Below are 57671 nucleotides of genomic sequence, written 5' to 3' on the forward strand. Positions count from 1 at the left end.
GAATTCTTTCAGCGGAACGCGGCCTTCAACCTTGAGGCCGACGTCGATGATGGCGACGTCCTTCTCGATGGCTGTCACGATACCCTTGGCAACATAGCCTTCGGCGAGATCGTTGGTGGCAAAAGATTCCTGCAGCAGGGCTGCGAAATCTTCGCGCGTGGGGTTAGCTTGAGACATGAAAACTCCTGGTGTGCCACTCGGGCACGAGCGCCGGGGGTTGGTGTTGATATGAAACGAGGCTGTGTCCGCTGCCTCCTGGGCAGCAAATCCGGCGCGGGGACAGGCTTCGTTCTATTGCTTCAGAGCGGCGTCGATGATCGATTTAGCCGCCGAAAACGCCGCCTCTATACTCATTTCCGAGGTATCAAGCAAGTGCGCATCGTCGGCGGGGCGAAGCGGGCTGTCCGCGCGGCCCATGTCGCGCGCGTCACGTCGGCGGATATCGTCGAGGATCGTCTCGAAATCGGCCACGCCGCCGCCGGCGACGATCTCGTCCAGCCGTCGCGCCGCCCGAACCTCCGGCGAGGCGGTGACGTAGAGTTTCACCGCCGCATCCGGGCAGACCACCGTGCCGATATCCCGCCCATCGAGCACCGTGCCGGGCTCGCGCGTCGCAAACCCGCGCTGCGCCTCGACCAGCGCCCGGCGCACGGACGGCATCACGGCAATCTTCGACGCCGCCTCGCCGATCGCATGCGCCGACAGCACCGTACGATCGAGCCCGCCGAGATCGAGATTGCGCGCCACATCGGCCGCCACCGCCTCGTCGTCGAGCGGCAGCCCACGATCGATCAGCGCCTTCGCCGTCGCGCGATAGGTCAGGCCGGTATCGAGGTGATGAAAGCCATATTCCTGCGCAATGCGGCGCGACAGCGTACCCTTGCCGGCAGCAGCGGGACCGTCGATGGCGATCGTCTTCATAGAACACCCATGTGTCACATGCTTTTCATGAAGGGTGTTAGCGGAAGACGAGGGGCGATGCCAAGAGGCAAGGTGCATGGCGTCAATTCATTGGCCGGCATTGCCTCCTGCACCCCGTCAATCGTTCGCGTCGATCTTCGCGCCCAATCCCGCCATCAGGTCCATGAACTCCGGAAAGCTCGTCGCGATCATCGCGGCGTCGTCCACGGTCACCGGGTTTTCCGAGACGAGGCCCATGACGAGGAAGCTCATGGCGATGCGGTGGTCGAGATGGGTGGCGACGGCGGCGCCGGAGGCATTGCCGAGACCCTTGCCATCCGGACGGCCGCGCACGACGAGCGAGGCTTCGCCCTCGTCGCAATCGACGCCGTTGAGCTTGAGGCCGATCGCGACGGCGGAAAGCCGGTCGCTTTCCTTGACGCGCAGTTCTTCGAGGCCATTCATGACCGTCGTGCCTTCTGCGAAGGCGGCGGCGACGGCGAGAACCGGATATTCGTCGATCATCGACGGCGCGCGGTCTTCCGGCACCGTCACGCCCTTCAATTCAGACGAGCGCACGCGCAGGTCCGCCACGTCCTCGCCGCCGGCGAGGCGCGCGTTGAGCACGTCGATGTTGGCGCCCATTTCCTGCAAGGTGAGGATCAGGCCGGTGCGGGTGGGGTTCATCAGCACGTTGAGGATCGTCACATCCGAGCCCGGTACGAGCAGGGCCGCGACCAGCGGGAAGGCCGTCGAGGACGGGTCGCCCGGCACGTCGATGACCTGGCCGGTGAGTTTTCCTTGGCCTTCGAGCCGGATGGTGCGCACGCCGTCCGCATCCGTCTCGACGGAAAGGTTGGCGCCAAAGCCCTGCAGCATCTTTTCCGTATGGTCGCGCGTCATGATCGGCTCGATGACCGTCGTGATGCCCGGCGTGTTGAGGCCGGCGAGCAGCACGGCGGACTTCACCTGGGCGGAGGCCATCGGCACGCGGTAGGTGATCGGCGTCGGCGTCCTGGGACCGTGCAGCGTCACGGGCAGGCGGTCGCCGTCGACAGACGTCACCTGCACGCCCATTTCGCGCAACGGATTGAGCACGCGGCCCATCGGGCGCTTGGTCAGCGAGGCGTCGCCGATGAAGGTGGACGAAAAATCGTAGACGCCGACGAGGCCCATGGTCAGGCGGCAGCCGGTGCCGGCATTGCCGAAATCGAGCGGTGCTTCCGGCGCCAGCAGCGCGCCGTTGCCGAGACCGTTGATGATCCAGGTGTCACCGTCCTTGCGGATCCTGGCGCCCATCGCCTGCATCGCCTTGCCGGTATTGATGACGTCCTCGCCTTCGAGCAGGCCCGTGATGCGCGTCTCGCCGCTGGCAAGGCCGCCGAACATGAAGGAGCGGTGGGAAATCGACTTGTCGCCGGGGATGCGGACGGTCCCGGAAAGACCGGAGGACTTGCGGGCGGTTGCGGGCCGTGCATTGGCGCCGTGCGACATGGGCGTCTTCCTTATATACATCCACCGCTCCCCGGAGAGGATCGCCCGGGGAGAACGCGGGCTTGCTATCACAAACGATTTAAAGCGTCATCATCCCGCCTGAAAACATTCGTCAGGGAGGGTCGGCGGTTTTCTCCCGAAGTTTGGCTTTGACAGGCTTGCCCAAGACGACTATGGGGACCGGCTAATCATTCTACCGTTCAACGCGCCGGCAACCCGGCCCCCGCCGGAAACATACGGCACAGAGAAGGCTTCGACTGTGGCAAAAGCGGAACTCGGAACCAAACGCATCGATCCGGAAACGGGCAGGAAGTTCTACGACCTGAACCGCGATCCGATCGTCTCCCCCTACACGGGCAAGTCCTACCCATTGTCCTATTTCGAAGAAACGGCTGCTGTGGCCGTTCTCGAAAAGGCTGAGGAAGAGGATGTCAACGAAGTCGATACGGAGAACACCGAAGTCGAACTCGTCTCGCTCGAGGATGCCGACGACGAAGCAGCGGCCGGCGACGATATCCCGGATCTCGGCGACGACGACGTCGAAATCGACGGCGACGAGGACGATACCTTCCTCGAACAGGAAGAAGACGACGATGACGACATGACCGGCCTGATCGGCGTCAGCGGCGACGACGACGAAGCATAAGGTTTTGATTTTCCGGCCGGTTTCAAAAAAACCGGCCGGATCTCATTTTTCGGCTTGCCATCTCCGATCACCGGAAGTAATAAGCCGCACACCGAACGGACACACCGCTTCGGTTCCCGGAAAACCGGCCACGCCGGACCCGTTATGGGGCTATAGCTCAGCTGGGAGAGCGCTTGCATGGCATGCAAGAGGTCAGCGGTTCGATCCCGCTTAGCTCCACCAAACTTTCCAAGACGAAGACAAAACGGATGATCGTCGAACGCTACGGCTGCTCGCGTGTGCCCGGCACTTCGCGCTGATCGGCGTCCTCGAGATCGGTCTTCACCACGAAGGCGTCCGTGTGCTGGCGGGCGGCTTCGCGTACGGCGGCGAGGTTCGGCACGTCGTCGCCTTCGATTTCGCCGTCGCCCTGGTCGATTTCACGCGCGGCCTGGAACCAGTGGTCGTCGGGCTTGCCGTGCGGCTCGCCTTCCTGCTGCCAGAGTTCGTGGGCGCGCTTGCGGATTTTCTCTTCTCGGTCGTCGGTCATGGATGTGCTCCCTTCCATTTCCTGCATCAACGAAAGGCGAGAGAAGATGTTCCTGCACCCTGCCCTTCGCCCCCGCGCCATTATGTCCCCGCTTGCACAGTTCAGGAAGCGCGAATAAGCATGGGCTGTCGGGCGTCTCAGGGATTGGACGCACGCCTTGTCGGGGGACAAACATGAGCTTTACGGAAACGACGACCACCTCCTGGTTCTCCAGGCTGAAGGGTGCGCTGATCAAGATCGTGGTCGGCTTCATCCTTCTCATCGCCTGCATCTGGCTGCTGTTCTGGAACGAGGGCCGGTCGGTGAAGACCTATCGCGCGCTCGTCGAGGGGGCGGGGCTCGTCGTTTCGGTCGACAATGGCAGCGTCGATCCGGCAAACGACGGCAAGCTGGTGCATATTTCCGGGCCGGTGAAGCCGGTCGGCGTGCCGGAGGACGATGTGCTGGGCATTTCGGCGGATGGCGCGGTCGGCGTCAATCGCATCGTCGAGATGTACCAGTGGATCGAGACCTCGAAGTCGGAGACGCGCAAGCAGCTCGGCGGCAGCGAGGAGACGGTCACCACCTATTCCTACCACAAGGAATGGAAGAGCAACGAAGTCAACTCCAACAACTTCCGCCAATCCGGCCATGACAATCCGCAAAAGCCGATCGACGATGCGAGCTTCCCGGTGAAATCCGCCACGATCGGCGCCTTCAGCCTCGAGGGCCGCGCTGTCGCCCGGCTTGGCGACGAACGCCCCATACCGCTCACCGCCATCGAGACGAACCGGATGGGCGAGGCCGTGACGCTCGGCAAGCCGGTCTCGACGATTGCCGGCCAGGCCGTCTTCTCCTTCAACCCGGAGGACCCGCAGGTCGGCGACATCCGCATCCGCTTCGAGCGCTCGGACATTTCCGAAGCGAGCTTCGTCGGGGCGCAGCGCGGCGGCGGGCTGACGCCCTACAAGACGACGAACGGCCGCGACCTCTTCCTGAGCGACGCCGGCCTTCACGATGCGCCGGCCATGTTCGATGCGGCGCAGAGCGAGAACACGATCATCACCTGGCTGGTGCGTGTCGGCGGCCTCGTCGGCATCTTCGTCGGCTTCGCCTTCATCCTGTCGATCCTCGGCGTGATCGCCGACGTGGTGCCCTTCATCGGCTCCATCGTGCGCTTCGGCACGACGGCGATCGCCCTCATCTTCACCCTGCTGGTCGGCCCGGCCGTCATCGCCATCGCCTGGATCGCCTATCGCCCGCTCGTTGCCATCGCGGTTCTCGCCGCCGGCATTGCGCTTGCGGCATGCATCCTCTATCTGCGGCGTGGCAAGGCGACAGCGGCGGCGACACCGGGTTTTGGCAGAGCCTGAGACCGCGCCCATACGATAACAGCAGGGCGGGTGACGCTTGACCTATTATGCCTCGAAGATTTTCTGGCTCGCGGCCCAGCCCTTGTCGCTTGCCCTTCTGCTTGCCGTGTTCGGCCTGCTGGCGGGAGTGTTGCGCTGGAAGCGGATGCAGACGGCGGCAAACATCTTTGCTGCCCTCCTTCTCTTCGTCACACTCTTCACCTCGACCGGCGCGGTGCTGCTGCAGGTGCTGGAAGACCGCATTCCGCGGGCGGACCTGCCGGCGGGCGGGCCGGGCTGCGTCATCATGCTTGGCGGTGGCATCGAGGCGGAGGTGATCGCGGCGCGCGGCGGTTTCGAGATGAACCAGGCCGGCGACCGCTTCGTCGAGACATTGCGGTTGGCGCGGGACTTTCCCGCGTCGCGCATCCTGATTTCCGGCGGCGACGGCTCGTTCAGCGGCAGCTATGAGGGCGATGCGGCGGTGGCGACGCGCTTCTTCGAGGCTTTCGGGGTTCCAGCCGACCGGCTGATCCGCGAGACGGAATCACGAACCACCTTCGAGAATGTCGAGAACACCAAGGCGCTGCTGGCGGCAAACGGCCTCGACCGCTGCCTGCTGGTGACCTCGGCCTTCCACATGCCGCGTTCGATCGGCCTGTTCCGCAAGCTCGACATCGACGTGCTCCCCTGGCCGACGGATTTCCGCACGACGGGCCAGGCCGGCCTCGCCTTCGATTTCAGCCAGCCCTCGACGAACAGCCAGCTGATGACGACGGCACTACGGGAATGGACGGGCCTGCTTGCCTACTATCTCGCCGGCCGCACGCACGCGCTGTTCCCGCAATAGAGTATGTCTGGTTCAGACTGAACCAGACATACTCTAGTTTCCTTTGTTTTCGTTTGTCTTTTCGGGAAAACCGGTTCCCACTTTTCCCTGACAAACTCTAGCCGCTATTTTTTCGAGATCGTGTCGAACTGGGCGCCGCGCACGCGGATCGTCATGATGCAATAGTCGGAATCGTCGCGCCCGCAGCTTGCGGCATTGGCCTTCAGTTCCAGCACCATGTTGCCGTAGCGCTGCTTCAACTCGTAGCCGTAGAGATCGGCAGTGGCGGCGAGGAAATAGCCGCCCTCGGCCACCTGGATGTAGAATTCGTAGGGGCAGCCGACATTGCCGCACAGGCCGCCCGGCGTGCCGTCGCAATTGACAGCGCCGAGATTGACGATGACATCGGGAAGGCTGTCATTGTTGAAATCGATGGTCTCGGAAAAGTCCTCGCCGTAGATCGGCGTCTTGCAGCGCTTTGCGACCTCGGCCTGCGCCGTCGCGATGGCATCCGGCACGATTTCCGCCGCGCGGACCGGCAGGACGGTCGAAACGAGCGCTGCGCAGACAAGCGACAGGATTCTGATGCGGATGGCCATCTCTCAAACCTTTCCATGGCAGGCGATTCGGTCATTATGCGGACGAGCCGGCGCGCTGCCTGATTCTGCCCGGGTACACGGGCGCGCACTCTAACGCGGCAAAGCTGTCGCGAGGCTTGGCCCCTCATGGAATGGGCCTGCGATGGAAGGGGAAAAGCGTGCCGATCCTGGAACTGCTCGACTATACCGGCGTCGCGGTCTTTGCCGCCACCGGCGCGCTCTCGGCCTCGCGCAAGCAGCTCGACATCATCGGCTTCCTGTTTCTTGCGGCGGCGACCGGCATCGGCGGCGGCACGTTTCGCGACGTGATCCTCGGCGCCACGCCGGTCTTCTGCGTGGTGAACCCGACCTATCTCATCGTCTGCGTCGCGGTGGCGCTGACCGTCTTCGTGCTCGCGCATCGTATCGAGTCGCGCTACCGGCTGCTGCTGTGGCTCGATGCGATGGGGGTCTCCGCCTATTGCGTGATGGGCGCGGCCAAGGGGCTCGCCGCCACCGGCTCGCCGACCGTGGCGATCACGACAGGCGTGCTGACCGCAAGCTTCGGCGGCATCCTGCGTGATCTGCTGGCGGGCGAGCCTTCCGTGCTGCTGCGGCCCGAAATCTACATCACAGCCGCCCTTATCGGCTCGGCCGCCTTCACGGCGGCGAGCGTCGCCGGCGCGCCGCTCTGGCTCGCCTCGGCAATCGGCATCGGTGCCGCCTTCATCGTACGCGGCGGGGCCTTGCGGTTCGGCTGGTGCTTTCCGGTCTACAAGCCGCGGCCAGGGCGGCATCCGGACGATGTGATGTAAGTTCAGCCTTTGCGCGGGCGCAGGCGGATGATCACGTCAACGTGAGCGATCTCCATGCCTTCCGGCGGCTCCGGCAGATTGCCGATGGCGATATTGCTCACCGGAATGTCGAGAACGTGGTTTTCACCCTCGATGAAGAAATGGTGGTGGTCCGAGACGTTCGTGTCGAAGTAGGTCTTCGAGCTTTCGACCGCCAGGACACGGATCAGGCCTGCCTCGGTGAACTGGTGCAGCGTGTTGTAGACGGTTGCGAGCGACACCGGAACACCGGCAGCAACGGCTTCTTCGTGCAGTTCTTCCACGGTCAGGTGGCGGTCGCCCTTGGCGAACAGCAGGTCGGCGAGAGCCACGCGCTGGCGCGTCGGGCGCAGGCCGGAATGGCGCAGGCGCTCTTCGATGGGCAACTCGTGTGCATGCGTCATGGGCGACGGATCCGCTTGTCTGGCCTTGAACAACAATCTTGACGTTTCGATATAACTTTAGCGCCGCCGGGATTCAATAGGATTACGGCGGTTGAAAGGCGCGCAACAGGCGGAAAAACCGGGGCCTTTGCTTGCGGCCCGCCAATTTACGCTGGCTGTCACCGCAAGCATCATGTATGCGGACTGCTGAATTAACGTATCGCCCCGCCAGGGCGCGACGATAAAAAGGGGTAGTCCGGGGTGCTTCAATTCGCGCCCTACCTGCTCTAAATCTAAACGCAATAAGCGTCTACGCGACCGGGGATGAGACATTCGATGACGACCAGGCAATCCAGCTACAACTATGAGGAAATTCTGAGCTGCGGCCGCGGCGAGCTTTTCGGCCCCGGCAATGCCCAGCTTCCTCTGCCTCCGATGCTGATGGTCCATCGCATTACCGATATTTCCGAGACGGGCGGCGCCTTCGACAAGGGCTATATTCGCGCGGAATACGACGTGCGCCCCGACGACTGGTATTTCCCCTGCCACTTCCAGGGCAATCCGATCATGCCGGGCTGCCTCGGCCTCGACGGCATGTGGCAGCTCACCGGCTTCTTCCTCGGCTGGCTCGGCGAGCCCGGCCGCGGCATGGCGCTCTCTACCGGCGAAGTGAAGTTCAAGGGCATGATCCGCCCGACCACGAAGCTGCTGGAATACGGCATCGATTTCAAGCGCGTCATGCGCGGCCGGCTCGTGCTCGGCACGGCCGACGGCTGGCTGAAGGCCGACGGCGAGACTATCTATCAGGCATCCGACCTGCGCGTCGGCCTGTCCAAGGACAAGGAAGCCTGAGGCGGCGGCCTTACGCCGCCTTCACCACGAGACGTTCTAGATAAAGGTCAGAAACATGAGACGGGTTGTTGTCACGGGTCTGGGGATCGTATCCTCCATCGGGAACAATGCTGACGAAGTGACGGCGTCGCTACGCGATGCGCGCTCCGGCATCAGCTTTTCCCAGGATTTCGCCGACCACGGCTTCAAGTGCCAGGTCTGGGGTGCGCCGAACATCGACACGTCCGACCTCGTGGATCGTCGCGCGGCCCGCTTCCTGTCGCAGGGCGGCACGTGGAACCATGTTGCGATGAAGCAGGCGATCGCCGATTCCGGCCTGGAAGAGGCCGATTACGCCGCCAACGAGCGTGCCGGCATCATCATGGGTTCGGGCGGTCCTTCCACCCGCACGCTGATCGAGGCGGCCGAGATCACGCTGAAGAACAATTCGCCCAAGCGCATCGGCCCCTTCGCCGTTCCGAAGGCGATGTCGTCGACGGCATCCGCGACGCTCGCCACCTGGTTCAAGATCCACGGCGTCAACTACTCGATCTCGTCGGCCTGCTCGACCTCGGCGCACTGCATCGGCAATGCCGCGGAAATGATCCAGTGGGGCAAGCAGGACATCATGTTCGCCGGCGGCCACGAGGACCTCGACTGGACCATGTCGAACCTCTTCGACGCCATGGGCGCCATGTCCTCCAAGTACAACGACACGCCCGCCACCGCTTCGCGCGCCTATGACATCAGCCGCGACGGCTTCGTCATCGCCGGCGGCGCCGGCGTGCTGGTGCTGGAAGAATACGAGCGTGCCAAGGCCCGCGGCGCCAAGATCTATGCGGAAATCGTCGGCTACGGCGCGACGTCGGACGGCTACGACATGGTCGCTCCCTCGGGCGAAGGCGCAATCCGCTGCATGCGCCAGGCGCTTGCCACCGTGAAGGGCGATGTCGACTACATCAACACGCACGGCACCTCGACGCCTGTCGGCGATTCGAAGGAGATCGGCGCGATCCGCGAAGTCTTCGGCAACAAGATGCCGCCCATCCAGTCGACCAAGTCGCTCACCGGCCATTCGCTGGGGGCTGCCGGCGTGCAGGAATCGATCTACGGCCTCCTGATGATGCAGGCCGGCTTTATCGGCGAGAGCGCGCATATCACCGAGCTCGACCCGGAATTCGACGGCGTGCCGATCGTGCGCAAGCGCATCGACAATGCCAAGATCGACACCGTTCTCTCCAACTCCTTCGGCTTCGGCGGCACGAACGCCACGCTGATCTTCCAGCGCCACAACGGATGACAGGCATGACGGGGATCATGAACGGCAAGCGCGGCCTCATCATGGGGGTCGCGAACAACCATTCCATCGCGTGGGGGATCGCGCAGAAGCTTGCCGGACAAGGCGCCGAACTCGCCTTCACCTACCAGGGCGAGGCACTCGGCAAGCGCGTAAAACCGCTTGCCGCCGAACTCGGCTCGGATTTCGTCATTCCCTGCGACGTCGAGGACATCGCCTCGGTGGATTCGACGATCGCGGCGATCAAGGAAAAATGGGGCAAGCTCGATTTCGTGGTGCACGCCATCGGCTTTTCCGACAAAAGCGAGCTGAAGGGCCTTTACGCCGACACCTCGCGCGACAATTTTTCACGCACGATGGTGATTTCCTGCTTCTCCTTCACGGAAATCGCCAAGCGCGCCGCCGACCTGATGAACGACGGCGGCTCCATGCTGACGCTGACCTATGGCGGCTCGGTGCGCATCATGCCGAACTACAACGTCATGGGCGTCGCCAAGGCGGCGCTGGAAGCCTCGGTGCGTTACCTCGCCGGCGACTACGGCCCGCGCGGCATCCGCGTCAACGCGATCTCGGCAGGCCCCATCCGGACGCTGGCCGGTGCCGGCATTTCCGATGCGCGCGCCATGCTGTCCTGGCAGCAGAAGAACGCGCCGCTGCGCCGCACCGTCACGATCGAGGATGTCGGCAATTCGGCGCTCTACCTGCTCTCGGACCTGTCGAGCGGCGTCACCGGCGAAATCCACTACGTGGATGCCGGCTACAACATCACCTCCATGCCGACGCTGGAGCGTCTGGCGAAGGCCGACAGCGAATAGGATTTGCGGCGCGAAGCAAAACCTTCGCGCCGTCTTTCCCTGCGCTCAAAGCGCCATCAGAACCACGACGAGCAGGATCACCAAAGCGAGAACGCCGAGGAACAGCGTTCGCACACGGCTGTTCATTTCCGGCACCTTGGCATCCGCAGCCCGCTTCAAGAAGGCGAGCGGCACCTCGGAGGTCGGCGTATGCCCCTCCCCTTCCTTCACATCCTTGACGATGACTTCCGCCACATCTTCCGTGATCGGCGGTCTTGCAGGTCCAAAAGCCATTACGGATCTCCTGAACGGAATGATTTCGCGATGGTGGACCTCTTTCGGCGAAATGGCAATCGGCGCTATTCCAGCACGACGGGCACGAGGGAGAGGACGAGCAGCAGCGCCATCGCGCGGTTGAAGATCCTGAGGCTGCGTTCGCTGGTGATGAAGCGCGCAGCGCCCACGCCAAGAACGGTCCAGGCCACGGTGCTCGCCAGCGTCGCGCCGCCGAAGATGATCGCAAAGGCGGTGGGGACCGTGAGGTCACCGGCGCCACCCTCGCCGTAGGTAACCACGGCGCCCGCCACCATCACCCAGAGTTTTGGATTGACGAGTTGCAGCAATGCGCCCTCCACCGCGGTGAAGGGCCGCTGCCTGCCGCTCTCGGCGGCAAGGCCGGCGGGCGCGGCATTGGCGATCCGCCAGGCGAGCCGGAGAAGATAGGCGATGCCGACCCATTTCAGCACGAGATGCACCCGTGGCTCGGCGACGAGCGTGCTGCCTGCGGCCGCGACGACGAAGATGATGACGGCGACGCCGATGCCCATGCCGACCGCCACCGGAAGGGTGCGGCGAAAACCGTAATTCGCGCCGGAGGCGGTCACCATCGTGTTGTTCGGCCCCGGCGTGCCCGCCATGGCGAATGCGAAGCCGGCGGCTGCCAGAATCCAGGCCCAATCCATATCGTCCTCCTCATCGAGACGCGGACAGCCTAGCCAACCTTCCACGCAACGGGGTTGCCAAGATGCCAACGGTGGAGAAGAGTTTGGCATCTGGTGCCAAAAGCTGGCTTGAACGTTTGTGAGGATTGCAATGCAGCTCGACGACATAGACCGCCGCATCCTTCGCGAATTGCAGCAGAACGGCCGGCTGCAGAATATCGAGCTGGCAAAACGCGTCGGCCTGTCGCCCTCGCCCTGCCTGCGGCGGGTCAAACTGCTGGAGGATGCGGGCGTGATCAGCCGCTATGTGGCCGTCGTCGATCAGGCGAAGGTGGGCTTGCAGCTTTCCATGTTCGCCCGCGTGTCGCTCACCGCGCAGGATGCCGAGACGATCGACCATTTCATCGCGGCGATGAAACGGCTGCCGGAGGTGGTGGAGTGTTACATCATGCTCGGCGAGAGCGACGCGCTGTTGCGCGTCGTCGTGGCGGACCTTGCGGACTACCGCCGCTTCCAGGCGGCGAACCTCACCCGCAAGAACGGCATCCAGAACGTCAAGACGGACGTGCCGAGCGAGACGATCAAGCAGACCTTCGCGCTGCCACTGTGAGCATTTGCGTAGGAAAGGACTATCGCTTGCCCCACAGCACCTTGAAGCGGGCGTTGCGGCAGACCTCGCCGCTCTCCTTGAAGGCCTCCTTCAGCACCGGCTCGTAGGGCAGGCCGCGGTTGGCGACCATCAGCAGGCGACCGCCGATCTTGAGCGCCTTCGCCGCCGCCTGGATCATGCCCGCGCCGAGCGCGTGGTCGGCCGCATGGCCTTCATGGAAGGGCGGGTTCATGACGATGAGGTCGTAGTGGTCGCGCGGCGTCTCTGCCGTCAGGTCGAACCAGTAGTAGCGCGTCGGGATGTTCGGGCAGTTCTCCGCCATGTTCTCCTTGGCGGCTTCGAGCGCTTCGTAATGCGCTTCGAACAGATCGATGCCCTTCACCTGCGGCGCGCGGCCACCGAGCATGACGGAAAGGTAGCCCCAGCCCGCGCCGAAATCGGCGGCGTGGCCGTGGAAATCTTCCGGAATACGGGTCGCGAGCAGTTCGGAGCCGTCGTCGATGCGGTCATGCGAGAACATGCCAGGTGCTGCGGTAAAGCGGCCGACGATGCGCACCGGCTTTGCCGACAGCTTGGCGATCGCGTCCGCCGGGTCTTCCGGACGGGCGAACCAGATGGCGAGGCCGTGGTATTTCGGCATGTAGTCGCCGGTGAGGCCGAGCTGGTCCAGGCGCTTGCGCATGGACTGGATGCCGTCTTCCTTGCCGCCGGCAACGACGATGATGCCGCCCGTGTTCACGCGGCGCAGCGCCTCGGCAATACGGTTCTCGTTCTCGCCCTTGTGCTTGTTGATCAGGACGAGCGCGCCATCATAGTCCTCGCCCTCGATCACCGGCGTGACGGGCGCGCGCACGGCTTCCAGCCCGCGGTAGAGCGGGCGGAGCGGCTGGACCGCGTCGAGCGTCGCCCCGAAACCTTCCGGCGGGCGCTGGCCGGCCTCTGCGCCGAGGAACAGGTAGCGCTCGCCCTCGCCGGGCATGGCAAGCGTGCCGGAGGCGAAAGGGTGGAACAGGGTCTTGAGGGCTTCGCGGGTCATGGTAGGCTTTCGGCGGGCGGGAGAACAGATGGAGCATAGGAAAGGGGCGCGGAACGTGCCGCTCCGCGCCCCTTTCAAAGGTAGAGGACAGGCTTATTCGGCGGCTTCGCCGTCGCTCTTCTTCTCGGCGGCGACTTCCTTGCCGGTCGCCTGGTCGACGACCTTCATGGAGAGGCGAACCTTGCCGCGCTCGTCGAAGCCCATCAGCTTGACCCAGACCTTGTCGCCTTCCTTGACGACGTCGGAGGTCTTGGCAACGCGCTCGGAAGCGAGCTGTGAGATGTGCACGAGGCCGTCGCGCGGGCCGAAGAAGTTGACGAAGGCGCCGAAGTCGGCGGTCTTGACGACCGTGCCTTCGTAGATCATGCCGACTTCCGGTTCTGCAACGATCGAGTGAATCCACTTGCGGGCCGCTTCGATCTCCTTGCCGGACGAGGAGGCGATCTTGATCGTGCCGTCGTCTTCGATGTTGATCTTGGCGCCGGTCTTCTCGACGATTTCGCGGATGACCTTGCCGCCCGTGCCGATGACTTCACGGATCTTGTCGACCGGGATGTTCATGACTTCGATGCGCGGAGCAAATTCGCCGAGCTGCGAGCGGCCTTCGGTGATGGCATTGGCCATCTCGCCGAGGATGTGCTTGCGGCCGCCCTGCGCCTGGCTGAGCGCGACCTTCATGATCTCTTCGGTGATACCGGCGATCTTGATGTCCATCTGCAGCGAGGTGATGCCGTCGGCGGTGCCGGCGACCTTGAAGTCCATGTCGCCGAGGTGGTCTTCGTCACCGAGGATGTCGGAGAGAACGGCGAAACGGTCGCCTTCCAGGATCAGGCCCATGGCGATGCCGGCAACCGGCTTTGCCAGCGGAACGCCGGCGTCCATCAGGGCGAGCGAGGTGCCGCAAACCGTTGCCATCGAGGACGAGCCGTTCGACTCGGTGATCTCGGAAACGACGCGCAGCGTGTAGGGAAACTGCTCGGCGGTCGGCAGCATCGGGCGGATCGCGCGCCAGGCGAGCTTGCCGTGACCGATTTCGCGGCGGCCTGGGGAGCCCATGCGGCCCGTTTCACCGACCGAGTAGGGCGGGAAGTTGTAATGCAGCAGGAAGCGTTCCTTGTACATGCCGGTCAGGCTGTCGACATACTGCTCGTCTTCGCCGGTGCCGAGCGTGGCAACGACGATCGCCTGGGTTTCACCACGCGTGAAGAGCGCCGAGCCGTGGGTGCGCGGCAGGATACCGACTTCCGAGACGATCTTGCGAACCGTGTCGAGATCGCGACCGTCGATGCGGCTCTTGGTGTCGAGGATGTTCCAGCGAACGATCTTGGCCTGGAGGTGCTTGAACACCGCGCCGATGACTTCGGCCGTGTACTTCGGCTCAGCGCCTTCCGGGAAGAAGTGGGCCTTCACCTTGGCCTTGACGGCGTCGACGGCGGCGTAGCGGTCGGCCTTCTGGGTGATCTTGTAGGCAGCGCGCAGTTCGGTTTCGGCGAGGCCTAGCATTTCGGCTTCGAGCGCGGAATGATCTTCCGGGTTGAAGTCGCGGGGTTCCTTGGCAGCCACTTCCGCGAGCTTGATGATCGCGTCGATGACCGGCTGAAAGCCCTTGTGGCCGAACATGACGGCGCCGAGCATGACGTCTTCGTTCAGTTCCTTGGCTTCGGATTCGACCATCAGGACGGCGTCCTGCGTCCCGGCAACGACGAGGTCGAGAACGGACTCGTTCATCTCGTCGAGATGCGGGTTCAGGACATATTCGCCATTGATGTAGCCGACGCGCGCGCCGCCGACCGGGCCCATGAAGGGAACGCCGGAAATCGTGAGCGCTGCGGAAGCGGCAACCATCGACAGGACGTCCGGATCATTTTCGAGGTCATGCTGGATGACGGTGACGACGACCTGCGTGTCGTTCTTGTAGCCTTCCGGGAAGAGCGGGCGGATCGGACGGTCGATCAGGCGGGAAACCAGCGTTTCCTTTTCCGACGGACGGCCTTCGCGCTTGAAGTAGCCGCCCGGGATCTTGCCGGCGGCGTAGGTCTTTTCCTGGTAGTTGACGGTCAGCGGGAAGAAATCCTGGCCCGGCTTCGGCGCCTTGGCGGAAACGACGGTCGCGAGAACGACGGTTTCGCCGTAGGTCGCGAGAACGGCGCCGTCAGCCTGACGGGCGATCTTGCCGGTTTCCAGCTTCAGCGGGCGGCCGGCCCATTCGATTTCGACCGTATGGGTATCGAACATGTCTTGTCCTTCTTGGCGGGGCGGCGCACCGCCGCCCAGAAGGCGCAGGTGGCTCATTCCCACATTCATGACTTATCATGGGCAAGACAACGGGAGGCTTCCGGGTCGTGGCTCGCGAATTCTGCGGGCGAAGGCCTTTGAGGCCCGGCCGACGACAGGCGCGCGCCTGAAGCATCCTGCAATCCTGCCCCATGACAGGTCATCGGTTGGTTCCGCAGGACCGGCGCATCCGGCCTGCTGGAGGTTTCGTTTCGCGAGGGCGGTCGCAACCGGCACATGCGCAACGTCTTGTCGTCGTCTTTCGCAATTCCAAACGCAAACCGCAGTCCGCGCTTTTGCTGGAATTGCTCCGGCGGAATTTGCGTTCCGCAAAAGAAAGCGGCGGGCGCTCGAAAAGAACGCCCGCCGAGATTGCTTAGCGGCGAATGCCCAGAGCAGCAATGATCTTGCTGTAACGGGATTCGTCCTTCTTCTTGAGGTAGTCAAGAAGCGAGCGGCGCGTGGAAACCATGGTCAGAAGGCCACGACGGGAGTGGTTGTCCTTCTTGTGGTCCTTGAAATGGCCGGTCAAGTTGTTGATGCGCTCGGTCAGGATGGCGACCTGGACTTCCGGGGAGCCGGTGTCGCCTTCGACGGTTGCATATTCCTTGATCAGCGCAGCCTTGCGCTCAGCAGTGATCGACATCGTATGTCCTTTCATGAATGGAGAACTTAAGGACGCCAAAAGCCGGGATGCCGTCCAGCAATGGCCGTGAGTGCAAGCGAAGCCGAGGCCCGCATTGCTGGCGGTGCCTATAAACCATTCCCTTATGAAAGGGAAGACCCGTCGTTCGGCGCGCCTAACGCTGCTCGGCCGGCTGGCTCGGTCCCGCCTCGCGCGTGCCTCCCGGCTGCTTGCAGACGACATAGGCGCCGAAGATCCAGCCGAGCCGTTCGCCCTGCCGCGCGACGAAAAGCCAATGTTTCGTGCCGATCTTCATCTCGTCGACCACTTCGACCGTAGTGCCGTTCGCAAGCGTCGTCAGGATCGTGCCGTTCGGCGCCGTGCGCACGTTGAGCGGCGTGCCGGTCGGGTCGTCGACGTAACATTCGCCATAGGCGGCGAAGGCGGAAGGGATGGAGGCGGCAAGGCATGCCGAGACGGTACATACGCGCAAGAAGAACGTCATGAAACAGACCTGCTGGAGATGCGTCGGGAAAAGGCGGACTTCATCATTGTGCCGCGCCGTCCTGGTGGGCGTCCTCGTCGCGAAGCCTTGCGAGCGGGATCGTCACGCGCCATTCGATACCGTCGTCATGCACGATGAAGTCCAGCTTGGCATCGAGCGCCATGCCGAGCATGCGCTCCAGCACGACGCTGCCGAAACCCTTGCGGCTTGCGGCAATGGCCGCCTTGTCGATCGTCGCCCGGCTTTCGCGCCAGACGAGATTCAGGTCATCGCCGGACGTTACCCAACTCAGCGAGACCACGCCCGTCTCGTTGGCGAGCGCGCCGTATTTCGTGGCATTGGTGGAAAGCTCGTGCAGCGCCATGCCGAGCGTCTGGGACGCCTGCGGGTCGAGCAGCACGGCGGGGCCGGCGATGCGCACCCGCGTCGCGTCGTCCGGCGTGAAAGGTTTCAGCTGGTTCCTGGCGAGTTCGGCGAGGTTCACGCCCTGGGTCGCGTTGGCGATCATCAGGTCTGTCGAGCGGGCGAGGCCGGCGACGCGCTTGCGAAACATTTCGGCGAATTCGGAGGCATTCTCCGCGCCTGCCGCCGACTGGTTCAACATGGCCTGGATGACGGTCAGCTGGTTCTTCGAGCGGTGCGCCACCTCGCGCATCAGGAAGCGCACCTCGTTTTCCGATTTGACGCGGGCATCGGCCGCCTCGGCGAGCGCGCGCGACACGGTCTCCAGCTCGGAAATGGCATAGGGGCGCGGGGCGACCCGTTCACCGTGGCCGAGCCGGCGCGCGTCATGCGCCAAAAGCCGGACGTCGCGCGACAGTACGCGGGCGATGCCGACGGCGCTGGCCGCGGCAAGGGCCGCAAAGACCGCGCCGCCGATCGTCAGCCAGAGGAAGGAGGAAACCGCCGGCCCCTGCACATCCGAGGATTTCGCCCAGGCGATCATGCGCCAGCCGGCAAGCGACGAGAATTCCGTGACGACCTGATAATCGGTGCCGCCCTGCTGCATGGTGCTGACACCGAGGCGCAGCGACGGCACGACGCGCAGGAAGAAGGGCGTTCCCGTCTTCTGCTGGTCATCCGTCGAAACGATGACCGTGCCTTCGGAATCGAGCACGGCGGCGTTCCAGCCCGGCGAGAGAATATCCGGATTGACGGCGCGTCTCAGCGCTTCGGCATTTTTCGTCAGCGTCAGCAGCACATGCCGGCCATTGGCAAGGCGCATGGGCTGGTAGACGTTGAACACCCATTGCTGCGCGGTCCTGCCGAAGAACAGGTCGGAGACCATCCGCTCGCCGCGCGCCAGCGCCAGGCCGGCGGAGACCGGCTCCGAGGTGGCGTTCAGCGGCGTGCCGTAGGGCACGCGGGTGTTGAGCAACTGCCGCATCGTCTGGTCGATGACGAGGAAATAGATATCCGTGCCTTCGAGCGCCTTCGTCGCCTGCCCATGCAGGGCCGCGTAGTCACCCGTCTCCAGGCTGTCCGACGTCGACAGGAAATTCAGCGTCGAGAACATGCCGGAAATTTCGCGCTCGACGGCGCGGTTGACGGCGCCCGTCGAGGTGCGCAGCAGCGATTCGAAGATGCGTTCCTGCGCCTCGTTCGTGCGCTTCAACACGACGATCGAGAAGAGGAAGGCCGGAATGACGACGACGAGGATGAGGCAGACGAGGTAGAAGACGACGGGATGGTGCATGCGCCGCCGGCGGCTCCGAACAGCGCTTGCGCCCGCGTCCACATCCTCGGCGGACACCGTCCTCTCAGTCGGTGCAATCGTCAACGGCCAGCCCTTTCACCCTTCCGCCCGCGACCGGCCGAGACGGCAAAACGCCGCCCTGGCCGCCTGTAGGCGAACCTCGCCGGCCCATAAAGCCTGTAGCTTGTGGTGAAATCAAGTCGGCAGCGGTTGGTTCCGCCGACCCATTGTTAGCCGGCGAAGACGCGTTTAGGGCGGAATTCGCCGCCGCCGATCTCGCCGATCGCGACGAGTTTTCCGTGCGCCGTGGCATAGGCCTCGTCCGCCGAAACCGGCGCATCGCGGCCGCGCAGGATGATCGGATTGCCCATGCGCAGCCGGTGCGCCTGGTCGTCGTTGATGACGATCTGCGGCAGGCTCGACAGTGCCTCGCCGGTATCGATCAGGAAGGCGTCGAGTGCTGCCAGCCGTTCGGCCTCGTCCTCGATCTTTTCCAGCGCCGTCAGGTCGGCGAGCGGCACCATGTCGTCTTCGCCGAAGGGCGCGACGAAGCTGCGGCGCAGCCCGGAAATATGGCCGTAACAGCCGAGCTGGCGGCCGAAATCGCGGGCGAGCGCGCGCACATAGGTGCCCTTGCCGCATTCGACCTCGAAGTCCGCCGTGTTCTCGTCCGGGCAGCCGATCAGCGTCAGCCGGTGGATTTCCACCTCGCGCGAGGGGATTTCGACGACTTCGCCTTCACGGGCGAGATCGTAGGCGCGCTCGCCGTCGATCTTGATGGCGGAAAACTGCGGCGGAATCTGCTGGATGGTGCCGGTATATTCGCCGAGGATCGCGTTGATCTCGTCGGCGGTCGGGCGCTTGTCGGCGCTCTGCGTCACCGTGCCTTCGAGGTCGTCGGTGCTGCGTTCCTCGCCCCAGGTGACGGTGAATTCGTAGATCTTGCGGCCGTCCATGACATAGGGCACGGTCTTGGTCGCGTCGCCCAGCGCGATCGGCAGCATGCCGGAGGCGAGCGGATCGAGCGTGCCGGCATGGCCGGCCTTCTGCGCCTTGAACAGCCACTTGATCTTGGCGACGGCCTCGGTCGAGCCGAAATCGAACGGCTTGTCGAGGATCAACCAGCCGGAAATCGGCCGGCCCTTGGGCTTGCGGGGCTTGGACATCTTGTTCCTGAATTATTTGTCTTCGCCGTCGCCGGCGCCGAGATCGCGTGCGACTTCCGGCGAACGCAGGAGATCGTCGATCTTCTTGTAATTGTCGAAGCTCGTATCGTCGAGGAAGCGCACGTCGGGCATGTACTTCATCTGGCGAAGCTGGGATCCCATACGGCCGCGGATGAATTTCGCGTTGCGATTGAGCGCTTCGATGATGGTGCCGTGGTCCTTGACGCCAAGCGGCGTCACATAGGCCGTCGCGTGTTTGAGGTCCGTCGACATGCGGACTTCCGAGATGGAAATCACTGTCGCCTCGATCAGCGAATCGCGCACTTCGCCGCGCTGAAGCACCTGGGTGATCGCCGCGCGCACCTGCTCGCCCACGCGCAGCATGCGTTGCGACGGCGATGAGGATGTTGGTTTTGCCATGGTCGTCACCTTTAAAAAAATGCGAGCGCCGAAACGATCCGGCGCTCGCATGATGTCTGGATCGCCGGACGCTTAGAGCGTGCGCGTGATATGCTCCACGCGGAAGCACTCGATCGTGTCGCCGGCGCGGATGTCTTCGTAGTTCTCGAAGGCCATGCCGCATTCCTGGCCCATCGGCACTTCGGCGACTTCGTCCTTGAAGCGCTTGAGCGTCTTGAGCTTGCCTTCGTGGATGACGACGTTGTCGCGTACGAGACGCACGCCTGCACCGCGCTCGACCTTGCCTTCGATGACGCGGCAACCTGCGACCTTGCCGACCTTCGTGATGTTGAACACCTCGAGGATCTCGGCATTGCCGAGGAAGGTTTCGCGCCGTTCCGGAGACAGAAGACCCGACATGGCCGCCTTCACGTCATCCACCAGATCGTAGATGATGTTGTAGTAGCGGATTTCGATGCCTGCCCGTTCGGCCGCCTGGCGTGCCTGCGCATTGGCACGAACGTTGAAGCCGATGATGGCCGCGTTCGAGGCCTCGGCAAGCGAGATATCGGACTCGGTGATACCACCGGCGCCGGAGTGAACGATACGGGCGCGAACTTCGTCGGTGCCGAGCTTGTCGAGGGCACCGGCAATGGCTTCGATCGAACCCTGCACGTCGCCCTTGATGAGCAGCGGGAATTCTTTCATGCCCGTGTTCTGCAGCTGGGTCATCATCTGCTCGAGGGAGCCGCGCTGACCGCTCTGGCGGGCAACGGCCTTGTCGCGTGCGAGACGCTGGCGGTATTCCGAGATTTCGCGCGCCCGGCTTTCGTTCTCGACGACCGCGAAACGGTCGCCGGCAGAGGGCGTTCCCGAGAGACCGAGGATCTCGACAGGCATGGCCGGACCGGCTTCCTTGACGTGCTCGCCCTTGTCGTTGACGAGCGCGCGCACACGGCCCCACTGGTCGCCGGCCACGATGATCTGGCCCGGACGCAAGGTGCCCTTCTGAACGAGAACGGTTGCGACGGAGCCGCGACCACGATCGAGCTGGGCTTCGATGACGGTGCCTTCGGCCGTGCGGGTGACATCGGCCTTCAGGTCGAGGATTTCGGCCTGGAGGAGAATGGCTTCCAGCAGCTTGTCGAGGTTCAGGCCGGTCTTGGCCGATACTTCGACGTCGAGCACTTCACCGCCCATGGATTCCACGAACACTTCATGCTGAAGCAGCTGGTTGCGCACCTTCTGCGGATCGGCTTCGTGCTTGTCGACCTTGTTGATCGCCACGATGATCGGAACGTTGGCCGCCTTGGCGTGGTTGATCGATTCGATCGTCTGCGGCATCACGCTGTCGTCGGCCGCGACCACCAGGATCGCGATATCCGTCGCCTGCGCACCGCGGGCACGCATCGCGGTGAACGCGGCGTGGCCGGGCGTGTCGATGAACGTGATCTTGTGACCGTTCTGCTCGACCTGGTAGGCGCCGATATGCTGGGTGATGCCGCCGGCTTCGCCGGAAACAACGCTGGTCTTGCGGATGGCGTCGAGCAGCGACGTCTTGCCGTGGTCGACGTGACCCATGATGGTCACGACCGGCGGACGCGAAACCATTTCGCCCTCGTCGTCGGCAATGTTGAAGATGCCTTCTTCGACGTCGGATTCCGAAACGCGCTTGACGGTGTGGCCGAATTCGACGGCGATCAGTTCGGCCAGATCGGCGTCGATGACGTCGCCCGGCTTCATCATCTGGCCTTCCTTCATCAGGAACTTGATGACATCGACGGCGCGTTCGGACATGCGCTGCGACAGTTCCTGAATGGTAATGGTTTCCGGCAGGACGACTTCGCGCATGACCTTCTCGCGTGTCTCCTGCATCTGGCTACGCCGGAACTTCTCCTGACGGCGGCGCATGGCCGAGAGCGAACGGCCACGCTGGGTGGCGTCCTCGTCGGTCGAAGCGGTGGTCAGCGTCAGCTTGCCCTGGCGGCGGCCGTCGTCGGCCTTCGGGCGCGCCGGGACCTTGGCGGGTTCCGGACGCGTGACCTTGCCACGATTGACCGGAGCGCCACCGCGCGGACGGGCGGCCTCCTCCTCTTCCGTCTCGCGACGGCCACGGCCGGGAACGGCTGCGGGCGTGACGGCCGGGGTCGTGCGGGGCGGCTGCGGGCGATTGTCGGCGCCGGCAGGTGCCGTAACGGCGGGCTTTGCAACCACGACCGGCTCGGCGGCGACCTCGGTGGGCGACGCAGCCTCGATGGCGCGGCGCTCGGCCTCTTCCTTCTCCAGGCGCGCACGCTCTTCCGCGGCGGCCTTCTGGCGGGCTTCCTCTTCCACCTTGCGGCGGGCCTCGTCCTCGGCGCGCTGGCGCGCTTCGGCAGCGTCGCGGATCTGCGCTTCTGCAAGCGCGCGGCGACGGGCCTCGACTTCATCGGGGGAAAGCTGGTTCAGCACGACGCCGCCGCGCGGACGGCTATGCTCGACCTGCGGCGCCTGGCGCTGCACGGGGCGAGGCGGTTGCGGTGCGGGCTGGCGCTGCTGCACTGGCGCGACGGGTGCCGCAGCAGCGCGTTCGTCTCCCGGGCGGCTGAAGTGGCGCTTTGTGCGGGTCTCGACCACGACAGCCTTCGTCCGGCCACGACCCATGTCCTGGCGCACGGTTCCCTGCTGAACCCCCGAGGGCTTCAGGCTAAGGGTCTTCTTGCCAGCCACATTGATCGTCTTGTCGTCTTCGTTGTCGGTCATTCCGTTCCGTTCCTAAGATCAGAGCCGGATGCGTATCACCAGACCCTGTCGTTCAAATGTGTTCATCCAACGCGATTTCGGCCGGCCGAACGCCGGTAACCGCATCATTGTTTTGTCTGGCCAGCGCCACCTTTTGCCATCATTTGGCTGTCGCCCCGGTATTTCTCGAGCATGATTGCGCGCTTCACTACACCCTCACCCGCCTGCCCTGCAAGCGCCGCGGCATGGATAAAAGCATTCTGGCCCAAAAGGCCCTCCAATTCGCTCTCCGAGAAGAGCTTGAAGGACGGTATTTCCGTCTCGTCGTCGCGCAGGAAGCTTGCCGCCTTGCGCGCCTGGTCAATTTTGCGCACGCCATCGGCGGCGGCATCCGTCGCGTGGAAGACCGCAAGTGCCGCCAATGCGCGCACCGCCTGGTCGACCTTGGAGGAACCGGTGATGAACTGGCCCGCCTTGCGCGCCATGTTCATCATCCCGCCAAGCTGGCCCGCCAGAAGACGGTCCACTTCGGCGCCGAGTTCCGCACCCGCTTTGGCTTCCGCCTTCAGCGCCCGCGAGAAGAGTTTCTTGGCGACCGCCTTGTCGACGATCGCCCGTTCTGCCTTCACCCAGCATCCACGTCCGGGGAGCTGACGCTTCAGGTCCGGCACGACGTTGCCATCCGGGCCTGCGACGAAGCGGATCAGATCATCCGCCTCACCCTTTTCGCGCGTCACGATGCACATGCGGTCGTTCACGCCGTCGTCGTCCTTCTTACCCATATAGGTCCTCGCAGTTCCGTACGCAAAACCGTTCATACACTTTTGCTGGAATGCTCGGCCAACGGCGTCTCCAGCGCGCGGGATGCCCCGATCAGGCGTCCTGCTCGCCACCTTCGACGACCGGTTCTTCTTCGGTAGCAAGGTCCTCTTCGGTGATCCAGCCGACCGCAAGGCGGGCCTGAACGACCATGGCTTCGGCTTCGGCGCGCGAGACCTCGAGCTTCGAGAATAGGCCCTCGAACTTCTTCGTCTCGCCATCCTTGCGTTCCGACCAGCCGACGAGGTCGTCGGCGGCGCAGCCTGCAAAGTCTTCCATCGTCTTGATGCCGTCTTCGCCGAGCGCGACCAGCATCTGGCTCGTCATGCCGTCGATCTGGCGCAGGTCATCGGAAACGCCGAGTTCCTTGCGCTTGGCATCCATTGCGGCTTCGAGACGATCGAGATGCTCGCGGGCACGTGTCTGGAGTTCCAGGGCGGTGTCTTCGTCGAAACCCTCGATCGAGGCGATTTCGTCGAGCTCGACATAGGCAAGCTCCTCGACGGCCGCGAAGCCCTCGGAGGCCAGAACCTGACCGACCATCTCATCAACATCGAGGGATTCCATGAAGAGCGCGGTGCGCTCGTTGAATTCCTTCTGGCGCCGCTCCGACTCTTCGGCTTCCGTCAGGATGTCGATATCCCAGCCGGTCAGCTGCGAGGCGAGGCGGACGTTCTGGCCGCGGCGGCCGATGGCGAGCGAGAGCTGCTCGTCCGGAACGACCACCTCGATGCGCTCCGCATCCTCATCCAGAACGACCTTGGAGACTTCCGCGGGCTGGAGGGCGTTGACGATGAAGGACGCCGGGTCTTGGCTCCACGGAATGATGTCGATCTTCTCGCCCTGAAGCTCGCCGACGACGGCCTGGACGCGCGAACCACGCATACCGACGCAGGCGCCGACCGGATCGATCGAGCTATCGTTCGAGATGACGGCGATCTTGGCGCGCGAACCCGGGTCGCGGGCGACCGACTTGATCTGGATGATGCCGTCGTAGATTTCCGGCACTTCCATGGTGAACAGCTTCACCATGAACTGCGGATGGGTACGCGACAGGAAGATCTGCGGACCGCGCTGCTCGCGGCGCACGTCGTAGACGAAAGCGCGAACGCGGTCGCCATAGCGCATGTTTTCGCGCGGGATCATCTCGTCGCGGCGGATGATACCCTCGCCACGGCCGAGATCGACGATGACGTTGCCGTATTCGACACGCTTGACCGTGCCGTTGACGATCTCGCCGATGCGATCCTTGTACTCGTCGAACTGGCGGTCACGCTCGGCTTCGCGCACCTTCTGCACGATGACCTGCTTGGCCGACTGGGCGGCGATGCGGCCGAAATCCATCGGCGGCAGCGGATCGGCGATGAAGTCGCCGAGCTTGGCGTCCGGGTTGCGGTCGCGGGCAAGCTCCAGCGGGATCTGCGTCGAATAATCCTCGGCCTGCTCGACGACTTCCAGCAGACGCTGGAGGCGGATTTCGCCGGTCTTGGAATTGATGTCGGCGCGGATGTTCGATTCCGTGCCGTAACGCGAGCGGGCCGCCTTCTGGATGGCGTCGGCCATCGCGGCAAGCACGATCTCGCGATCGATGACCTTTTCACGGGCCACGGCATCCGCGATCTGCAGAAGCTCAAGCCGGTTCGCACTGACTGCCATTGTCTCAGGTCTCCATGATCAAGCCGGGGCGAGGCCTCCGGTTCCGTCCTCTCCGTTTCGCCCGCATCGGGGGCAAAACGCACTCACATAGTCATTCGTCGTCTGCGTCTTCGTCGTTCTGGTTCGCGGCCTGCGCAGCTTTCGCCTTCTTGTCGGCGGTCAGCGCGTCGCGGATCAGATCGTCGGTCAGGATCAGCTTACCCTCGGCGAGCGCCGTGAACGGGATGACGACCGAGGGCTCCTCGCCATAGGCGGGCTGGTCCCGCTCCAGCGTAAAACCGTTTTCGTCGGCGGCGACGATCTTGCCGCGGAAGCGCTTGCGCCCGTCGACGAGAATCGACGTCTCGCACTTCACCAGGTGGCCGAGCCAGCGCGTGAAATCCGACTTGCGCACCATCGGCCGGTCGATGCCGGGCGACGACACTTCGAGATGATACGCCTTGTCGATCGGATCCTCAACGTCGAGCACCGGCGAGACGGCCATCGAGACCTTCTCGCAATCCTCGACGGTCATCGTGCCGTCCGGCCGCTCGGCCATGATCTGCAAGGTCGCGCCGTTCTGCGCCGAAAGGCGAACGCGCACCAGCCGGTAGCCGATCTGCTCGATGCTCGGCTCGATGATCTCGGCGACGCGCCGGTCGAGACCGGTCTCGACGATCAGGCGCGGCTCGACGGCTGCGTTTTCTGTCTGGGTCGTGTCGTTCATGACATGCCCTCCCGGGATAGTCGTTATCATGCGCTTGATCGGGGCAATAAAAAAGAGCGGGTCCTCGCGGGCCCACTCTTCATCTGACGATCAAGAATTTGAGGCTGATATAGACGTTCACGCGCGCAATTGCAAGTTCGGCTTCCGAAGCCCTTTTTTCGCCCGGCTTCGACTTGCCGCATTCGCCCGATGGGCTAGATTGATCACAACGCTGCGTCGAGAATGAGTGCCTGCCGTGCCAGACCGGACATCCCCCCTTGCCCCCTTCCGAAATGAAACCTTTCGGCTGATCTGGGCGGCAAGCCTGGTCTCCAATTTCGGCGGGCTCATCCAGGCCGTCGGTGCAGCCTGGATGATGGCCTCGATCTCGTCTTCCGCCAATATGGTGGCGCTGGTGCAGGCCTCGACCTCGCTGCCGATCATGCTTTTCTCCGTCGCCGCCGGTGCGCTCGCCGACAATTTCGACCGGCGCAAGCTGATGCTGACCGCCCAGTGTTTCATGCTGGCGGTGGCGATCGCGCTGACGCTCTGTACCTGGTACGGCGTCATCACGCCGTGGCTGCTCCTGACCTTCACCTTCCTGCTCGGCTGCGGCACGGCGCTGAACAATCCGGCCTGGCAGGCCTCCGTCGGCGACATGGTGCCGCGCGAGGACCTGCCTGCCGCGGTCTCCCTCAACAGCATGGGCTTCAACCTCACCCGTAGCGTCGGCCCCGCCATCGGCGGCGCGATCGTGGCGGCTGCGGGGGCGGCGGCCGCCTTTGCGGCGAATGTGTTGAGCTACTTTGCCCTGCTCTTCGTGCTCTTTCGCTGGAGGCCGGCCATTCCGCCGCGCACGCTGCCGCGCGAGGATTTCGGCCGCGCCATCTCGGCGGGCCTGCGCTACGTCTCGATGTCGCCGAACATCGGCAAGGTGCTGCTGCGCGGCTTCGCCTTCGGCCTCGCCACCAGCTCCATCCTCTCGCTGCTGCCGCTGATTGCGCGCGACCTCGTCTCCGGCGGGCCGCTGACCTACGGCGTGCTGCTCGGCTGTTTCGGGCTCGGCGCCATCGGCGGTGCCTTGATGAATGCACGATTGCGCGAACGCTTCACCAGCGAGACCATCGCCCGCCTCGCCTTCACCGGCTTTGCCGTCAGCGCGAGCGTTTCCGCCATCAGCACCACCGCCCTCCTGACCGGCGCCGTGCTGCTGATTGCCGGGAGCTCCTGGGTCATGGCGCTCTCGCTGTTCAACACGACCGTGCAGCTTTCGACGCCGCGATGGGTGGTGGCGCGGGCGCTGTCGCTCTACCAGACGACGACCTTCGGCGGTATTGCGGCGGGAAGCTGGATCTGGGGCACGACGGCGGACACGCACGGGGCGCAGACCGCGCTGCTGGCCTCCGCCGTGGTGATGATCGCAGGTGCGGCGCTTGGCCTGCGCTTCGCGCTGCCGGAATTGCAGAGCCTTAATGTCGATCCGCTCAACCGCTTCAGCGAGCCGGACCTGCCGCTGGACCTGAAACCGAGAAGCGGCCCGATCGTCATCCTGATCGACTACGAAATTGCCGAGGGCGACATTCCGGACTTCCTGGAGGCGATGACCGAACGGCGGCGCATCCGTATCCGCGACGGCGCCGGCCAATGGGCGCTGATGCGCGACCTCGAAAATCCGACCGTCTGGACCGAGACCTACCATGTGCCGACCTGGGTGGAATATGTGCGCCACAACCAGCGCCGCACGCATGCGGATGCCGCCAACGGCGAGAAGCTGAACCAGCTACACAGCGGCGCCGAACCGCCCCGCGTCCACCGCATGATCGAGCGACAGACGATCATCCCGCACGAATACGAGCGGTTCAAGCAGCAGGTCGAAATTCACTAATCAGCGGAGTTTCGTCTTCAGCGAGGCATCCGGATAGCAGGTCGGCGCGAGGCCGGCCTTGGCCTGCCAGTCGCCGAGCGAGCGGCGCGTCTTGTAGCCCGGCAGGCCATCGACCTTGCCGACGTCGTAGCCCTTGGCGACCAGCGCCTTCTGCATGGCGAGCACATCCGAGCGCAGCATCTTGCCCACGTCGCCCCATTCGCCGCGGAACGGGCCGCTGCCATAGGCGATACGATCGGCGAGATTGCCGATGAAAAGGGCATAGAGATCGGAGTTGTTGTATTCCTTGAGCACATAGAAATTCGGCGTGACGATGAATTCCGGTCCATGCGTGCCGGCCGGAACCAGCATCATGCCGGAGGCCTTCGCCTCACTGGCGGAAAAACCCTTGCCGGAAATGCGCGTTATGCCGGTCGAGGCCCAGGCCGAGATCGGTTTTTCCAGGTCCGGGCCTTCCTGCGCGCAGGAGACGCCCGCCGGGATGGTGACCTCGTAGCCCCAGCCGCGGCCGGCCTGCCAGCCCTTCTTGGCCAAATAATTGGCGATCGAGGCAAGGCTATCCGGCACAGAACCCCAAATGTCGCGCACGCCATCACCGTCGAAATCGACGGCATATTGCAGGAAGCTGGTCGGCATGAACTGCGGCTGACCGAGCGCGCCGGCCCAGGAGCCCTTCAGCTGCGCCACCGTCCGGTCGCCGCCATCGACGATATGAAGGGCCGCGATCAGCTCCTTGCGGAACATGTCCTTGCGCGTCGACATGAAGGCCTTGGTTGCGAGCACCTCCACCGCAGAATAGGGGATTTTCGCGCTGCCGAAGCCGGACTCGCGGCCCCAGATCGCGACGACGATCTCGCCCGGAACGCCGAAACGCTGCTCGACCTTGCGGAGCGTCGCGGCATGGGTTTTCGCGAGGCTGCTGCCCCGCCCCGCCAGTCCCTGCAAGCGCTTTTCGGAGAAGTAGGCGCCCGGCGAAGAGAATTCCGCCTGGCTCTGCGACTGTTCCTTCTTGGGCTTCGAGCCGGGCGGCACGAGATCGGGCAGCTCCCAATTGAGCGTCACGCCTTCCATCGCCGCGCGAAAGGTCTTTTCGCTAACGCCGGTTTTTTGCGCGGCCGGCCACAGGTCCTTGTCGATCCAGGCCCGGAACATCTTTTCGACTTCGCCCTTGGAGGCAGCGTGGGCGGGGAGCGCAACGGAAGCGAGCCCAAGGGCAATCGCCAGAAGGGGAGTGAAACGCGAGAGCCACCGATTCATCATCAAACCCTTCCCTCAGATCGCCGTGCGCGCCCGCATGGCGGCCGTGATTGTTCCTTCGTCGAGATAATCGAGCTCGCCGCCGACCGGCACGCCGTGCGCGAGCCGCGTGATCTTGACGTCCAGGCCGGAGAGCTGGTCGGTGATATAGTGGGCGGTCGTCTGGCCCTCGACGGTGGCGTTGACCGCGATGATCAGTTCCCGCACGCCGCCCTTCGCCACGCGGTCGACGAGGCCGCGGATGTTGAGGTCGTCGGGGCCGATGCCGTCGAGCGGCGAGAGCGTGCCGCCGAGCACATGATAGGCGGCGTTCATCGCCGCGGCGCGCTCCAGCGCCCAGAGGTCGGAGACGTCTTCTACGACGATGATGACCGTATGGTCGCGGCGCACGTCCGTGCAGACGGTGCAGGGATCGCTGGTATCGACATTGCCGCAGCACGAGCAGATGCGCACCTTGCGATGCGCCTCGCCCATCGCGTCGGCGAGCGGCCCGAGCAACTGGTCTTTCTTCTTGACGAGATGCAGCGCCGCGCGGCGCGCCGAACGCGGCCCGAGGCCCGGCACTTTCGCCAGGAGCTGGATCAATTTTTCGATTTCGGGGCCGGTGACTCGTTTTGCCATTGCCGGTATCTAGCCCATATCCAGGGGAAACGGAATCTCGGGAGTTCGACGCGTGATCAAAATCCTCGCCGTGTGCACGGGCGTCGCCCGCCCGGTCCCTGGCAAAAGCTACAAGACCGGCATTTTCAAGACGCCCACCGATGCGGCCATCGTCATCGACTGCGAAGGCCTGCTCGGCGATGCGATCTGCAACAGGAAGCACCATGGCGGGCCGGAGCAGGCGGTCTACGGCCTCGGCTCGATCGACCTCGACTGGTGGTCGAAGGAGCTCGGCCGGACGATCGAGCCCGGAACCTTCGGCGAAAACCTCGTCATCGAAGGCATCGACAGCCGCGCCGTTTCGGTCGGCGACCGGTTCGAGACGGAAAGCGTGCTGATGGAGGTCACCTCCACGCGCATTCCCTGCAACACGCTGACGGCGCGCATGGGCGATCCGGGTTTTGCCAAACGCTTCATGCAGGCCGGCCGACCGGGCTTTTACTGCCGCGTGCTGCGCGACGGGGTGATCCAGGCCGGCGACGCGGTGACCTATACGCCGTTCGACGGCGAGCCGGTCTCGATGCCGGAGCTTCTGCGAACCTACGGCAGGAACCTGCCGGAGGACGACCGGCTGCGCTACCTCGCGGCCCCCATCAACGACAAGCTGCGCGCGGCCCTGACCGGCTGATCAGCGGGCGGCGATTGCCGCTGCCGCACCGGCCATCGTGCCGGCGCTGACGCGGTTGGCGATGCGCACGGCGCGCGGGCTTTTGAGGAAGAGCCGGGCGCGGGAAGCGAGGAAAACCCAGGCAAGGTCGATTGCCACCAGCACGACGAACATGGTGACGACCAGCTCCGCCCAGCCGACCAGCGTGACGGCGCCGAGATCGATGATCGCCGGCAGCAGCGCCACGTAGAACATCATGATCTTCGGATTGCCGAGCGTCACCGTCAGCCCGGCGAAGAACAGCTTCAGGCCGGAACGCGCCTCGGGAAGCGCTGCTTCGTCCGTATCGGTCGGGGCGAACCACATTTTCCAGGCGAGATAGAGCAGATAGGCGACGCCGAACCATTTGATGGCGACGAAGACGGTGTGGAAGCTTTCCGCGATCGCGGCGAGGCCGAGCACGGCGCAGGTGAGCCAGATGCCCTCGCCGATCCACATGGCGGCGAGGAAGGGAAAGACGTCCCTGGCGCCGCGCGACAGCACGCGGGCGACCAGCGCCGCGATGCTCGGACCGGGCGAGCCCGCCGCCATCATCAGCGCGCCGGCAAAGACAAGCAGGGTCATCAGGCTCATCGAAATCCTCCTCGAAAAACCCGACCTTATCGAATCAGAACGGCAGTTTGAAGCCGGGCGGGATCGGCAGGCCGGCGGTCAGCGCCTTGGTCTTTTCGGCGGTCAGCGCCTCGGCCTTGTCCTTGGCGTCCTTGTGGGCGGCGACGATCAGGTCTTCGAGGATCTCGACGTCGTCTTCCTTGAACAGCGACGGATCGACCTTCAGGCCCTTGAGGTTGCCCTTGCCGTCGAGCGTGACCGAGACGAGGCCGCCGCCGGAGGTGCCGGCGACTTCGAGCGCCGCGATCTCCTCCTGCATCTTCTCCATCTTGGCCTGCATTTCCTTGACCTTGCCCATCATGCCCATAATGTCGCGCATCGGTCTCTCCTCTTTTTATTGACTGTCAGGTTTCGATATCGTCGCCGGGCAGGATGTCGCCCTCGGCGGATTCCGCGACGGCCGCGACCTCGACGGTCTCCGGCTCGTCTTCCGTTTCCTGCACCTTGATGCGCACGTCGGTGATCTTGGCGCCCGGGAAGCGTTGCAGGATCGCCGCCACGTCCGGGTCCTGGCGGGCGTCGGCGACGCGCGCCTCCTGCGCCTGGGACTCGGCCTCCGACAGGGTCGGCCCGCCGGCTTCGCGCGACAGGATCACCATCCAGCGCGCGCCGGTCCATTCCTGCAAGCGGTTCTGGAGGTCGGGCACGAGCGATTTCGGTGCGTCATTGGCAAGGCTGATTTCCAGCCGCCCGGCCTCGACGCTGACCGGACGCACGAAGGCGCGCACGAGGGCACGCAGCCGGATGTCGCGGTTCTTGGTGCAAAGATCGGCAATGTCGGAGAGCGACTTGACCGGCACCAGGGGCACCGCGGCCGGCGGCTCGGCCGGCACGGGCTCGATGCGGCCGACCGGTTCGGGCACGGGATCGGCCTGCGGCACGGGCCGCAGCATGGTCACGGTCGCGCCGCCCGACTGGGCGCGCTGGGCCGGGGCGTCCGGCTGCCGGGAGATGGCCGAAACGGCGGCGGCCTGCGACGTCGGCTGGCCGCCGTTGCCGCTGTAGTTTCCGGATTGGGGGGCGCGACCGCCGTCGTTGCCGGAAAACTCGGCGAGGCGGCGGGCGGCCTCTTCCGGCGAGGGCAGGTTTGCGGCATGCGCCAGGCGGATGATGACCATCTCGGCGGCACCGGCCGGGCGGCTGGAGGATTCCGTCTCCGGAATGCCCTTCAGCAGCATCTGCCACATGCGCGACAGGGCGGTGACGGCGATGGAATTGGCGAATTCGACGCCGCGCACGCGCTCGATCTCGCTCAGCGACTGGTCGCCGGTGGCGTCGGGCACATATTTCATGCGGGTGACGAGATGGGTGAAATCGGCAAGGTCCGTCAGCACGACCGGCGGGCTGGCGCCGGCCTCGTATTGCGCGGCGAATTCGGCAAGGGCGGAAGCCGCGTCACCCTTCACTATATGCTCGAAGAGATCGACGATGCGGGCACGGTCGGCAAGGCCGAGCATGGAGCGCACGGCATCCACCTCCACACGCCCACCGCCATGCGCGATCGCCTGGTCGAGCAGCGACAGGCCGTCGCGGGCGGAACCCTCGGCCGCACGCGCGATCATGGCGAGCGCATCGGCCTCGGCCTCCACGCCTTCCTTGCCGAGAATGGTGGTGAACAAGCCGACGAGATCGGAGGCGTCGATGCGGCGCAGGTCGAAGCGCTGGCAGCGCGACAGCACCGTGATCGGCACCTTGCGGATCTCCGTCGTCGCGAAGATGAATTTTACGTGCTCCGGCGGCTCTTCGAGCGTCTTCAACAGGCCGTTGAAAGCCTGCGTCGAGAGCATGTGCACTTCGTCGATGATATAGACTTTATAACGTGCCGAAACCGGGCGGTAGCGCACCTGCTCGATGATCTCGCGGATATCGTCGATGCCGGTATGCGAGGCGGCGTCCATCTCGATGACGTCGACATGGCGGCCTTCCATGATCGCCTGGCAATGTTCGCCGGGCACACGAAGGTCGATCGTCGGGCGGTCGATCTCGGGGGTCTTGTAATTGAGCGCGCGGGCGAGGATGCGGGCGGTGGTCGTCTTGCCGACGCCGCGAACGCCCGTCAGCATATAGGCCTGCGCGATGCGCCCGGTCTCGAACGCGTTGGTCAGCGTGCGGACCATCGGTTCCTGGCCGACCATCAGGTCGGAGAAATCCTTCGGGCGGTATTTTCGCGCGAGCACCCTGTAGGCGGCGGGTTTTTCGCTGGACGGATTTTTGATGTCGTCGCTCATCGACCCTGCCGTTAATCAAATGTCTGTCCCGACAGGACGGCCAGAAGCAGGACGGTAAGGTGGGAGGCTGGCACGATGACCCGTGCCGGGCTCGTTGGGGCTGCTTCCTTCCGGACCTGACCCGGTTGGCGAGTGGCTCGTCCACCACCAACCTCCCGTTCCCCATATCGGCAATATTCCATCCGAATGCAAGCGGACGGGATAAAAAACTATTGGGGGAATTTCGATGCCGTGTCATGAATCGAAAAAACAAGCATGCCGGAGACTCCCTTGAGCGAATTTCGACCCGATGAACGGATCCTGCGCGACAGCGATCTCCTGACGAAGATCGGCCTGTGCGAACTGCGCCTGATGAAGGATGGCCGCTGGCCCTGGCTGATGCTGGTGCCGCAGCGCCCGGACGTCAGCGAGATCTTCGACCTGACGCCGCTCGACCAGACCATGCTCGCCTTCGAGACCACGCTGGTGGCCGAAGCGCTCAAGACCGTGACGGGGGCGACGAAGATCAATACCGGCGCGCTCGGCAATATCGTGCGCCAGCTTCACGTCCATGTCATCGCGCGCAGCGAAGGTGACCCGAACTGGCCCGGCCCCGTCTGGGGCTACGGCACCGCCGAACACCGTTCGGACGACGACACCAAGGCCTTTGCAGCCAAGATCCTGGACGCGCTCTCGCCATGAAGCCATCGCTTTTCGATCTCTACCGCCCGCATCCCGAACCGAGCACCATGGTGGCCTTTGCGGAAAACAGCCTCGACCGCCAGTCGGAGCACCGCGCGCCGGATTGCCTGGAACAGGCCTTCAAGGCCGAGACGGTGCATGCCTTTGCGCTGGCCGGCGGCAAACTCGTCGTCAAGCATGACGAGAAGATCATCGACCCGCTGTTTGCGCCCTATGAACTGGCCGAACTCGACCCGGTGCCGGAAGATGCCATCCTTCTCGGTTACCTGAAGAATGGCGAACCGCGGCTGGCGATCCCCGTCAGGGCCGATCCGGATACCTTGCAGGAGCCGCTGAAGGCGACCGACGGTCGCACGCTCTATCGCCAGCAGATGCTCGACGACGACCTGCTCGGCCAGTTCGCGCAGGCTTCCAGCCTGATGACCTGGAACGGCAACAACCGCTTCTGCGGCAAGTGCGGCTCGCCGACGCGCTCGGAGATCGGCGGCTATCGCCGGGTCTGCGAGGCGTGCAGCCACACGATCTTCCCGCGCACCGACCCGGTTGCGATCATGCTGGTCATCGATATCGAGCGCGACCTGTGTCTCCTCGGCCGCTCGCCGCATTTTCCGGAAGGCATGTATTCGTGCCTGGCCGGTTTCCTGGAGCCGGGCGAGACGATCGAGCACACGGTGCGCCGCGAGACCTTCGAGGAATCCGGCATCAAGGTCGGCCGCGTGCGCTACCACGCGTCGCAGCCCTGGCCGATGCCGCATTCGCTGATGATCGGCTGCTACGGCGAGGCGATCTCCTTCGAGATCCGTCTCGACGACCAGGAACTGGAAGATTGCCGCTGGTTCACGCGCGCGGAGACGCTGGAGATGATCGAGCGCAGCGCCTCCTCGGGCGTCGCCCCCGGTTCCACCACCCCGCCGCCGAAAGGTGCCATCGCGCACCGGCTGATGCGCGACTGGCTGGACTGGAAAGGTTAGAAAGCACTCCGCATCGGATGCGCCCGGTAGGTGCCGAGGACGCGGACCTTTTCGGAGAAGAAGCGCAGCTCTTCCAGCGCCTGGCGGACATGCGGCTCATCCGGATGGCCTTCGATATCGGCATAGAACTGCGTGGCGATGAACTTGCCGCCGATCTGGTAGCTCTCCAGCTTCGTCATGTTGATGCCGTTCGTCGCAAAACCGCCGAGCGCCTTGTAGAGGGCGGCCGGGATGTTGCGCACATTGAAGACGAAGGTGGTGACGACGATATCGTCGCCGCTCTGCTCCGCCTTTTTCTCGTCGCGCGACAGCACGACGAAACGCGTCATGTTGCTTTCGGTGTCCTCGACGTTTTCCTGAAGGATCGACAGGCCGTAGAGATCGGCGGCAAGCCGCGGGGCAAGGGCCGCCATGGAGCGGTCGCCGGTTTCGGCCACCAGCTTGGCCGCGCCCGCCGTGTCGCCGGCGATCACCGGCTTCCAGCCGTTGAGGCGGACGATCTTGCGGCACTGGCCGAGCGCGTGGATATGGCTGTGCACCGTGCGGATCTCGTCCTTCGTGACGCCCGGCAGCACCATCAGCTGGAAGCGGATCGGCATGAAATATTCGCCGACGATATGAAGGCGCGATTCCGGCAGGAGATGATGGATATCGGCGACGCGGCCGGCGATCGTGTTCTCGATCGGGATCATGCCGAGATCGGCATCGCCGTTCTCCACAGCGAGAAAGGCGTCCTCGAAGGTCTGGCAGGGCAGCGGCTCCATGTTGGGGAACATGTCGCGGCTCGCCATGTCGGAATTGGCGCCGAACTCGCCCTGGAAGGCGATCTTGTTGGTTTTCATGATCATGACGGTTCGCCTCAGACTGGGTTGGCCGCGAGGATGGCGCGGGCTTTTTCGAGGTCGGCCGGGGTATCGACGCCAAGCGGCACGGTGTCGACGATCTCGGCATCGATGCGCATGCCGGCTTCGAGTGCCCGAAGCTGCTCCAGCGATTCGCGCTTTTCAAGCGTCGAGGGCTTGAGAGAGACGAAGGCTTCGAGCGCCTTGCGGCGGTACGCGTAGAGGCCGATGTGGTGATAGAGCGGCCCCTTGCCGTGCGGCGCGGTGGCGCGCGTGAAATAGAGGGCGCGCAGGCGGCTGTCGCTGAGCGGCGAGCCGACGATCTTCACAACGTTCGGATTGGTTTTCTCTTCCTCGTCGCTGATTTCCGTCGTCAGCGTGGCGATGTCGGTCGAGGCGTTTTCCAGCGGTCGGAGGGCGGCGCGGATCGTCTCGGGGTCGATCGTCGGCAGGTCGCCCTGCACGTTGATGATGAATTCGGCGCGGCCCTCCGGGTCGCTCTTGGTCAGCGCCTCGTGGATGCGGTCGGAGCCGGACTGGTGATCGACGCGGGTCATCACCGCCTCGAAGCCCGCTGCCACGACAGCGTCAAAAATATCCGTATGATCGACGGCCAGGACGATGCGGCCGACATTGGCCGCGGCCGCCCGGCGGGCCACCTGCACGATCATCGGCAGGCCGGCAATATCGGCCAGCGGCTTGCCCGGAAGCCGCGTCGAGGCCATGCGCGCCGGAATGAGAACGAGGGTCGTGTCAAAATTGGCGGGTTTCATCTCAGGCCCTTCAAAACCCCCGGGAAAAGTGTCAAAACGTCTCAGTGCGGGGGCTACAATCACTGTTGCAACGAAGCAGCAAAAGACATAGGTTCCGCGCGATTTCAAGACTGGCCGGCGCATGTCCGCTGGTTCCTAGGGGAGCGTTTGGATGAACTCTTATGTGAACATGGGCGTGGGTGCCCTATTGGGCACCGTCTTCGTACTGATGTCCGTGTCGATCGCTTCTGAAGGCATTTTCCACTCGGCGCACCCCGAGAAGGAAGGTTTTGCTATCGTGGCCGAGGAAACCGGCGGCGAGACAGCGGGCGGCGACGCTCCTGCAGCTGTTCCGATCGCGACCCTGCTTGCCACCGCCGATGCCGGCGCCGGCGAAACCGTGTTCAAGAAATGTGCGAGCTGTCACACCCCAGAGAAGGGCGGACCGAACAAGGTCGGACCCGGTCTCTGGGACATCGTGAACCGCCCGATCGCTTCGCATGAAGGCTTCAGCTATTCCGCCGGCATGACGACCTTCTCCGAAGGCCACAAGGTCGTGTGGGACTATGACCACCTGAACTTCTTCCTCGAAGCACCGAAGAAGCACGTTCCGGGCACCGCCATGGGCTTTGCCGGCCTGAAGAAGAACGACGAGCGCGCCAACCTGATCGCCTACCTGCGCACGCTTTCCGACAACCCGGCCGCCCTGCCGACCGCGTCGGACGAAGGCGCTGCCGCCACGACCGAGGGGGCCACGACCACCGAGGGCGCGGCCCCGGCGGATGGTGGCGCTGCCACCACGACGACGACCGAAGGGACGGCACCGGCTGAAGGCACGACCACCGAAGGCACCACGGAAAAGCCGGCTCAATAAAGCGGCCCGCATCCGAGACGACAAACCCGGCCTTCGCGCCGGGTTTTTTGTTGCCGTCAGGTGAGCAGCCAGGCCCAGAAGGAAACGGTGAAGACGCCGAGCGCCGTCGTCATGGTGATCGTCGAGGAGGCGAGCGCATGACCGACGCCGAAATGGTTGGCGAGCAGCCAGGCGTTGACGCCCGTCGGTACCGAGGAGGTCAGCACCATCGCGGCAGTCCATTCCGGGCTGAGGCCGAGCAGCCGGCAGGCGACATAGACGCAGCCCGGCAGAGCCACGAGCTTGAGGCCGGTCATGGCGAGCGCTATGCCGGCATTGCCGCCCACCTTGTATTTGTTGAGCGCCATGCCGATCGACACGAGGGCGGCCGGTGCCGCCGTCGCCGCCAGCTGGTCGACCACCGCTTTGACCGGCCCCGCGAGCGGCACCCCGCCGACATGGAACAGCGCGCCGGCGGCAAGGCCGATCACCAGCGGATTGCGCACCAGGCTCTTGCCGATGCCGAGCAGCAGCGCGCCGAAACGCTGCGGCTCGCGCGTGCCGCTCTTGCGCTCCGCACGCTCCATGAGGACGGTGCCGGCGATCATCATGACCGGCAAGTGCACGGAGAGCAGCACGGAGATCGCCACCAGCCCGCCATCACCGACGATGCGCGATACGAGCGGCAGGCCGATGAAGACCGTATTGGCGAAGGCGGAGGAGACGCCGGCGAGCACGCCGATCCGCCGGTCGCGCTTGAAGCCGAGGGTCGCCACCAGATGGGCGATCGTCCAGGTGACGGCGACGCCGGCGAAATAGGCGAGCCAGATGCGCAGCGGCGATTCACCGGCGAAATCCGCCTCGGCAATCGTGCGGAACAGCAGGACCGGAACCGCCAACCGGAAGACGAATTCGCCGAGCCCCTCGCCCAGTTCCTCCCGCAGATAGCCGGTGCGCACGAGTACCCAGCCGATCAGGATCAGCACGAAGATGGGCAAGACATTGAGGGCGACATCCGACATGAAACCGTCCGGGAAGCAAAGAATGGGAGACGAGGAATAATCGCCCTGGAGGCGTCATGGGTAGGCCAAACGTCGGGGAGGGTCCAGCGCGAAGCCGGCGCAAGGGCGCGCCGGAAATGAAAAAAGCGAGGGTCGAGCCCCCGCTTCCTCATCCCGACCTGGCCGGGGAAGTGCTTCGCGCGGTGCCAGTACATCCGTGGTCACTGCTGTGCGAAACACGACTTTCGTGTCTGACGAGGTTCTACCGAGCCGCTGTTACAGCGGTATGACAGAGGAATGCCCGTCGATGAAAACAAGTCTGCGCGCATATGGTTAACAAAAGGTTAACGCTTGGGCGGACAAAAATTTCGCATTTCCGGCGATTGAACGGCGGATCTGAAACGTCTTCCCCCTGGTTCCATGCGCCACCCCCTTCCGGCCTCCCGACGCGCTCCGTCTTTCGATTGACAAGCCGATCCCGGGTCTGGACAGTGGCGGCGGCAACGAGACGGGCAGCGTTAGAGCATTTCCGCTTTTCTTCGAATCGCGCAAACGCCCTAACTCTTGGTTTTTACGCAATTCCGGACGCAAAACCGCGTTTCGCACTTTTGCTGGAATTGCTTGAGGAGGACTTGATGTCTATGCGCGCATTCTTAGGTTTCTCGGCACTTTTTCTTATGGCCGTAGCCTCCCCTCCCCTCCCTGCACAGGCTGAAGAAACGCGCACCGTCGTGACGACGGAAAACCGCGATTATTTCGGCTTCGATCTGCGCACCGTGCAGGACGTGACGCTCGACCAGTGCAAGGCAGACTGCGTCGACGACCTCTCCTGCCGCGCCTTCACCTACAATCCCAAGGTGAAGTGGTGTTTCCTGAAGAGCGACTTCAACCAGCTCAATCCTTTCCAGGGCGCGATTGCCGGCAAGATCGTCAAGGCGGACACGGCAGCCGATATCGGCGCACCGCCTGCCCTGCCGTTCATCACCGAATATATGATGAGCGACGCCCGCTCCTTCCGCAACGGCCTGTCGCTTGCCGCCGACCAGCAGGGACAGGGTACCGAGAGCCTCGCGTCGCTCGGCCGCATCGAGACGGCATCCAGCCGCTTCGACTACGCGCTGACGGCTTTCAGGGGTGCCTTGTCGCTCGCACCGGACGATTACTATCTCTGGATGGAGACGGCCGAGTCGATGGCGCGCGCCATCAACAACAGCTATCTCGCAGGCCAGGGCGCGCTCGCGGCGATCAACGCCTATGAGCTGTCGCGCACGACCGAGACCCGCGCCAGAGCGCTTGCCGTGCTTGCCGACACGCTCGACAAGTCGGGCAACTACCGCGCCGGCATCAATGCCTACAAGGCGAGCCTCGACCTGAAGGACGACGTCGCGGTGCGCTCGGCCTATCTGGGGCTTCGCGCCCGGCAGGGTTTCCGCATCGTCAACCACACGATCGATTCGGATAGTGCCACGCCGCGCGCCTGCGTCGAGTTCTCCGAGCCGCTCGTCAAGTCGGGTGCCGATTACGCCTCCTTCGTCACGCTGGATGGCGCAGCGCCCAAGGCCGTGGAAGCCAAGGACCGGCAGATCTGCATCGAGGGCCTGACCCATGGCCAGCGCTACAAGATCGCCTTCCGCCCCGGCCTGCCGTCGGCCGTCGACGAGCCGCTGGCATCCATGGTCGACCTCGACATCTACGTGCAGGACCGCACCGCCATGGTGCGCTTCACCGGCGACAGCTTCGTGCTGCCGGGAAGTGCACGCCGCGGCATTCCGATCGTCTCGGTCAACACCGACAGCGCCGACCTGAAACTCTACCGCGTCGGCGACCGCGCCATCGCCTCGCTGCTCGCCGACAGCCAGTTCCTGACGCAGCTCGACGGCTATTCGGCCGAGCGCATCGAAAGCCAGAGCGGCCAGCTGGTCTGGCAGGGCAAGATCGATATCTCGCCGGAGCTCAACAAGGACGTCGTCACCAGCTTCCCGGTCGACGAGGCGCTGCCGGAGCGCAAGCCCGGCGTCTACGTGCTGACCGCCGCCGCCTCGAACGGCCGCACCAACGAATGGGAGGCGAAGGCCACCCAGTGGTTCGTCGTCTCCGACGTCGGCCTCACCACCTATGCCGGCACGGACGGCCTCAACGTCTTCGCCCGCTCGCTGGACAGTGCGGCCCCCATCGACGGCGTCGAACTCCAGCTGATCGCCAAGAACAACGAGGTGCTCGGCACCGCGACGACCGATGCGGACGGCCGCGCGACCTTCACCGCCGGCCTGATGCGCGGCACCGCCGCCATGACGCCTGCCGTGATCCTCGCGAAAAAGGGCGATTCGGACTTCGTCTTCCTCGACATGACGCGCGCCGGCTTCGACCTTTCCGACCGCGGCGTCACCGGCCGCCCGGCGCCGGGCGCCATCGACGTGCTTGCCTGGACTGAACGCGGCATCTACCGCGCCGGCGAGACGGTGCATGCGACGGCGCTCGCCCGCGACATCGAGGCGAATGCCGTCGAAAAGCTGCCGCTCACCTTCGTCTTCAACCGGCCGGACGGCGTGGAAGACCGCCGCATCGTCAGCGATGGCGCAGCGCTCGGCGGCCATGCGGTGGACCTGCCGTTGCAGGCCAACAGCATGCGCGGCACCTGGACCATGCAGGTCTATACCGACCCGAAGGGCACGGCGATCGGCGAAAAGCAGTTCCTCGTCGACGATTTCGTGCCGGATCGCATCGAATTCGACATGACGAGCGAGGCCAAGGCCATCGAGACCGGCGTTCCGGCGCAGGTGTCCGTGGAGGGCCGCTATCTCTATGGCGCGCCCGGCGCGGGCCTTGAGATCAAGGGCGATGTCACGCTGAAGCCGACGCGCGCGGACCCCGCTTTCCCCGACTATGTCTTCGGCCTGGCGGATGAAGAGGCGATCGAGGCCAGCAGCACGGCGCTGGAAGGTCTCGACGTGCTCGACGACGACGGCAAGGCGACGTTCGACGTCAACGTCACCGACCTGCCCGCGACGACGCAGCGCCTCGAAGCGCTCGTGACGCTGCGCATGACGGAAGCCGGCGGACGCGCCGTCGAGCGCTCGCTCACCCTGCCGGTCAAGGCGACCGGCCCGATGATCGGCGTCAAGCCGGAGTTCAAGGGCGAGCTTACGGAAAACAGCGTCGCGAATTTCAACGTCATCGCTGTTGGTGCCGATGGCGCCAAGCAGGCGATGCAGGGCATGCCCTGGAAGCTGCTCGCCGTCGAGCGGAACTATCAATGGTATCGCGACGGCAGTTCGTGGCGTTATGAGCCGGTGCTCTCGACCAAGCAGCTGGCGAACGGCACCGTCGATGCCACGGTGGATGGCGGCCAGATCTCGGTTCCCGTCACCTGGGGCCGCTACCGCCTGGAAGTCGAAAGCGCCGAGCCGGACGGCCCGGCGACCAGCATCGAGTTCGATGCCGGCTGGTACGTCGCCGCAACCTCGACGGAAACGCCGGACGCGCTGGAAATCTCGCTCGACAAGGAAAACTATGCGGTCGGCGACACGGCGAAGCTCAAGATTTCGCCGCGCCATGCCGGCCAGGTTCTCATCACCATCGGCGCCGAAAGCCTGATCGCGACCCAGACCGCGGCCATCGGCGCCGAGGGCGGCGAGGTGGACATCCCGATCACCAAGGAATGGGGCCCCGGATCCTACGTCACCGCGACGTTGTTCCGTCCCGGTGCGGACCGTGAAAGCCGCATGCCGATGCGCGCGATCGGCATCACCTGGCTGAAGGTCGATCCCGCCGAGCGCAAGCTCAACGTCGCGCTCGACGTGCCGGAAAAGACGTTGCCGCGCCAGGCGCTCGACATCTCGCTCCAGGTCGCCGGTGCGGGCGCCAACGAGGACGCCTATGTCACGGTTGCCGCCGTCGATGTCGGCATTCTCAACCTCACCCGCTACGAGGCGCCCGATCCGGCCGGCTGGTACTTTGGCCAGCGCCGCCTCGGCATGGAAATCCGCGACCTCTACGGCCGCCTGATCGACGGTTCGCTCGGCGCCACCGGGCGTCTGCGCACCGGCGGCGACGGCGGCGAAGGCGCTCTCCAGGGCAATCCGCCGACCGAAAAGCTCGTCGCCTTCTTCTCCGGTCCCGTAAAACTCGACGCCGAGGGCAAGGCCAAGGTCAGCTTCGACATTCCGCAGTTCAACGGCACCGCCCGCCTCATGGCCGTCGCCTGGACGAAGACCGGTGTCGGCAGTGCCACGAAGGATGTCATCATCCGCGACCCGGTCGTCGTGACCGCCAGCCTGCCGAAGTTCCTCTCCCCCGGGGACCGCGCAGACCTGAGGCTCGACATCGCCAACACGGATGCGCCTGCCGGCGACTATACGGTCGAGATCACGCATAATGCCTCCGTCATGGTCGAGCAGACCGGCGCCGGCCAGACGCTGCGGCTCGAACCCGGCGCGAAGTCCGCACTCACCCTGCCGCTGATCGGCGGCGAGGTCGGTGATGGCGTCGTCACCGTGAAGCTCTCGAACGGGGCTGGCATGTCGCTCGAACAGGCGCTCAACATTCCGGTGCGCCCCGCCGCCATGCCGATCACCACGCGCCGGCCGATCGAGATCGCCGCGAACGGCAGCCTGACCATCGACGACCAGCTGCTGGCCGACAGCCAGCTTGCCGGCGCCTCCGTCAGCCTCAGCGTCTCGCGCGCCGCCGCCTTCGATATCCCGGCGCTGCTGATGGCGCTCGACCGCTACCCCTATGGCTGCGCCGAGCAGACGACAAGCCGCGCCCTGCCGCTGCTCTATCTCAGCGAACTCTCCAAGCAATCCGGCCTGCCGGAAGACACGGAGACGCAGAAGCGCGTGCAGGACGCGATCTACCGGGTGCTCGCCTATCAATCCTCCTCGGGCAGCTTCGGCCTCTGGGGTCCGGGTTATGGCGATCTCTGGCTCGATTCCTTCGTCACCGACTTCCTGACGCGGGCCCGCGAGCAGAAGTTCGACGTGCCGGAGCAGGCCATGTTGCAGGCGCTTTCCAACCTGCAGAACGCCATCTCCTACGACGTCAACGTCACCAACCAGGGCAACGAGATCGCCTATGCGCTCTATGTGCTCGCCCGCAACCGCAAGGCCGCGGTCAGCGATCTGCGCTACTATGCCGACACGAAGCTGTCGGAGTTCTCCTCGCCGCTGTCGCGCGCACATCTTGCCGCGGCCCTCGGCCTTTATGGCGATGCTCAGCGTTCGATGACGATCTTTTCGAACGCGCTCGGCCTGTCGCGCGACAGCATCCTGAACGCCAGCCTCTCGCGCAACGACTACGGTTCGTCGCTGCGTGACGGGGCCGCCGTTCTCGCACTTGCCGCCGAAGCCCGGCCGGTTCCGGATATCATTCCGCAGCTGACCAAGATCGTCGCCAAGCAATGGGAAGAAAAGCGCTGGACCAGCACGCAGGAACAGACCTGGATGCTTCTCGCCGCGCGCTCCGTGAAGGATGCCGACAAGGACCTGAAGCTTGAAATCAACGGCGTTGCCCGCGATGGCGGCTATGCCGCGCAGATGACCGGCAAGGCGCTGCTCGAAAACCCGCTGACGGTCGCCAACCGCACCGGCGAGCCGGTCTCGGCCGTGCTCACCACCGTCGCGGCCCCGGTCGATCCGCTGCCCGCCGGCGGCGACGGCTTTGCCATCGAGCGCACCTACTACACGCTCGACGGCGAGGAGGCGAACGTCTCCGAAGCGACGCAGAATGAACGTTATGTCGTGGTGCTGAAGGTGACGGAGAGCAATGACTGGCCGTCGCGCATCATCATCACGGACCTGCTGCCGGCCGGCTTCGAGATCGACAATCCGAGCCTCGTCGACAGCGCGAAACTGGCGAATTTCGACTGGGTCGGCGAAGTGGAGCCGGCGCATACGGAATTCCGCTACGACCGCTTCGTCGCCGCCTTCAATCGCAGCGGAGGCGACACCCGCGAGGTGACGCTTGCCTATGTCGTGCGCGCCGTCACGCCTGGCACCTACGACCATCCGGCCGCGCAGGTGGAGGACATGTACCGTCCGCAATACTCCGCGCGCACGGCGACCGGCCGCATGCAGGTCGTCAAGGCCGAGTAAGAGGACCGGTCCATGGCGCTCTGGCGCAAGCTCGTTATCGGCTCCCTTGGCGGGGCGGCGTCCATCGCCGCCCTCGCCTTCGGCCTCGACTATGCGGACAAGGCCTATCCGCCGCCGATCGCGGTTGCGGGCACCGTGTCCAAGGAAGTGCTCGACCGCGACGGCCGGCTGCTGCGCGCCTTCGCCACGCCGGACGGGCTCTGGCGGCTGAAGACCACGGCGGCCGATGTCGACCCGCAATTCCTGCGCATGCTCGTCGCCTACGAGGATCGGCGCTTCAACGAACACGCCGGCATCGACCCGCTGGCGCTGCTGCGCGCCGCCGGCCAGTTTGTCACCAATGGCCGCATCGTCTCGGGCGCCTCGACGCTCTCCATGCAGGTCGCCCGCCTGATCGAGCCGCGCGAAAACCGCTCGATGCTGGCGAAACTGCGCCAGATGGCCCGCGCCATCCAGCTCGAACGGCGGCTCTCCAAGGCGGAAATCCTCGATCTCTACCTGACGCTGGCCCCCTATGGCGGCAACCTGGAAGGGGTTCGCGCGGCCAGCCTCGCCTGGTTCGGCAAGGAGCCGAAGCGGCTTTCGGTGGCCGAGGCCGCCCTGCTCGTCGCCCTGCCGCAGCTTCCGGAAAAGCGCCGGCCGGACCGGCACCGTGCAGTAGCGGAAAAGGCCCGCGAGCGCGTGCTGAACCGCATGGCGGTCTCCGAGATCATCGGCGAGGGCGAGGCCGAGCGCGCCTCCGCCGAAGCCGTGCCGGATCGTCGCCGCCAGCTCCCCTCCTACGCCGCCCATCTTTCCGAAATGGCACTGCGCAAGGACCCGAAGGCGACCGAGCACAGGACGACGCTCGACCGCACCGTGCAGGACGGGCTGGAGACCGTGGCGCGCGAGGCGGCCGAACGGCTCGGCGCCAAAATCTCGATCGCTATGGTGATGGCCGACGCCCGCACCGGCGAAATCCTTGGCGAGGTCGGCTCGGCGGACTATTTCGACGGCAGCCGCGCCGGCTGGATCGACATGACGCGCATCCGCCGCTCGCCCGGTTCGGCGCTGAAACCCTTCATCTACGGGCTTGCCTTCGAGGAGGGCCTGGTCGCGCAGGAGACGATCGTCGAGGATCGGCCGTCCGACTTTTCCGGCTACCGCCCGCGCAATTTCGACATGACCTATCAAGGTGATGTCAGCGTGCGCAAGGCGCTGCAACTGTCGCTGAACGTGCCCGCCGTGCGCCTGCTCGAAGCCGTCGGCCCGATGCGGCTGATGGTGCGCTTCCGCCGCGCCGAGGTGCATGCGGAACTGCCGCCGGGCGAAACGCCGGGGCTCGCGATCGGCCTTGGCGGTGTCGGCATCACGCTGCGCGATCTCACCCAGCTCTATGCGGCCCTCGCCAATCGCGGCATGCCGGTGCGGCTCGGCGACGGCATTTCGCGCAACGCGTCGCAGATCGAGGGCGAACCGCTGCTCGACCCCGTCGCCACCTGGCAGGTCTCCGACGTGCTGTCCGGCGTCACCCCGCCGACGGGGAGCCGCCGGCTCGGCATCGCCTACAAGACCGGCACGAGCTACGGCTACCGCGACGCCTGGTCCGTCGGCTACGATGGCCGCCATGTGCTGGGCGTCTGGGTCGGCCGTGCCGACAACGGCGCCGTGCCCGGCCTGACCGGCTACGGTGCCGCCGCCCCCATCCTCTTCGAAGCCTTCGCGCGCTCCGGCATCGCCATCACCGCGCTGCCGCGCGCGCCGTCCGGCGCCGTGCGCATCGCGCAGGCCGAACTGCCCGCGAGTCTCCGCCGCTTCTCCACCACCACGGGCGGCCTCGTCGCGACGGTGGCGCGCGAGCCGGCGCCGGAAATCATCTACCCGCCGGAAGGCGCCCATGTGGAACTCGGCGCCACGACCGGTGCGGATATCTCTCCCCTCGTGCTGAAACTCCAGGGCGGCCGCGCACCCTTCCGCTGGCTCGCCAACGGCAGGGTCCTGCCGGATGCCTCGCGCCGGCGCACGACGCAGTGGATGCCGGAAGGTGCGGGATTTTCGACGCTGACGGTGATCGATGCTGCCGGGCGGGCGGCGAGTGTGCGGGTGTTTATCGAGTAGCGAGAAGATAGCCCCTCATCCGGCCTGCCGGCCACCTTCTCCCTGTAAACGGGGCGAAGGAGATGTGCCGCGCAGGCTTCCCATCCAAAAGCGTTACGTGGGCCACGTCCCCTCTCCCCGCTTGCGGGGAGAGGGTTAGGGTGAGGGGCAAAGCCAGGACCGCACGGCGCTATTTCGTTGTGTCCGCGGGCACCCACCCCGGCTTCCGCTTCTCCAGAAACGCCGCGATCCCCTCCGCCGCTTCCGGGGTTTCCCAGGTATCGGCAAGCCGCGTCAGCGTCATCTCGATGACCTTCTCGTCGATCGGCGGAGCCAACGCATGCGCCAGCGCCTTGGTGGCCGCAACCGCCTCGGGGGACGCTGCGAAATACGGCGTGATCTCCGCTTCGATCGCCCCATCCAGTTCGGCCACCGCGACGACACCGCTGACGAGGCCGATGCCGCGCGCGGTCGGCGCGTCGAACAGGCGGGCGGAGGTGGCGAAGCGCAGCAGCGCCGCGGGGCCGATGCGGGCGGCGACGTAAGGGCTGATCGTCGCGGGGATGAGGCCGAGGCGGGTTTCCGTCAGGCCGAAGCGGGCGCCTTCCACCGCAATCGTAGCGTCGCAGACGCTGATCAGGCCGACGCCGCCGCCATAGGCCTGGCCGTTGACGCGGGCGATCAAGGGTTTCGGCAGGTCGCGCAGCGCCTTCAGCATCAAGGCGAGCCGACGCGCCTCCGCGATGCGCGCCTCGCGGGTGGCGGCCATCTGCTCCTTCATCCAGTTCAGGTCGCCGCCCGCGCAAAAACTCTCGCCTTCGCCCGTCAGCACGACGACGCGCACCGCCTTGTCCTCCCCGAGCAAGCTCGCGACAGCGGTCAGTTCGCGGATCATCAGGCCGGAGAGCGCATTGTGCTGCGCGTGCCGACGAAGCGTCAGCGATGCCACGCCGCGCCGATCGACGGATACGGAAATCGTTTCGAAATGCATGACCACACCTCCTTTGCGCAGCGCGCAAATCGCTAGGCACTTTTCCTGGCATCGGTCTTGCCGGTGATCTGCCGGGCAAAGGCCGCGGCCGCCGCCAGTTTCTCCCGGTCGAGCCCTGTCTCGCATCCCTCGGCCGCCAGCATGTCGGCGACGGCGAGCGTGTCCACATTGCCGCGCGCACCCGGCGCATAGGGGCAGCCGCCGAGCCCGCCGGCCGAGGCGTCGAAGACGGTGAGCCCATGATCCAGCGCGACGCGGATATTGTCCAGCGCCAGCCCGTTCGTATCGTGGAAATGGCCGGCGAGATTTTCCGGGAAGGCGACAGCGAGCACGACATCCAGCATGGCCGCGACCTCCGCCGGCTTGGCGCGGCCTATCGTATCGCCGAGGCTTACTTCATGGCAGCCGAGGCGCAGGAGTTGCCCTGTCACCCGCGCCACCGCGCAAGGCTCCACGGGGCCATCATAGGGGCACTGCACGACGCAACTGACATAGCCCCGGAGCGGAATGCCATCCGCCTTCGCCGCTTCGGCAACCGGCCGGGCACGCTCGATGCTTTCGGCGATCGAGCAGTTGAGGTTGGCGCGGGAAAAACCTTCGGAAGCCGAGAGGAAGACGGCGACCTCATCGACGCCGGCGGCCTTCGCCGCCTCGTAGCCCTTCATGTTGGGCACCAACGCTGCATAGGAAATGCCCGGCCGGCGCGCGATGCCGGCCATCACCCTGGCGCCGTCGGCAAGCTGCGGCACCCATTTGGGGCTGACGAAACTCGTCGCCTCGATGCGCTGGAAGCCGCAACCCGACAGGAGGTCGATCAGCGCAATCTTGTCGGCAAACGGGATGATCGCCTTCTCGTTCTGCAACCCGTCGCGGGCGGCCATTTCGACGATTTCGATGCGCCGGCTCATGCGGCCTCCTCGGGCTCCAGCGAGAGCAGCAACGCGCCTTCCGCCACCTGATCGCCGACCGCGACCGGCACCGTCGCCACCACGCCATCGCGGGGTGCTGCCAGCACCAGCTCCATCTTCATCGCCTCCATGGTGACGAGCGCCTCGCCCTTGGCGACGCGCGCACCCGGCTCGGCAGAGACGATGCGCACCAGGCCCGGCATGGGGGCAGAAAGCCGATCCCCGCCGGCCGCCGCCTCGCCATGATGGCCGGCCTCTTCGGCAACCGCAAAGGCGTGGGCATGACCGGCGAAGAAGATGAGGATATCGGTACCTTCGCGATGCACCGTTGCAGACAGAACGCGGTCGTCGAACGCTGCGCGGACGAAACGTTCATCGGTCGACTGCACGGCGATATCGGTGGTGATGCCGTTGTGTTCGACATGGAAGCGATTTTTCTCGCGCGCTGTCACGCGCAGCGCATGTTCCACGTCGCCATGATCGAGGAAAACTGTCTGCGCCGCCTCTCCCCATAGCCGGAAACTGCGCAGATGGCCCCACGGATCCGGATCGGCCGATGCTTCGAGGAAGCCGAGCGCCGACAGGGCGGCCAGCGCAAAGGCCTCCTCCGACGCGTCGGGTTCGTTGAGCAGGCTTTCGCCCGCGCGGCCGATCAGGCCCGTATCGACGTCGCCCGCCGCAAAGGCCGGCAGGCGGCAGAGGCGGGCGAGGAAACCGGCATTGGTCGTGACCCCGCCGACGCGGCAGGTTTCGAGCGCCGTTTCCAGCTTCGCCAGCGCTTCCGCGCGGGTGTGGCCGTGCACGATCACCTTGGCGATCATCGGGTCGTAATAAGGCGTGATCAGATCGCCGGCGCGCACGCCGGAATCGATGCGGGCGTCCTGCGGCAAGTCGAAGACGGAGAGGCGGCCGGTCGCCGGCAGGAAATCGCGCGCCGGGTTTTCCGCGTAAAGCCGCGCCTCGAAGGCCCAGCCGTCGATGGAGAGCTCTTCTTGCCGCTTCGCCAGCGGCTCGCCGGCCGCGACGCGGAGCTGCCATTCGACGAGGTCGAGGCCGGTGATCGCTTCCGTCACCGGATGCTCGACCTGCAGGCGCGTGTTCATCTCCATGAAGTAGAAGCGGTCCTGCCGCAGCCCTTCAGAAACGTCGGCGATGAACTCGACGGTGCCGGCGCCGCTATAGCCGATCGCCGCCGCTGCACGCACCGCGGCCTGCCCCATCGCTGCGCGCATTTCCGCCGTCATGCCGGGGGCCGGCGCCTCCTCGATCACCTTCTGGTGCCGGCGCTGGAGGGAGCAGTCGCGCTCGAAGAGGTGCACGACATTGCCGTGTTTGTCGCCGAAGACCTGCACCTCGATATGGCGGGGTTTCGTCATGTATTTTTCGACGAGCACGCGGCCGTCGCCGAAGGCGCTTTCGCCCTCGCGCCGGGCGCTCTCCAGTGCGGCCGCAAAATCCTCCGGTCGCTCGACGCGCCGCATGCCCTTGCCGCCACCGCCGGCGCGCGCCTTGATGAGCACCGGATAGCCCATGGCCTCGGCCTCGCCGGCGAGGAAGGCGGCATCCTGCCGCTCGCCGTGATAGCCGGGCACGACGGGCACGCCCGCCTTTTCCATCAGCGCCTTGGCGGCATCCTTGAGGCCCATGGCGCAGATGGCGCTCGCCGAGGGGCCGATGAAGACGAGCCCGGCCGCCTCCACCGCCTCGACGAAATCCGGATTTTCCGACAGGAAGCCGTAGCCGGGATGCACGGCCTCAGCGCCGCTCGCCTTGGCCGCTTCGATGATCGCCGGAATGTTCAGGTAGCTTTTTGCCGCCTCCGCCGGGCCGATGTGGATCGCCTCGTCGGCCATCACGACATGCAGCGCATCGCGGTCGGCGTCGGAAAAGACGGCGACCGTCGCAACGCCCATCTGCCGGGCGGTGCGGATGACGCGGCAGGCAATTTCGCCACGGTTGGCGATGAGGATTTTTCTGAACATCCCAGATCCGTCTTTCTATTGCGCTGCTATGGCTTCGACTTCCAGCAGCCACTTCTCGTCGAAGATCGAGCAGATGACGACGCTCATCGCCGGCGCGTTGGCGCCGAGATAGTCGCTGCGGATCTCGCGGTTGGCGGTGGCGTGGTGGCGGTCGGAAAGGTAGGTCGTGACCTTGACGAGGTCGGACTTCGCCATGCCGGCGGCCTTCAGCTGGGCGTCGATATTGCGCCAGACGAGCCGGGCCTGCGCCTCGAAACCCTCCGGCACCTTGTCGTCGTCCGAGACGGGGATCTGGCCGCTGATGAACACCAGCCTCTTGAAATCTTCTATCTTCACGGCCTGCGAGTAGCCGCCGCGCGGGTCGGGCGCGTTCTTGGCATTGATCGATTCGCGGTTCATGGACTTCCCTCCTCTACATCCGGAAAATGCCGAAACGGGTGGGCTCGATCGGGGCATTGAGCGCCGCCGAGAGCGAGAGCGCCAGCACGTCGCGCGTCTTGCGCGGATCGACGATGCCGTCGTCCCAAAGCCGCGCCGAGGCGTAGAGCGGGTGGCTCTGGCGGGCGAACATGTCGATGGTCGGCTGCTTGAAGGCGGCTTCCTCCTCGGCGCTCCAGCTGCCGCCGGTGCGCTCGATGCCCTCGCGCTTGACGGTGGCCAGCACACCGGCCGCCTGCTCGCCGCCCATCACGGAGATGCGGCTGTTCGGCCAGGTCCAGAGGAAGCGCGGCGAATAGGCCCGGCCGCACATGCCGTAATTGCCGGCACCGTAGGAGCCGCCGATCAGCACAGTGAGTTTCGGCACATTCGCGGTGGCGACCGCCATGACGAGCTTGGCTCCGTTCTTGGCGATGCCCTCCGCCTCGTATTTGCGGCCGACCATGAAACCGGTGATGTTTTGCAGAAATATGATCGGGATATTTCGCTGGGCGCAGAGCTCGATGAAATGCGCACCCTTCAAGGCCGCCTCGGAGAAGAGCACACCGTTGTTGGCGATGATGCCGACGGGTAGACCATGCAGGGCGGCGAAGCCGCAGACGAGCGTCGTGCCGAAGCGCGCCTTGAATTCGTCGAAGCGGGAGCCGTCGACCACACGGGCGATCACCTCGCGCACGTCATAGGGCGTGCGGGTGTCGGCGGGCACGATGCCGAGCAGGTCTTCCGGGTCGTAGAGCGGCGCGTCGCCGTCGCCGGATTTGGTAACATCCGGCTTACGCGTGTTGAGATTGGCGGCGATCTGGCGGGCAATGGCGAGCGCGTGCCGGTCGTCGCGCGCGAGGTGATCGGCGACGCCGGAGAGGCGGGTGTGCACGTCGCCGCCGCCGAGGTCTTCGGCCGTCACGATCTCGCCCGTCGCGGCCTTCACCAGCGGCGGGCCGGCGAGGAAGATCGTGCCCTGGTTCTCGACGATGACGGTCTCGTCACTCATGGCCGGCACGTAGGCGCCGCCCGCCGTGCAGCTGCCCATGACGACGGCGACCTGCGGGATGCCGGCGGCGGACATCTGCGCCTGGTTGTAAAAGATGCGGCCGAAATGATCGCGGTCGGGAAAGACCTCGTCCTGGTTCGGCAGGTTGGCGCCGCCGGAATCGACAAGGTAGATGCAGGGCAGCCGGTTTTCCGCTGCGATCTCCTGGGCGCGCAGATGCTTCTTCACGGTGATCGGGTAATAGGTGCCGCCCTTCACCGTGGCGTCGTTGCAGACGATCATGCATTCGCGGCCGGAGACGCGGCCTATGCCGGCGATCATGCCGCCGGAGGGCGAGGCGCCGTCATAGAGGCCGTGGCCGGCGATGAGGCCGATTTCGAGGAAGGGCGAACCGGGGTCGAGCAACTGGGCAACGCGGTCGCGCGGCAGCAGTTTTCCGCGGGAAACGTGGCGCTCGCGTGCCTTTGCACCGCCGCCATCCATGGCAAGGCTAGTCGCCTCCTCCACCAGCGCTAAGGCCTCGAGCATCGCCTTGCGGTTTGCCGCAAAGGTCTCGCTGCGTGTGTTCACGGCCGAGGGGATGACCGGCATCACAGCGTCTCCTGGAAGATTTCGCGGCCGATCAGCATGCGGCGGATTTCCGAGGTGCCGGCACCGATCTCGTAGAGTTTGGCGTCGCGCAGCAGGCGGCCGGTCGGGTAGTCGTTGATATAGCCGTTGCCGCCGAGCGCCTGGATGGCTTCGAGCGCGAGTTTCGTCGCCATTTCGGCAGAGAAGAGGATGCAGCCGGCGGCGTCCTTGCGCGTCGTCTCGCCGCGGTCGCAGGCGCTCGCGACGGCGTAGACATAGGCGCGGGCGGCGTTGAAGGCGACATACATGTCGGCGACCTTGCCCTGCATCAGCTGGAATTCGCCGATCGACTGGCCGAACTGTTTTCGCTCGTGCAGGTAGGGCACGACCACGTCGAGGCAGGCGGCCATGATGCCGAGCGGGCCGCCGGAGAGCACGACGCGCTCATAATCGAGGCCGGACATCAGCACGTTGACGCCGCGCCCGACCGTGCCCATCACGTTCTCCTCCGGCACCTCGCAATCGGTGAAGACCAATTCGCAGGTGTTGGAGCCGCGCATGCCGAGCTTGTCGAGTTTCTGCGCGGTCGAGAAACCGGCAAAACCCTTTTCGATCAGGAAGGCTGTGATACCGCGCGAGCCCGCTTCCGGGTCGGTCTTGGCGTAGACCACCAGCACGTCGGCATCCGGGCCGTTGGTGATCCACATCTTGTTGCCGTTCAGCACGTAGCGGTCGCCGCGCTTTTCGGCCTTGAGCTTCATGGAGACGACATCGGAGCCCGCACCCGGCTCGGACATGGCGAGCGCTCCGACATTCTCGCCGGAAATCAGTTTTGGGAGGTATTTCTGGCGCTGCTCCGGCGTCGCGTTGCGCACGAGCTGGTTGACACAGAGGTTGGAATGGGCGCCGTAGCTGAGGCCCACCGAGGCGGAGGCGCGGCTGATCTCCTCCATCGCCACGCAATGGGCGACATAGCCCATGCCGGAGCCGCCATAGCTCTCCGGCGCGGTGATGCCGAGCAGGCCGAGATCGCCCATCTCCCGCCAGAGCGGCATGGGGAAACTGTTGCTGCGGTCGATTTCGGCCGCCTGCGGGGCGATGCGGTCCGTCGCGAAGCGCCGCACGCTTTCCCGCAGCGCCTCGATATCCTCGCCGAGCCCGAAACTCATTCCGGCGTCATACATATGCGATCCTCCCCCAATTCGCGGCCTCAAGCGGCCGTCTTCTGCTGCCCTGCCGTGTCGAATGCCGCGCGCATCTGCGGTTCCCGCGCCCTCACCCGCGTCGCCGCCGCCTCCTTCACCGGTCCGTAACCCCGAATCTCGCCGTAAAGCGTGAGAAGCGCAACGGCGGCGTCGAGGGTCTCGCGGTGAAGGTTTTGCAGCACATGCGCCACCAGCGCCTCGTAGTCGGCGATGAGCTGGCGCTCCATGCGGCGTTCTTCCGTCCGGCCGAACGGGTCGAAGGCCGTTCCGCGCAGGCCCTTGAGCTTTGCGAGCAGGCCGAAGGCCGGCAGCATCCAGCGGCCGAAGCGGCGCTTTTTCGGCCGGCCGTTGGCGTCCTCGCCCTTCAGGAACGGCGGTGCGAGGTTGAAGGCGATGCGGTAATTGCCCTCGAACTGCTCCGTCAGCCCCGCCTTGAAGGCCGGATCGGTGAAGAGCCGCGCTACCTCGTATTCGTCCTTGTAGGCGAGGAGCTGGGCGTAGACATGGGCCACAGTGCGGGTCAGCTTGTCGTCCGGCCCGAGGGCCTTTTCCGCCTGGCGGACCTTGTCGACGAGCGCCGTATAGCGACCGGAAAGCGCCGCGTTTTGATAAGCGGTCAGGTGCTTGACGCGGTGGGCGATCAGGTCCGCCGTCGCCATGGTTTCCAGCGTTGCGGTGCGTTTTCCGGGCTCCAGCAGGCGTCCGGCGCGGGCTGGATCAGCGGCGATCAAGCGGCCCCAGCCGAAGGCGGAGAGCGTGGCATCGACCGCCACGCCGTTCAGCGCGATCGCCTGCTCGATCGACTGGCGCGTCAGCGGGATCAGTCCCTTCTGCCAGGCAAAGCCGGTCATCAGGATATTCGTCGCCATGGCGTTGCCGGCGACCTTTTCGGCGATCGTCGTGAAATCGAGCAGATGCGAGGGGTTACGAAGCGCCGCACGCACCGTATCCTCGACATCGCGGCGGCGGAAATCGAAATCGCGCTTGCGCACGAAATCGGCGACCGGCGTCAGCTTGGTGTTGACGACGCCCGTCGTGCGGTGGTGGTCGCAGAGCGTCACGGCGTCCTTGGAGGAAGCGACGACATCGTCGGCGGCGATCAGCAGGTCCGCGCCGCCGGTGATGATGCGGGGCGAGGAGACGTCCTGGTCGGAGAGGCCGATGCGCAGGTGGCTCATCACGGCGCCGCCCTTTTGCGCGAGGCCGGCCATGTCGAGGATCATCGGCGACTTGCCGTCGAGATGGGCGGCCATGCCGAGGATGGCGCTGATGGTGAGGATGCCCGTGCCGCCGATGCCGGCGATGGCGACATTGTAGGAGCGGTCGCCGATCCGGACGATCTCCGGTTCGGGGATGCCCGTCATGTCCGGGTTCGAGCGCGCGGTCTTGCGCAGGCGTCCGCCTTCCACCGTCACGAAGGACGGGCAAAAGCCCTTGAGGCAGGAATAGTCCTTGTTGCAGGTCGACTGGTTGATCTTGCGCTTGCGGCCGAGTTCCGTGTCGAGCGGCTCGACGGAGACGCAGTTCGACTGGGTGGAACAGTCGCCGCAGCCTTCGCAGACCGCGGGGTTGATCATCAGGCGGACCGGCGGGTCCTCCATCAGGCCGCGCGAACGGCGGCGGCGTTTTTCGGCCGCACAGGTCTGTACGTAGACGATTGCCGAACAGCCGGGCGCTTCCCGGATATCGCGCATCACCCGGTCCATCTCGTCGCGATGGCGGATGATGACGCCCGGCGCGAGCATCGATGGCGAATAGGCTTCCGGATGATCGGAAACGAGGTAGATCGGCGCGACGCCTTCGTCATGGATCTGGCGTGTCACCGCCTCGGGGCTGATCGGCCCGTCGACGGCCTGCCCGCCGGTCATCGCGACCGCATCGTTATAGAGCAGCTTGTAGGTGATGTTGACGCGGGCGGCGACGGACTGGCGGATCGCCAGGATGCCGGAATGGTAATAGGTGCCGTCGCCGAGATTGACGAAGATGTGTTTTTCATCGGTGAAGGGCGCGATGCCCGACCACGGCACGCCCTCGGCGCCCATATGGGTGAAGGTCGTGGTGTCGCGGTCCATCCACTGCACCATGTAATGACAGCCGATGCCGGCCGTGGCGCGGCTTCCCTCGGGCACTTTGGTGGACGTGTTGTGCGGACAGCCGGAGCAGAAATAGGGCACGCGCTCGATCGGGGCGGCGTGCTTCTTGCGGATCTTTTCGCGCTCGAGAAGATAGGCGAGTTCGTCGGAAATCACCTTCTTGAGGCCGGCGTCGAACTCGAAATGCAGGAGCCGCGAGGCGATCGCCCGCGCCACCGTGCCGACCGTCAGCGCCTGCGACAGCGGCAGGAAGGCATGGTCCTCATGGTCGAACTTGCCGATGATGCGCGGGCGCTCGCCGTGGTGCCAGTTGAACAGCTGCTGCTTGATCTGGTTCTCGATGATCTCGCGGCGTTCCTCGACGACGAGCACTTCTTCCAGCCCCTGCGAGAACTCGCGCACGCCCTCCGGTTCCAGCGGCCAGGGCATGCGGACCTTGTAGATGCGCATGCCGATCTCGGCCATCTCGGCCGGGCCGAGGGAAAGCTCCTTCAGCGCCTGGAGCACGTCCTCATAGGCCTTGCCGGAGGCGATGATGCCGAAGCGCGCCTTCGGCACGTCGTGCGTCACCTCGTCCACCCGGTTGGCGCGGGCAAACGCGATGGCCGCATAACCCTTGTAGGTCTGCAACCGCTCGTCCTGCGGCAGCGGCGGATCGGGCCAGCGCAGGCTGAGGCCGCCCGGCGGCAGCTCGAAATTCTCGGGCAGGACGAACTGCCGACGCTCGCCGGCGAGATCGACGGAGGCCGTGGTCTCGACCGTGTCGGAAATGAACTTCATGCCGACCCAACAGCCGGAATAGCGCGACATGGCGGTGCCGAGCAGGCCGTATTCGACGAATTCATGGATCGATGAAGGATAAAGCACCGGCATCAGCGCCGACATGAAGGCGTGGTCGGACTGGTGGGGGATGGAGGACGACTTGGCCGAATGGTCGTCGCCGGCAAAACAGAGCACGCCGCCATGTTTCGAGGTGCCGGCGGCATTGGCATGCTTGAAGACGTCGCCGCAGCGATCGACGCCCGGGCCCTTGCCGTACCAGTAGCCGGCGACGCCATCCTTCAGCGCGCCGGGCGAAAGATGCAGCTGCTGGGTGCCCCAGACGGCGGCGGCGGCCAGATCCTCGTTGACGCCCGGCCGGAACACGATGTCGTGCGCCGCCAGGTGCTTACCGGCTTTGGCAAGCTGCTGGTCGTAACTTCCGAGTGGCGATCCGCGATAACCCGAGATGAATGCGGCGGTGTTCAGCCCCGCGGCACGGTCGCGCCGCATCTGAACGATGGGCAGGCGCACGAGTGCCTGGATGCCGGAAAGGAAGATCCTCCCACTTTCCGCCGTATACTTGTCCTCGAGAGAAAAGCTCTGCTTCAGCATGACTTCCTCCTCGATGGCCCTCCTCCAAGAAAGCCATCCTCCATATGTAGGAGCCTACGCCTGGATTGGGAGGAGCGGGTCCTTATTTTCCCCTTGCAGCATCACGATTTAGGGATGGCATCCGCAAAGCGGGCCTCTCGACGCAAAGCCATCCTAGTGGCGCGTCAGATCGGTACGCGATGGGTGTTCTTCAGCTCGTCGAGGGCGAAACTGGAATTGACGAATCCGACGCCCGGCAGCTTCAGCAGCGCCTTCTTCAGGATCTCCTCGTACTGGCGCACATTGCTCGTCAGCACGCGCAGAACATAGTCGTGCTCGCCGGTCATCGAATAACATTGCACGACCTCGGGCATGTTCTTCACCGCCTTCTCGAACTCCAGCAGCGTCTCCTCGTCATGCTGCTTCAGCCGCACGAAACAGAAGACGGAGACCTCGAAGCCGACGAGTTTCGGGTCGATCGCGACGATGCGGCCGCGGATGATGCCGAGCCGCTCCATCTCCTTGATGCGTCGCCAGCACGGCGTGTGGCTGAGGCCGACGCGCTCGCCGATCTCGGCAACCGTCAGATCCGGCTCGCTCTGGAGCAGCCGCAGGATCTTGCGGCTCGTCTCGTCCATGCCACCCTCGGCCATGGACTAAAGAAGCCCGCGGGAGGAGAGATTGCGCATCAGCGCGGTGATGCCGAAGGTCCAGGGTGGGCATTCGGTGGAGAGACGGACGGTATTGGTGAGCGCGCCCAGTTCGGCATTGGAGATCGTCACGCGGTCGCCGGTCTTGTGAGTGAAGCCCTGTCCCGGTGCGTCGCGATCCTCGACCGGCGCAAACAGCGTGCCCATGAACAGCATGAAACCATCGGGATATTGATGGTGCCTGCCGATGGTCTGGGACACGAGGTCGAGCGGATCACGGCTGATCTCGCGCATCGTGCTGCGGCCCTTCAGCACGAAACCGTCCTCGCCCTCGA

At 65.0% G+C, this 57671-nt stretch carries 51 protein-coding genes, 1 tRNA gene and 1 other RNA gene (2 of these 53 cut by a window edge); 16 read left to right on the forward strand and 37 right to left on the reverse strand.

Annotated elements, in window-relative coordinates; translation table 11 throughout:
* The 3 genes from rpsA to aroA all read right to left on the reverse strand — a co-directional run.
* Positions 1-177, reverse strand: partial view of a 30S ribosomal protein S1 gene (gene rpsA, locus VGN93_RS03760; RefSeq protein WP_327506383.1) — the start only. Its footprint begins 1530 nt before the window's first position; the window shows 177 of its 1707 coding nt (coding positions 1-177); its start codon is at positions 175-177; the stop codon falls past the left edge of the window.
* Between the two features lie 114 nt (positions 178-291).
* Positions 292-921, reverse strand: coding sequence for a (d)CMP kinase (gene cmk / locus VGN93_RS03765; RefSeq protein ID WP_319318283.1), 630 nt, complete (start codon positions 919-921; stop codon positions 292-294).
* Positions 922-1038: 117 nt separating this feature from the next.
* A complete protein-coding gene (gene aroA, locus VGN93_RS03770; protein WP_327506835.1) occupies positions 1039-2394 on the reverse strand; it encodes a 3-phosphoshikimate 1-carboxyvinyltransferase in 1356 nt (451 codons plus the stop codon).
* Positions 2395-2653: 259 nt separating this feature from the next.
* On the opposite strand from aroA, the gene VGN93_RS03775 reads away from it, so the two are divergent.
* The gene (locus VGN93_RS03775; RefSeq protein WP_319318280.1) at positions 2654-3040 is read left to right on the forward strand and encodes a TIGR02300 family protein; all 387 of its coding nucleotides are present in this window, start codon (positions 2654-2656) and stop codon (positions 3038-3040) included.
* Between the two features lie 146 nt (positions 3041-3186).
* A tRNA-Ala gene (locus VGN93_RS03780) sits at positions 3187-3262 on the forward strand.
* 40 nt (positions 3263-3302) lie between these two features.
* On the opposite strand, the gene VGN93_RS03785 is transcribed toward VGN93_RS03780, so the two are convergent.
* Positions 3303-3569: a DUF2934 domain-containing protein gene (locus tag VGN93_RS03785; protein ID WP_414714006.1), complete on the reverse strand. Its 267-nt coding sequence runs from the start codon at positions 3567-3569 to the stop codon at positions 3303-3305.
* Between the two features lie 173 nt (positions 3570-3742).
* On the opposite strand from VGN93_RS03785, the gene VGN93_RS03790 reads away from it, so the two are divergent.
* Together VGN93_RS03790 and VGN93_RS03795 are read left to right on the forward strand one after the other, a co-directional pair.
* Entirely contained in the window at positions 3743-4921 is a 1179-nt protein-coding gene (locus VGN93_RS03790) for a TMEM43 family protein (RefSeq protein ID WP_327506385.1), read from the forward strand.
* A gap of 37 nt (positions 4922-4958) precedes the next feature.
* Positions 4959-5750 (forward strand): YdcF family protein, encoded by a 792-nt coding sequence (locus tag VGN93_RS03795; RefSeq protein WP_327506386.1) that lies wholly within the window; start codon positions 4959-4961, stop codon positions 5748-5750.
* Positions 5751-5854: 104 nt separating this feature from the next.
* On the opposite strand, the gene VGN93_RS03800 is transcribed toward VGN93_RS03795, so the two are convergent.
* The gene (locus VGN93_RS03800; protein ID WP_327506387.1) at positions 5855-6328 is read right to left on the reverse strand and encodes a hypothetical protein; all 474 of its coding nucleotides are present in this window, start codon (positions 6326-6328) and stop codon (positions 5855-5857) included.
* A 158-nt stretch (positions 6329-6486) separates the two neighbouring features.
* Between VGN93_RS03800 and VGN93_RS03805 the strand changes: the two genes are divergently transcribed.
* The gene (locus tag VGN93_RS03805; RefSeq protein ID WP_327506388.1) at positions 6487-7122 is read left to right on the forward strand and encodes a trimeric intracellular cation channel family protein; all 636 of its coding nucleotides are present in this window, start codon (positions 6487-6489) and stop codon (positions 7120-7122) included.
* Positions 7123-7124: 2 nt separating this feature from the next.
* On the opposite strand, the gene irrA is transcribed toward VGN93_RS03805, so the two are convergent.
* Complete coding sequence (gene irrA, locus VGN93_RS03810) at positions 7125-7544, reverse strand: iron response transcriptional regulator IrrA (RefSeq protein ID WP_319318263.1); 420 nt, start codon at positions 7542-7544, stop codon at positions 7125-7127.
* 315 nt (positions 7545-7859) lie between these two features.
* On the opposite strand from irrA, the gene fabA reads away from it, so the two are divergent.
* The 3 genes from fabA to fabI are packed head-to-tail and all read left to right on the forward strand — an operon-like array spanning position 7860 to position 10466.
* Positions 7860-8375 (forward strand): 3-hydroxyacyl-[acyl-carrier-protein] dehydratase FabA, encoded by a 516-nt coding sequence (fabA, locus tag VGN93_RS03815; RefSeq protein WP_256117816.1) that lies wholly within the window; start codon positions 7860-7862, stop codon positions 8373-8375.
* A gap of 55 nt (positions 8376-8430) precedes the next feature.
* Positions 8431-9654 carry a beta-ketoacyl-ACP synthase I gene (gene fabB, locus VGN93_RS03820; protein ID WP_327506390.1) on the forward strand — a complete coding sequence of 408 codons (1224 nt, stop codon included), beginning with the start codon at positions 8431-8433 and terminating at the stop codon, positions 9652-9654.
* Between the two features lie 5 nt (positions 9655-9659).
* On the forward strand, positions 9660-10466 hold the full coding sequence (gene fabI / locus VGN93_RS03825; protein WP_319318255.1) for an enoyl-ACP reductase FabI: 807 nt from the start codon (positions 9660-9662) through the stop codon (positions 10464-10466).
* A 45-nt stretch (positions 10467-10511) separates the two neighbouring features.
* Here the strand turns inward: fabI and VGN93_RS03830 are convergent, their stop codons facing one another.
* Both VGN93_RS03830 and VGN93_RS03835 read right to left on the reverse strand, forming a co-directional pair.
* Positions 10512-10739: a hypothetical protein gene (locus tag VGN93_RS03830; protein ID WP_319318252.1), complete on the reverse strand. Its 228-nt coding sequence runs from the start codon at positions 10737-10739 to the stop codon at positions 10512-10514.
* Between the two features lie 65 nt (positions 10740-10804).
* Positions 10805-11407, reverse strand: a complete 603-nt coding sequence (locus VGN93_RS03835; protein WP_327506391.1) for a LysE family translocator — start codon at positions 11405-11407, stop codon at positions 10805-10807.
* A gap of 130 nt (positions 11408-11537) precedes the next feature.
* Between VGN93_RS03835 and VGN93_RS03840 the strand changes: the two genes are divergently transcribed.
* Positions 11538-11996, forward strand: coding sequence for an Lrp/AsnC family transcriptional regulator (locus VGN93_RS03840; RefSeq protein WP_327506392.1), 459 nt, complete (start codon positions 11538-11540; stop codon positions 11994-11996).
* Positions 11997-12015: 19 nt separating this feature from the next.
* Here the strand turns inward: VGN93_RS03840 and VGN93_RS03845 are convergent, their stop codons facing one another.
* The 11 genes from VGN93_RS03845 to rimP all read right to left on the reverse strand — a co-directional run bounded on the left by VGN93_RS03845 (position 12016) and on the right by rimP (position 25599).
* Positions 12016-13032, reverse strand: a complete 1017-nt coding sequence (locus VGN93_RS03845) for a class I SAM-dependent methyltransferase (RefSeq protein ID WP_327506393.1) — start codon at positions 13030-13032, stop codon at positions 12016-12018.
* A 93-nt stretch (positions 13033-13125) separates the two neighbouring features.
* Positions 13126-15267: a polyribonucleotide nucleotidyltransferase gene (gene pnp / locus VGN93_RS03850; RefSeq protein ID WP_327506394.1), complete on the reverse strand. Its 2142-nt coding sequence runs from the start codon at positions 15265-15267 to the stop codon at positions 13126-13128.
* A 415-nt stretch (positions 15268-15682) separates the two neighbouring features.
* The gene (rpsO, locus tag VGN93_RS03855) at positions 15683-15952 is read right to left on the reverse strand and encodes a 30S ribosomal protein S15 (protein WP_319318240.1); all 270 of its coding nucleotides are present in this window, start codon (positions 15950-15952) and stop codon (positions 15683-15685) included.
* A gap of 154 nt (positions 15953-16106) precedes the next feature.
* Positions 16107-16436 (reverse strand): SH3 domain-containing protein, encoded by a 330-nt coding sequence (locus VGN93_RS03860; protein WP_327506395.1) that lies wholly within the window; start codon positions 16434-16436, stop codon positions 16107-16109.
* Positions 16437-16479: 43 nt separating this feature from the next.
* Entirely contained in the window at positions 16480-18132 is a 1653-nt protein-coding gene (locus VGN93_RS03865; protein WP_327506396.1) for a sensor histidine kinase, read from the reverse strand.
* Positions 18133-18362: 230 nt separating this feature from the next.
* The gene (truB, locus tag VGN93_RS03870) at positions 18363-19298 is read right to left on the reverse strand and encodes a tRNA pseudouridine(55) synthase TruB (protein ID WP_327506397.1); all 936 of its coding nucleotides are present in this window, start codon (positions 19296-19298) and stop codon (positions 18363-18365) included.
* Positions 19299-19310: 12 nt separating this feature from the next.
* A complete protein-coding gene (rbfA, locus tag VGN93_RS03875; protein WP_319318231.1) occupies positions 19311-19718 on the reverse strand; it encodes a 30S ribosome-binding factor RbfA in 408 nt (135 codons plus the stop codon).
* A 72-nt stretch (positions 19719-19790) separates the two neighbouring features.
* Positions 19791-22439 (reverse strand): translation initiation factor IF-2, encoded by a 2649-nt coding sequence (gene infB / locus VGN93_RS03880; RefSeq protein ID WP_327506398.1) that lies wholly within the window; start codon positions 22437-22439, stop codon positions 19791-19793.
* 104 nt (positions 22440-22543) lie between these two features.
* The gene (locus tag VGN93_RS03885) at positions 22544-23200 is read right to left on the reverse strand and encodes an RNA-binding protein (RefSeq protein ID WP_319318228.1); all 657 of its coding nucleotides are present in this window, start codon (positions 23198-23200) and stop codon (positions 22544-22546) included.
* Between the two features lie 91 nt (positions 23201-23291).
* Complete coding sequence (nusA, locus tag VGN93_RS03890; RefSeq protein WP_319318225.1) at positions 23292-24893, reverse strand: transcription termination factor NusA; 1602 nt, start codon at positions 24891-24893, stop codon at positions 23292-23294.
* Positions 24894-24984: 91 nt separating this feature from the next.
* On the reverse strand, positions 24985-25599 hold the full coding sequence (rimP, locus tag VGN93_RS03895) for a ribosome maturation factor RimP (RefSeq protein WP_327506399.1): 615 nt from the start codon (positions 25597-25599) through the stop codon (positions 24985-24987).
* 235 nt (positions 25600-25834) lie between these two features.
* On the opposite strand from rimP, the gene VGN93_RS03900 reads away from it, so the two are divergent.
* Positions 25835-27463, forward strand: coding sequence for an MFS transporter (locus VGN93_RS03900; RefSeq protein ID WP_319318220.1), 1629 nt, complete (start codon positions 25835-25837; stop codon positions 27461-27463).
* Here VGN93_RS03900 and VGN93_RS03905 read toward each other — a convergent pair whose 3' ends face one another.
* The gene (locus tag VGN93_RS03905; protein ID WP_327506401.1) at positions 27464-28723 is read right to left on the reverse strand and encodes a lytic murein transglycosylase; all 1260 of its coding nucleotides are present in this window, start codon (positions 28721-28723) and stop codon (positions 27464-27466) included.
* Positions 28724-28735: 12 nt separating this feature from the next.
* On the reverse strand, positions 28736-29341 hold the full coding sequence (recR, locus tag VGN93_RS03910; RefSeq protein WP_327506402.1) for a recombination mediator RecR: 606 nt from the start codon (positions 29339-29341) through the stop codon (positions 28736-28738).
* A 55-nt stretch (positions 29342-29396) separates the two neighbouring features.
* Between recR and VGN93_RS03915 the strand changes: the two genes are divergently transcribed.
* The gene (locus VGN93_RS03915) at positions 29397-30008 is read left to right on the forward strand and encodes an MOSC domain-containing protein (RefSeq protein WP_327506836.1); all 612 of its coding nucleotides are present in this window, start codon (positions 29397-29399) and stop codon (positions 30006-30008) included.
* Here the strand turns inward: VGN93_RS03915 and VGN93_RS03920 are convergent, their stop codons facing one another.
* The 4 genes from VGN93_RS03920 to ffs all read right to left on the reverse strand — a co-directional run bounded on the left by VGN93_RS03920 (position 30009) and on the right by ffs (position 33043).
* Positions 30009-30620, reverse strand: a complete 612-nt coding sequence (locus tag VGN93_RS03920; protein WP_327506403.1) for a LysE family translocator — start codon at positions 30618-30620, stop codon at positions 30009-30011.
* A gap of 34 nt (positions 30621-30654) precedes the next feature.
* A complete protein-coding gene (locus VGN93_RS03925; RefSeq protein WP_256117849.1) occupies positions 30655-30978 on the reverse strand; it encodes a YbaB/EbfC family nucleoid-associated protein in 324 nt (107 codons plus the stop codon).
* A 25-nt stretch (positions 30979-31003) separates the two neighbouring features.
* On the reverse strand, positions 31004-32887 hold the full coding sequence (locus VGN93_RS03930) for a DNA polymerase III subunit gamma/tau (RefSeq protein WP_327506404.1): 1884 nt from the start codon (positions 32885-32887) through the stop codon (positions 31004-31006).
* Positions 32888-32946: 59 nt separating this feature from the next.
* Positions 32947-33043, reverse strand: an RNA gene (gene ffs / locus VGN93_RS03935) — signal recognition particle sRNA small type.
* Positions 33044-33157: 114 nt separating this feature from the next.
* On the opposite strand from ffs, the gene VGN93_RS03940 reads away from it, so the two are divergent.
* Together VGN93_RS03940 and nudC are read left to right on the forward strand one after the other, a co-directional pair.
* Positions 33158-33568: an HIT family protein gene (locus VGN93_RS03940; protein WP_327506405.1), complete on the forward strand. Its 411-nt coding sequence runs from the start codon at positions 33158-33160 to the stop codon at positions 33566-33568.
* Positions 33565-34539: an NAD(+) diphosphatase gene (gene nudC, locus VGN93_RS03945; RefSeq protein ID WP_327506406.1), complete on the forward strand. Its 975-nt coding sequence runs from the start codon at positions 33565-33567 to the stop codon at positions 34537-34539. The genes VGN93_RS03940 and nudC overlap by 4 nt, the downstream gene beginning before the upstream one ends.
* Here the strand turns inward: nudC and VGN93_RS03950 are convergent.
* Both VGN93_RS03950 and VGN93_RS03955 read right to left on the reverse strand, forming a co-directional pair.
* Complete coding sequence (locus VGN93_RS03950; protein WP_327506407.1) at positions 34536-35387, reverse strand: prephenate dehydratase; 852 nt, start codon at positions 35385-35387, stop codon at positions 34536-34538. The genes nudC and VGN93_RS03950 overlap by 4 nt on opposite strands.
* An 11-nt stretch (positions 35388-35398) precedes the next feature.
* Positions 35399-36154: a 3-deoxy-manno-octulosonate cytidylyltransferase gene (locus VGN93_RS03955; RefSeq protein ID WP_327506408.1), complete on the reverse strand. Its 756-nt coding sequence runs from the start codon at positions 36152-36154 to the stop codon at positions 35399-35401.
* 151 nt (positions 36155-36305) lie between these two features.
* On the opposite strand from VGN93_RS03955, the gene VGN93_RS03960 reads away from it, so the two are divergent.
* Entirely contained in the window at positions 36306-37007 is a 702-nt protein-coding gene (locus VGN93_RS03960) for a cytochrome c family protein (protein ID WP_327506409.1), read from the forward strand.
* A 56-nt stretch (positions 37008-37063) separates the two neighbouring features.
* Here the strand turns inward: VGN93_RS03960 and VGN93_RS03965 are convergent, their stop codons facing one another.
* Positions 37064-38008 carry an AEC family transporter gene (locus tag VGN93_RS03965; protein ID WP_327506410.1) on the reverse strand — a complete coding sequence of 315 codons (945 nt, stop codon included), beginning with the start codon at positions 38006-38008 and terminating at the stop codon, positions 37064-37066.
* Positions 38009-38628: 620 nt separating this feature from the next.
* Here VGN93_RS03965 and VGN93_RS03970 point away from each other — a divergent pair.
* Entirely contained in the window at positions 38629-44079 is a 5451-nt protein-coding gene (locus tag VGN93_RS03970) for an alpha-2-macroglobulin family protein (protein WP_327506837.1), read from the forward strand.
* Positions 44080-44091: 12 nt separating this feature from the next.
* The gene (gene pbpC / locus VGN93_RS03975) at positions 44092-46176 is read left to right on the forward strand and encodes a penicillin-binding protein 1C (RefSeq protein ID WP_327506411.1); all 2085 of its coding nucleotides are present in this window, start codon (positions 44092-44094) and stop codon (positions 46174-46176) included.
* Positions 46177-46345: 169 nt separating this feature from the next.
* On the opposite strand, the gene VGN93_RS03980 is transcribed toward pbpC, so the two are convergent.
* The 9 genes from VGN93_RS03980 to VGN93_RS04020 form a co-directional block, all read right to left on the reverse strand.
* Positions 46346-47146: a crotonase/enoyl-CoA hydratase family protein gene (locus VGN93_RS03980; protein WP_327506412.1), complete on the reverse strand. Its 801-nt coding sequence runs from the start codon at positions 47144-47146 to the stop codon at positions 46346-46348.
* 32 nt (positions 47147-47178) lie between these two features.
* Positions 47179-48054, reverse strand: coding sequence for a hydroxymethylglutaryl-CoA lyase (locus VGN93_RS03985; protein ID WP_327506413.1), 876 nt, complete (start codon positions 48052-48054; stop codon positions 47179-47181).
* Positions 48051-50036 (reverse strand): acetyl/propionyl/methylcrotonyl-CoA carboxylase subunit alpha, encoded by a 1986-nt coding sequence (locus VGN93_RS03990; protein WP_327506414.1) that lies wholly within the window; start codon positions 50034-50036, stop codon positions 48051-48053. The genes VGN93_RS03985 and VGN93_RS03990 overlap by 4 nt, the downstream gene beginning before the upstream one ends.
* Positions 50037-50051: 15 nt before the next feature.
* Positions 50052-50435 carry a RidA family protein gene (locus VGN93_RS03995; protein ID WP_327506415.1) on the reverse strand — a complete coding sequence of 128 codons (384 nt, stop codon included), beginning with the start codon at positions 50433-50435 and terminating at the stop codon, positions 50052-50054.
* A 13-nt stretch (positions 50436-50448) separates the two neighbouring features.
* On the reverse strand, positions 50449-52056 hold the full coding sequence (locus VGN93_RS04000; RefSeq protein WP_327506416.1) for a carboxyl transferase domain-containing protein: 1608 nt from the start codon (positions 52054-52056) through the stop codon (positions 50449-50451).
* Positions 52056-53204 (reverse strand): isovaleryl-CoA dehydrogenase, encoded by a 1149-nt coding sequence (locus VGN93_RS04005; RefSeq protein ID WP_414714044.1) that lies wholly within the window; start codon positions 53202-53204, stop codon positions 52056-52058. The genes VGN93_RS04000 and VGN93_RS04005 overlap by 1 nt, the downstream gene beginning before the upstream one ends.
* A 41-nt stretch (positions 53205-53245) precedes the next feature.
* Positions 53246-56707: an indolepyruvate ferredoxin oxidoreductase family protein gene (locus tag VGN93_RS04010; RefSeq protein ID WP_327506418.1), complete on the reverse strand. Its 3462-nt coding sequence runs from the start codon at positions 56705-56707 to the stop codon at positions 53246-53248.
* A 164-nt stretch (positions 56708-56871) separates the two neighbouring features.
* The gene (locus tag VGN93_RS04015) at positions 56872-57324 is read right to left on the reverse strand and encodes an Lrp/AsnC family transcriptional regulator (protein WP_256117868.1); all 453 of its coding nucleotides are present in this window, start codon (positions 57322-57324) and stop codon (positions 56872-56874) included.
* Between the two features lie 18 nt (positions 57325-57342).
* Positions 57343-57671, reverse strand: the 3' end of a protein-coding gene (locus VGN93_RS04020; protein ID WP_414714046.1) for a fumarylacetoacetate hydrolase family protein. Its footprint extends 823 nt past the window's final position; 329 of the gene's 1152 nt are visible here — the last part of the coding sequence; its start codon lies off the right edge, out of view; its stop codon occupies positions 57343-57345.

The sequence above is a fragment of the Shinella sp. genome (genome assembly GCF_035998705.1).
Classification (GTDB): Bacteria; Pseudomonadota; Alphaproteobacteria; order Rhizobiales; family Rhizobiaceae; genus Shinella.

Coding starts and splice junctions, on each gene's coding strand:
- cmk (WP_319318283.1), bottom strand. CDS start 921: ATGAAGACGATCGCCATCGACGGTCCCGCTGCTGCCGGCAAGGGTACG.
- aroA (WP_327506835.1), bottom strand. CDS start 2,394: ATGTCGCACGGCGCCAATGCACGGCCCGCAACCGCCCGCAAGTCCTCC.
- VGN93_RS03785 (WP_414714006.1), bottom strand. CDS start 3,569: ATGACCGACGACCGAGAAGAGAAAATCCGCAAGCGCGCCCACGAACTC.
- VGN93_RS03790 (WP_327506385.1), top strand. CDS start 3,743: ATGAGCTTTACGGAAACGACGACCACCTCCTGGTTCTCCAGGCTGAAG.
- VGN93_RS03800 (WP_327506387.1), bottom strand. CDS start 6,328: ATGGCCATCCGCATCAGAATCCTGTCGCTTGTCTGCGCAGCGCTCGTT.
- irrA (WP_319318263.1), bottom strand. CDS start 7,544: ATGACGCATGCACACGAGTTGCCCATCGAAGAGCGCCTGCGCCATTCC.
- fabA (WP_256117816.1), top strand. CDS start 7,860: ATGACGACCAGGCAATCCAGCTACAACTATGAGGAAATTCTGAGCTGC.
- fabB (WP_327506390.1), top strand. CDS start 8,431: ATGAGACGGGTTGTTGTCACGGGTCTGGGGATCGTATCCTCCATCGGG.
- fabI (WP_319318255.1), top strand. CDS start 9,660: ATGACGGGGATCATGAACGGCAAGCGCGGCCTCATCATGGGGGTCGCG.
- VGN93_RS03830 (WP_319318252.1), bottom strand. CDS start 10,739: ATGGCTTTTGGACCTGCAAGACCGCCGATCACGGAAGATGTGGCGGAA.
- VGN93_RS03835 (WP_327506391.1), bottom strand. CDS start 11,407: ATGGATTGGGCCTGGATTCTGGCAGCCGCCGGCTTCGCATTCGCCATG.
- VGN93_RS03840 (WP_327506392.1), top strand. CDS start 11,538: ATGCAGCTCGACGACATAGACCGCCGCATCCTTCGCGAATTGCAGCAG.
- VGN93_RS03845 (WP_327506393.1), bottom strand. CDS start 13,032: ATGACCCGCGAAGCCCTCAAGACCCTGTTCCACCCTTTCGCCTCCGGC.
- pnp (WP_327506394.1), bottom strand. CDS start 15,267: ATGTTCGATACCCATACGGTCGAAATCGAATGGGCCGGCCGCCCGCTG.
- rpsO (WP_319318240.1), bottom strand. CDS start 15,952: ATGTCGATCACTGCTGAGCGCAAGGCTGCGCTGATCAAGGAATATGCA.
- VGN93_RS03860 (WP_327506395.1), bottom strand. CDS start 16,436: ATGACGTTCTTCTTGCGCGTATGTACCGTCTCGGCATGCCTTGCCGCC.
- VGN93_RS03865 (WP_327506396.1), bottom strand. CDS start 18,132: ATGCACCATCCCGTCGTCTTCTACCTCGTCTGCCTCATCCTCGTCGTC.
- truB (WP_327506397.1), bottom strand. CDS start 19,298: ATGTCCAAGCCCCGCAAGCCCAAGGGCCGGCCGATTTCCGGCTGGTTG.
- rbfA (WP_319318231.1), bottom strand. CDS start 19,718: ATGGCAAAACCAACATCCTCATCGCCGTCGCAACGCATGCTGCGCGTG.
- infB (WP_327506398.1), bottom strand. CDS start 22,439: ATGACCGACAACGAAGACGACAAGACGATCAATGTGGCTGGCAAGAAG.
- VGN93_RS03885 (WP_319318228.1), bottom strand. CDS start 23,200: ATGGGTAAGAAGGACGACGACGGCGTGAACGACCGCATGTGCATCGTG.
- nusA (WP_319318225.1), bottom strand. CDS start 24,893: ATGGCAGTCAGTGCGAACCGGCTTGAGCTTCTGCAGATCGCGGATGCC.
- rimP (WP_327506399.1), bottom strand. CDS start 25,599: ATGAACGACACGACCCAGACAGAAAACGCAGCCGTCGAGCCGCGCCTG.
- VGN93_RS03905 (WP_327506401.1), bottom strand. CDS start 28,723: ATGATGAATCGGTGGCTCTCGCGTTTCACTCCCCTTCTGGCGATTGCC.
- recR (WP_327506402.1), bottom strand. CDS start 29,341: ATGGCAAAACGAGTCACCGGCCCCGAAATCGAAAAATTGATCCAGCTC.
- VGN93_RS03920 (WP_327506403.1), bottom strand. CDS start 30,620: ATGAGCCTGATGACCCTGCTTGTCTTTGCCGGCGCGCTGATGATGGCG.
- VGN93_RS03925 (WP_256117849.1), bottom strand. CDS start 30,978: ATGCGCGACATTATGGGCATGATGGGCAAGGTCAAGGAAATGCAGGCC.
- VGN93_RS03930 (WP_327506404.1), bottom strand. CDS start 32,887: ATGAGCGACGACATCAAAAATCCGTCCAGCGAAAAACCCGCCGCCTAC.
- nudC (WP_327506406.1), top strand. CDS start 33,565: ATGAAGCCATCGCTTTTCGATCTCTACCGCCCGCATCCCGAACCGAGC.
- VGN93_RS03950 (WP_327506407.1), bottom strand. CDS start 35,387: ATGATCATGAAAACCAACAAGATCGCCTTCCAGGGCGAGTTCGGCGCC.
- VGN93_RS03955 (WP_327506408.1), bottom strand. CDS start 36,154: ATGAAACCCGCCAATTTTGACACGACCCTCGTTCTCATTCCGGCGCGC.
- VGN93_RS03960 (WP_327506409.1), top strand. CDS start 36,306: ATGAACTCTTATGTGAACATGGGCGTGGGTGCCCTATTGGGCACCGTC.
- VGN93_RS03965 (WP_327506410.1), bottom strand. CDS start 38,008: ATGTCGGATGTCGCCCTCAATGTCTTGCCCATCTTCGTGCTGATCCTG.
- VGN93_RS03970 (WP_327506837.1), top strand. CDS start 38,629: ATGCGCGCATTCTTAGGTTTCTCGGCACTTTTTCTTATGGCCGTAGCC.
- pbpC (WP_327506411.1), top strand. CDS start 44,092: ATGGCGCTCTGGCGCAAGCTCGTTATCGGCTCCCTTGGCGGGGCGGCG.
- VGN93_RS03980 (WP_327506412.1), bottom strand. CDS start 47,146: ATGCATTTCGAAACGATTTCCGTATCCGTCGATCGGCGCGGCGTGGCA.
- VGN93_RS03985 (WP_327506413.1), bottom strand. CDS start 48,054: ATGAGCCGGCGCATCGAAATCGTCGAAATGGCCGCCCGCGACGGGTTG.
- VGN93_RS03990 (WP_327506414.1), bottom strand. CDS start 50,036: ATGTTCAGAAAAATCCTCATCGCCAACCGTGGCGAAATTGCCTGCCGC.
- VGN93_RS03995 (WP_327506415.1), bottom strand. CDS start 50,435: ATGAACCGCGAATCGATCAATGCCAAGAACGCGCCCGACCCGCGCGGC.
- VGN93_RS04000 (WP_327506416.1), bottom strand. CDS start 52,056: ATGCCGGTCATCCCCTCGGCCGTGAACACACGCAGCGAGACCTTTGCG.
- VGN93_RS04005 (WP_414714044.1), bottom strand. CDS start 53,204: ATGAGTTTCGGGCTCGGCGAGGATATCGAGGCGCTGCGGGAAAGCGTG.
- VGN93_RS04010 (WP_327506418.1), bottom strand. CDS start 56,707: ATGCTGAAGCAGAGCTTTTCTCTCGAGGACAAGTATACGGCGGAAAGT.
- VGN93_RS04015 (WP_256117868.1), bottom strand. CDS start 57,324: ATGGACGAGACGAGCCGCAAGATCCTGCGGCTGCTCCAGAGCGAGCCG.